Origin of the sequence: Tenacibaculum sp. 190524A05c (assembly GCF_964036595.1) — a bacterium.
Lineage (GTDB): Bacteria > Bacteroidota > Bacteroidia > Flavobacteriales > Flavobacteriaceae > Polaribacter > Polaribacter platacis.
Window position 1 is genome coordinate 3,991,689 of record NZ_OZ038523.1, and the last position, 57,671, is coordinate 4,049,359.

The following is a 57,671-nucleotide window of genomic DNA, read 5'->3' on the forward strand; positions in this document are numbered from 1 at the left end:
TTTTCTTAAGCGTTACTTAAAATGCGGAATTACTACTGTAATTGATGTTGGAGGACCAATTTATAACTTCGATTTACGAGATAAATATTCTGATGTTAGTGAGTTCCCAAATCTATTTATAACTGGACCACTTGTTTCTACGTATCAGCCAAAAGCTTTTGAAATTGAAAATGCTCCTATTATAAAGGCAAATACACCAGAAGAAGCTATAGAATTGGTAAAAAAACAAGTGCCACTTAAGCCAGATTTTATTAAAATTTGGTATATCGTTAGATCAAAAGATGACGAAACTAAAAATTATGAAATTGTAAAAGCAACAATTGATGAGGCTCATAAGAATAATTTGAAAGTAGCGGTTCATGCAACTCAATTAGCCACGGCAAAAAAGGCAATAAAAGCTGGTGCGAATTTCTTAGTTCATAGTGTAGAAAATGAAAAAATTGATGACGAGTTTATTAAAATGGTGAAAGAAAGTAATGTTTCGTACATACCAACACTAATCGTTATGAAAAACTATGTAAAGTCTTTTTCTCAAGATATCACGCCTTCAAAAGAAGATTTTAATATCTCTAATCCCACAGCATTAGGTAGTCTATATGATTCAAAAACACTTGAAATGAGAAATCTGCCTTATTGGAAAAGGTATAAAGAGTATGTTAAGAATAATCAAGAAAAACTTGATAACGACAAAATGATTATGGCTTACAATTTAAAAAAAGCGGTAGATAATGGTTTTAATGTTGCAACAGGAACTGATGCAGGGAATATTGGAACTTTACATGCTACTTCTTTTTTTGATGAAATGATGGGCATGAAAAATGCAGGATTAACGAATTTGCAAATATTACAAGCTTCTACTTTAAATGGTGCTAAAGTTTTAAATAAAGAAAAGGAGCTAGGTTCTATAGAGGAAGGGAAATTAGCAGATATTGTTATCTTAAATAGTAATCCAATAGAGAGCTTAGAAGCTGTAAAAGATATCGATTACGTAGTAAAAGGAGGAACAGTTTATCCTGTAGATGGTATTATTAAAGATACACCAGAACAGCTAGTTCAGCGCCAAGTAAATGGATATAATGCTCGTAATATAGAGGCTTTTCTAGAGCCATATAGTGAGGACTTTGAAATTTATAATTATCCAAATACATTAAGAGGAAAAGGTAAAAGCAATTCTAAATTAAGGTATAAAAAACTGTTTGAAATGTATCCTAATTTACATTGCGAAATAGTTAAGAGAATGGTTTTAGGAAATAAAGTAATCGATTATGAAAGAATTACGGGTGTGTCTGAAAAACCAATTGAGGCAATTGCTATTTATGAAATAGAAAACAATAAAATAAAAAAAGTGACATTTGTTAAATAATGTAATTAAAATCAATTAGCTATATTGTTGTATGTCAACTGAAGAAAAAATAGAATCGAAAGAAATAAACACTAGTCAATATGGAATACAAGATGTAATGTCTATTGGCTATGTGTTTTTGTTAATATTAGGAGTTTTAAATCAAACAATTTATTACGGTATATTAGGAATAAATATTTTTGAATATACTACCGTTTTAGATGTGTTAATTAGTCCAATAGCTGTTTTAAGTGATAGTTGGATTATTCTTGTAACTGTAATTAGCCTTGTTATTTTAATGATAGGTTATTTTAAGTTGATAAGAATGTATTACGATAGATTAGCTAAAAAAGAAAAGTATCAAAAAGGTAAAAAGAAAGAAAAGCTAGATAAAGTACGAGCTAGTTTTAATAAAAAATATGCCGTTATTCCATTTATTCTATTTGTTATGATGAGCATGTATGTTGGTTTAGGTGTTGGAAGTGGGCAAAAAATCAAGGAGAGAATCAATAGCTTTGATTATAAATACACAGATGTAATTGTTTTTGAAGACGGTGAAAAATTAAATACTAAAATCGTTGGAAAGAATAGCTCTTATGTGTTTTATGTGACTAAAGAAGAAGCTAATATTAATATTGTTCCAATCGAAGGAAATATTAAGTTAATCAAGAAAATTAAAAAAGAAAAAAAATAGAAAACTTTTAAGGTAGATAACTTAATTTTTGACCAGTTAGTTTTATTTAGATAAAATTAAAATTACAGACATCTCTGTAAACTGCGTCTTATCTAATGATTTAAAAAAAGGGGGAAAATCCCCTTGCAAAATTTAGTCTTTTTATTTGGGGTGTAGTATCTTTTAAGCTAGATCAAACTAAAAGCCCAATGAAAAATGATTGCCGTGTAATTGCTATCGGAACTTCTGCCGGAGGATTAGGTGTGTTAAAAACTTTCTTTGATAACGTACCAAAAGACTTCAAACACATACTTGTAATTGTTCAACATTTATCTCCTGATTACAAGAGTATAATGGCAGATTTACTAGCTAAAAACTCTAATTTACCTATACAAGAAGCAAAAAATGGAATTAAAATTAAGTCTGGGCATGTTTATTTAATTCCACCTAAAAAGAACATGATTATTGAAGATGATAATTTAATTCTCATGGATAGGCCAAAAAAAAATGTATTAAACCTACCTATTGATATATTTTTTAAGTCTTTAGCGGCAGAAAAAAAAGAAAAAGCAATTGGTGTTATTTTATCAGGAACTGGTTCTGATGGTACTAGAGGAATTAGAAAAATTAAAGAATATGGAGGATTTGCTATAGCTCAAAATCCAGAAGACGCAAAGTTCGATGGTATGCCTAAAAGTGCAATTGCTTCTGGCTTAATCGATAGTATTTTAAACGCAGAAGATATTCCAGCTGAATTACTAAACTTTATAACTCATAGTAATATTCTTCAGAATGGTAAAAAGGAAGAATTATTTCTAAAAGAAGAAGGATTAAAAAAGATACTTCATGTTGTTAAAAAGAAAACTGGAATAGACTTTTCAGATTATAAATCTCCAACACTTAACCGAAGAATTATTCGTAGAATGAGTGTTACGAAAACCAGAACGGTTGAAGAGTATTTGAATTATATTCACGAATATGAATATGAGGCAGAAGTTCTGCATAAAGAGTTTTTAATCGGAGTTACAAAATTTTTTAGAGATCCAGAGGCTTTTAAGTTCATAAAAGAAGAAGTTGTTCCAAAAATATTTGATTCTAAAAAAGAAAATGAGCTAGTCAAGGTATGGAGTGTCGGTTGTTCTTCAGGAGAAGAGGCTTATTCTATAGCAATTGTTTTAAATGAATATATGCAACAGCATAATATTGATTGTGATGTGAAGATTTTTGCTACAGATTTAGATGCTGATGCGATTAATAAAGCTAATAAGGGAGTTTTCGGAGATAGTATTGCAGGAGATGTTCCTGTAGAATATTTAGAAAAGTATTTTCATAAAGAAGGAGACTTTTACATTATTTCTCCATTAATTAGAAAGAATATAATTTTTTCTCAGCATAATACAGCTCAAGATCCGCCTTTCACAAATATGGATCTAATCATTTGTAGAAACCTACTTATTTATTTGCAATCAGACTTACAGCAAAGATTATTATCAGATTTACATTATGCTACTGGGAAAAACAAATATTTGTTTTTAGGCCCTAGTGAAACATTGGGAGGAATTTCTAAATCTTTCAAAGTTTTATCCAGGAAATGGAGGGTTTACCAAAATATTGAAATGTTTAAAGGAGCAGATTTTTCGAGAAGATATTATAATACAGCTCCAATTGAATCATCTAAAACTAATTCATTCAATAATAGACAAAGAACTATTGATCAAAAGTTATCAGAGAATTTATCGAATATATTGCTTGAAGAACTCTCAGCAGCTAGTATTTGTGTGGATGGTAATTATGAATTAGTAAATGCTGATGGAAATTTTAAAGAATACATCACTTTACCTGAAAAGAAGTTTCGATCTTTTGATATTCTGAAAATGCTACCGCAAGAAATTTCTTTGGCTTTAAGTACAGCTTTAGTAAGGGTTGAACAAGAAAATGAAAATGTAAGATATGACAATATCACCTATGAAAAAGACGGTCAGAAAAACTTAATTAATATTTTAGTTTCACCAGTCGAAGGTTTGTCAAACCGTGGGAAATTGTATTTGATACTATTTAAAAAACAGAGTATTTATAATACAATACAGCCAAATGCTAATATTGGTGCTGAAGATATTAACCATAATTACGATTATTATAAAACTATTGCATCTTTAGATCAAGAGCTTCGTGATACAAAAGCAAATTTACAATCTAAATTAGATGAAATTGAAGTCTCAAATGAGGAGTTGCAATCCGCAAATGAAGAACTGCTTGCATCAAATGAAGAACTTCAAACTACAAACGAAGAGCTTCAAAGTGTAAATGAAGAGTTACATACTGTAAACGCAGAGCATCAAGAAAAAATAGTAGAGCTTATAAAGTTGACCGAGGATTTGGAAAACCTAATTCATTCCGTTGATATTGGAGTTTTATTTTTAGATGAAAATCTAATAATTAGAAGGTTTTCTCCATCACTTAGGAAATTTTTCAAAGTTCAAAATACAGATGTTGGTAGATCTATTGCAAACTTTAAAACGAACTTAAAAGAGGAATGTCAACAGAAACTGATTAAGAATATCAATAAAGTAATTACTACAGGAGAAATTTATGAGGAAGAAGTTCAATTGATTAATGATTCTTGGTACTTAAAAAGAATTAATCCTTTCGTAAGTGAACATGGGAAAATAAGTGGAGTGGTAGTTTCTTTTGTAGACATAAACGCGCAAAAAAATACAGAGTTAGAACTGTTAGAGAAAGGGAAGTTTCTCACAAAACTAACCGAACTAATGCCAGGGCTTATTTATGTTTATAATTATGAAACCAATAAGAATGAATATGCGAATCGAGATATAGCTTCTGTTTTAGGATATACAAAAGAAGAAGTTCAGGAATTTGGAGATACGTTTTTGGTGGATATTGTTCATCCAGATGATATAGCAAAAGTCTTTAATAATTTAGAGAAAATCCAAACCTCAAAGGATAATGTGACTCATGATATTGAATATCGTGTAAGGCATAAAAACGGAAATTACATTTGGTTACTATCAAAAGAAACTATTTTTGAGAGGCTGCCTTCTGGTAAAATGAAAATTATAGGTGTTGCAAGTGATATTACTGATGTTAAGAATACGGAAAATGAATTAGTAGAAAAAACTAATTTCTTAACAAAGATAATTGAGGTAATGCCTGGAATTACTTATATCTATGATCAAAATACTCAAAAGAATGAGTATGTAAACCAAGAAATAGCAAAGGTATTAGGATATAGTGAAAAAGAAATTGAAGAATTGGGAAGTGACTTAATGACTGAGATTATTCATCCGGATGATATGTCAAAAATGATAGCACATCATCAAGCAATTTGTGATTCTAAAGAAAATGAAATTCTTGATTTTAAATATCGAGTAAAACATAAAGATGGTAATTATCGTTGGTTTCTGTCAAAAGAAACAGTTTTTGAAAGAACTGATGATAGTTTAAAAGTAAAACATATTGGTGTTGCTACAGATATAACCACAATTAAAGAAGCTGAACAGAAACTTAACGAGTCTAATAGAATGTACAATGTTGTTTTAGAAGCGACTTTAGCGGGATATTGGGATTGGAATGTTAAGGAGGGTTATATGTATTACAGTCCAGCGTTTAAAGCAATGTTTGGATATGAAGATCATGAGGTTCCACATTCTCCAGATTGGTGGTCACAACAAATGCACCCTGAAGATGTACAAGAAGCATTTGAGATTTTTGACGATCATGTGAAATCCAAAGGAGAATTTCCTTTTTCAAACGAGGCGCGTTATTTTCATAAAGACGGTTCAATTGTTTGGGTATATTGTAAAGGAAAAGTTATTGAGTGGGATGAAAATGGAGAGCCATTAAGAGTTGTAGGAAGTCATGCGGATATAACTGATTTGAAACGTGCAGAAGAAAAATTAAATGAGACCAATATGATGTATAATAGCATACTTGAAGCTACTTTAGCGGGATATTGGGATTGGCGTGTTGAAGAGGATTATGAATATTATAGTCCAACATTTAAAGCGATGTTTGGATATGAAGATCATGAAGTTCCGAATTCTCCAGATTGGTGGCAACAACATATGCATCCAGATGACATACCTAGAGCATTTGAAATTTTTGAAAAACATATAGAATCGAAGGGTGAATTCCCGTTTTCTAATGAGGTTCGATATTTTCATAAGGATGGATCGATAGTTTGGGTGTATTGTAAAGGGAAAGTTATCGAATGGGGAGAGAATGGAGAACCTTTACGTATGGTTGGTAGTCATGTTGACATAACAGATGTTAAGAATGTTGAACATAAACTAAATCAGAATAATAAACTTTACAATAGTATAATTGAAGGAAACTTAGTTGGTTATTGGGATTGGCACGTAAAAGATAATTATGAATATTACAGTCCTGCATTCAAGTCTATGTTTGGATTTAAAGATGAAGAGGTACCTAGTTCTCCTGATTGGTGGAAACAACAGATACATCCAGAAGATATTCCTAAAGTTTTAGAGTTATTTGACCAACATGTAAAATCTAAAGGAGAAATTCCATATTCTAAAGAAGTAAGATATTACCATAAAGACGGCTCACTTATATGGATATATTTCAATGGAAGAGTTATCGAGTGGGATGAAAATGATCAGCCATTAAGAGTTGTTGGAAGTCATGTTGATATAACACGTTTTAAAAACGGAGCATTACAAGAATAATATCATTGAATTACCTATTTAAACAACTGTCTGAACTCTATTGGAGTCATACCAGTTTTTAACTTGAAAGTTCGTTCAAAGTAATTCTTAAATTTGAAACCAAGGTTCTGTGAAATTAGTTCAATTGAATCTTGGTTTTTTATGAGTTCAATTTTAGCTTTATCAACTAAAAAATCTAACACATAGTTTTTAGTGTCTTTTTGAATTTCTTTTTGAAGTAAATCGTTTAAATAATTGGTTGATAGATTTACACTTTCTGCTAAATAAGAATTTTTAGGAATTCCACATTCTTTCAAATGATCATTTTTATAATATTCTTCTAAAACAAAATTAAGGTTGTTCATGATTTCGATATTGAGCACAGAACGTGTAGTGAATTGTCGATCATAAAATCTTGAACAAAGATTTAAAAGTAATCCAAGTGTAGAAATAATTACACCATGACTATGAATATCAATTCTTTGATCAATTTCGTTTACAATTAAACCTAAACAGTTTTGTATTAATCGTTGTTCAGCGGCAGATAAATGTAATGCTTCAGAATACTTATAAAAAAAGAAATTAAAGTCATCAATTTTATCGTATAAATTGGTGTTTTTAATAAAATCAAGACTAAAAATTAAAAACCATCCAGAATTTGCATCAACACAATTTCCATCAACTTTAGAAGTGTTTTTACTGGGTTGTCTGAAAGTCATGACGCTTTCAGTAAAGTCATAATCTTTTCGGTCAAATAAATGACCACAGCTGCCATCTCTCATAGAAATAACAAATAAATCCATTTCAAGATTCATGTTACGTCCGTCAACACCATTTTTAAATTCCAATAAATCAACAAAGCTAATTGAGGGGTGCTTTGGTTTCGATAAACGAAACAATTCGTGGAATTCAGAGATAGTTCCAATTTTTGAGGGATGTTTCCTCATACTCTAATTTTCTATTCTATACTATCTAAGTAAACTTACTTTATTGTATTAGATTATAATCCAATACAATATTTTTAGATAGTATTAAATTTAATACTCTTGTTTTCTGTATTCTAATGGTGTCTTTCCGGTTTTAGATTTAAAAAATCTGCTGAAGTAATGAGGATAGTTGAAACCGAGCTTAAAGGCTAGTTCACTTATGGAATAATCTTGTTTATTTAAAAGTAAGCTTTTAGACTTTTCTAAAATAAAATAATTGATATAGTCTTTAGTATTCTTACCCGTTTCTTTTTTTAATATGTTAGAAAGATAATTAGGAGATAGGTTTACATAAGTTGCTATTTGATTTACCTCAGGAACACCTTTCTCACTAAATAGATTATTTTCATAATACAGTTTTAAGAAAGCATCAATTTTTGAAACTATATAATTATCTTCTATAGCTTTTTTATCAAATTGTCTTTCAAAAAATCGATTACAAAGATTCAACATAACTTCAAGGATGGAAGAAATGACAACAGAAGAATGTTTGTCAAAAGTTAACATTATTTCATTTTTCAGGAAATTCACACATTCAGTTACTCTTTTTTGTTCATTTGTTGAAAGTGAGATTCCTTGATTAATTGAATAATCGAAAAACCTATAGTCATTCAGTTTATTAAATAATGGTGTAGATTTCAAGAGGTCACTATGAAATAATAAAACCCAACCTTTTGATGTGTTAAGTTGATCAATAGACGATATGTTTAGAACTTGATTTGGTTTTGTAAACGCAAGTTCTCCTTCTTCAAAATTAAATTTCTTTTTACCTAAAAAATGACTACATGTGTTATCCTTTAAGGTAATTGTATAAAAATCCAAGATATAGTCATGCTCTAGCAACGATTTTGATTTTAAAATTGCTAGTGGATGAAGTATACTAATAAATGGATTGTTCGGTTCCTCCAAACCGAACGTTTTCAGAAATTCCGAAACCGTTTTAATATGTTTAATGTCCCTCTTCAAAAAAATGTTAACTTCCTTAAATTTAGTAAAAAAAACTAAGAAATCCTATCTTTGGTTGAATGCTTTTTTGTTGATTATGAGTTTTTTATGTGGTTTTTGGTGACGCTATTCAATAAAAAGATATTTAATGTTATAGTGATTTTTACTATTTAATGTTCTCTAGCCTTTACCTGGCGTAGATTTGTGTTATTTTTTGTAAAAATAGTGTTTTTCTTCTTGCTTTACTTGTTTATTTATCTTAACTTTAGGTTGTGGTATATCTTTTTCTTACGATGTAATAAATAGCTTTTACTTACTTCAGTTAAGACAAAGTATAGTAGTATAATTGTAAATTAATTACACTAGGAAAGTAATTATACTTTTAACTACATTTAAGTTACTAAATTAAAAAAGACTGTTTTGTACAAAACAGTCTTTTATTAATCTACGGTTATCTTAGATAATTTGTTAACCTCCCATAGACATTGATTTGGGGGAATAAATCTTCTCTACATTCAAATTTACATCAGTTTTATCTTATTGACTAACACTTTTTTAGCATAAACTAAAACAAAACAACTTTTTTTAACCATTTTATGGTAAATCGGTTAAATTATTCCAGTTGTAGAATGTAACTTTTCCTTGATTTTTGATACTAATACTATAGAAAAAGAATAAGGAGTATCTAAATTTCTACAAAAAGTTTAGTTGTTATGAAACCTTGTTATTTTATATTTGAGGTAAGATTATAATAAAATGCAAAAATTAAAAGAAGCAGATTTATATAAGGGTGAATTAATACCAGTTAACGGGAAATTAGTTGAACGATATAATAAGTGTTTAGTGAAATTAGGTTTTACAGAAACAAAGTTAGATTCGTTTTTTATTGATGGTATTGGTTGGAGTCCTGAAATAGCTGAGGAAAAGAATGAAATTCACTATCTAAATCACGGTGAAGCAAATCCACATTGTATTATTATAACACCTTTGCAAAAAGGTTTACCTGTTTATAATCCATTTCATTCTTTCGACAGAGAGTTAATGAAACAGGTGTTTAAAAAGCATCAATTAAGAATAGAGAACATTACTAGAGATTCTGCTATTTGTTTAGATTTTGATCAAAATATAGATGTGTTTTATGAACCTCTTGATGTTTTGAAATATAAAAACGTAACCGTTAAATTTCGACTAGTTGATGATTTAGATAAGGCAAAAAAAGAGCAATTAGAACTAGTAGAGTTATTTAAAAGTGACAATAATTTTATTGATGAAACTATTCATCAAAAATTATTAGACTCAGCGAATACTTATGGTGATTTACGCGAACGTGAGGTTGATTTAGAAAATGTAACCTACAGAACAGAGTCTTTTTACACAGAGGCTTTTGGTGGAATTTACGTTTTGAAAAGTTTTCTATCTCCAATACTAGTTTTTGAAGATGAAGAGGCTTATAAAGAAGCGATAAAAGATACGAGTCATGATGTTTTAATGTATCACATTTCTCATGATGAATTAATCGAAAAGTTAACATCTCATTTAATGATTGAATGTGATGTGAATTCAGATATTACCTTACAACGATACGAACGAATTAAAAGATTTGTATTATCAGAGTTTGTAAACGAAGAAACGCATTCGGTGAAAGATGTATTAAATGATAGTATGCTATTTAAAGGATACTTGAATAAGATAGATGTTTCAGCTCGTAAAAGAGTAATGGGATTAGATAGATATTTAGAAAAAAAGAAATCAGATCCTAAAACTAAAGTTGCAGACTTAGTTGACAGAGATATATATGTGGCATTGCATAGTCCACACTCGTCATTAAAACCAAATGATCAAGATTTGGTATGGAAGTTATTGGTAAGTATTTCACCAAAGGATGTACTATTTTTATATTGGTACGATAAAGAAATTTTTTATGATTTATACCAAACTTGGAATAGCTCATTAAAAGATTGGGTAATAGAAACTATAAAGAAAAATATATAAACATGACACTAGAATTAATACTTTTTGTAGCAGCAATATTATTTGGAATTGTGTTGTATTGGCGTGAGTCAAACGGAAATCAATTGTATCGTTTTTTCAACAAATTAATGTATTCGAAAGATTTACAAATGAAAGAAACAGATACAAAAGGATTCGTTTATCAACAATCGTTTGTATTGCGTTTAGTGTTTATTACATCACTATTTTTAGTAGGAATTATAGTTGCTCAGTTTTTATTACCGATTAATGTAACTACAATTTCATTATTCATGTCAATGATTGTTGGAACAATCGCAGGAACATATGTTGCTGGGATTATTTTTAAGTCTGGTAAAATTATCGACGAGCATTCAGATTCTTTAGGAGATATTGTAAAAGAAACAATTGATAAAGGAAAAGATTTAATCGAAGAGTTAAAGTCTGAAAAGCAAGAAGAAAAAGTAGTAGAAGAAAAGAAAGAGGAAGCTAATAAAGAAGAACAAAAAAGTGCTAGAGAGCGTTTGAAAGATAAAGGATTACTTTAGTATATAAATAATGTCATTCCCACGTTGGCGGGAATCTCAATTTAAAGATTACTTCATTTCATTCGTTAATGACAACCAAAAACTAAAAAAATGATTAAAAACTATTGGAATAAAGGAGGAAAGCAAAAATTCATTGTAATTTTTCTATCGCTAATATTAGTATTAGCAATTTTCATTTTAAGAGATGATTTTCAACCAGGATTACTCTTTTTACGTAAATATATTTTTATCATTTTGCTGTGTTTTGCAGCGTTATACTTTGGACTAAGAAAGTTCAGAAGAACAGCAAGTACTGGAGGAAGATTACTAACGCTTTTGGTAATTGGTTTGTTTTTGGGAGGTTTATATTTTGTAGGATGGCATTTAAAAATGTACGATTATATTAAAACCTATAACGTTTTTAATAGTTTGAATCGAGTTGAGATTAATGAATTACCATTAACTCGAAATGAACGTATTCAACCTTTAATGAATATCTTTTCAATGGCGAATGAATCTGTTGGAGAAACAAAAGATGTTTCATTACCTCATTTGGTTCGAATTGATACGATCAATAAATGGACAATGGCAATTCAGCCAACCGAAAAGTATGCTTGGCAAGGAATGACAGATAATACGGAAGAGGTTTTTGCCGTGTCAAGTACAACACCATTTCCAAGGTTTTCTAGCGAGAATAGAATTCCAGTTACGTTTTCAATTGGTGAATCATTAAAGTTTAGTAGAAATACCTATAACGCAGTTGTACAACGTTTCAATATTTTCCAATTATTCAATATGGAACCAAGTGATACCTACTACATGAAAAATGATAAAGGAGCTTGGGTTCAGGTTGTAAGTTTAATCAAATGGAAAGGATTCTTTTTCCCTTATCCAACTTTTGGAGGTGTAATGGTTGTAGAAAACGGAGCACATGATTTCAACGATTATATAGAGCGTATTTTAATTGGAAAAGGAACCTATATTGCTCCTGAAGAAATGAGAAATTATCCGTATTTAACAAAACAAAATACGCTGGCAGAAAAGGTTTCTCGCTTACAAGCAGAATCTTTAAAATTTATTGGTGGATTTAGTGATCCATTACCCTGGAATATGGAAACTGCTGTTAAAATTCCAGATTTACCAGACGATCAAAATCAACAACCATTTGTTACCGATTTTGATTTCTCAGATACAAAATCTGATGCGTACACGGGATTATATCATTGGTTTGGTTTAGAACCAGTAGGAGATGAAAGGACAAGTTTAACATATAGTGTTTTCATTCCTGCAGACGGAACAGATAAATTATATTATTACGATCATGCTTCTAAAAAGCAAGGTTATGCAGGGGTTTCTGCAATGCCATTAAAAGTTATCGAATCTCGTAAAGAGTTTGATTGGTCTGTAAATAAACCTGTCGAATTTAGACCATATATTAAAGAAATAGCAGGAAGAAAACGTATGTTCTTTTTAAGTACAATTTCTGCAATTCGTGATGAATCAAAAAAGTTTGACGGATCTGCAACTCCAGATTTAGCACTAATTGATAGCGAGTATAGAGACGTAATTTGGATTGATGCAAAACATCCAAGTCAATGGGATGTAAATGTGTTTGAGCAATTAGGAGAGGCGTGGAAAGAAAGTGAAACTTCTAACGATTATTTTAAGATAAATCCAAACGTATTTAAAGATCAAAATAAAGCTGTTATAGATTCAATTAACATCAAATTGAATGAAAATAAAAACGATTTAGAGATAGAGAAACTACAAAAACAAATCGACTCGATTAAAGCTTTGGAGAAGAAGGAATAGGAATAAGGTTAAATATTTTTTTCATAATTATCATTCAGTACTTTATGCGGAATCTTTTAATAAGATTCTTGTAAAAAAGTATTCCATAAGTTTTCTAATAACTCATGGAATAATTTTTGATTCTATTTCATAAATCGTGTTATTATGAAAAAGAGAGTTCCTAATTTTTCGTTCAAGTCTTATTTTCCAATTTTTACATTCTTAGTAGTAGCTTTTTTATTTTCATTTTCAAGTTTTTATAGTCCAAAATGGAATTATGATTGGAGAGGGATTAGAAAACAAGTTAAAGACTCTATTTTAAGGTTTGATTACTACGGCTCAATAAGTTGGGATTCTACAAATCAATCAGGACATAGATTACAATCTTATTTCACTCATAGATGGATATTGGATAATGCTGATCCACATGAATTATATCGTCTACTTGATTATCCAGATGGTACTGTTAAAGCAATTGCTTATGAAGGGCTAATGTATAATTCGAGTATTAAAAAGTATCCTCTACTTAAAAAGGTATTAAATGATACTTTATCATTTGTGTCTTATCGAACTGGTTGTATTGGTTCTGGTACTATGTTATCGAATTATGTAATCAGCTTTATTACCAATATAGATGAGAGAGCTCCTACTAAACTTAATGCTCCTATTATTGATTTGACTAAAAAAGAAAAGGAAGAAATTCTTTTGTTATTAGACCAAAGAATATTAAAGGAAAAATATTATAAAGAAGAATTTTATAAAACTATTAGATAGTTACTTAGAATACAAAATCAACAGAATACTAATCATAATAACGGATGAAGGTGGTGTTTTCATTTTCTACAACTGTCATTCCACACTTGCCTATGCTAAACTTGATTCAGTAGTGCGGAATCTCGTAATAGATTCCCGTTTTCACGGGAATGACAAATCCATATTTTATCTCGAATATAAAATCAGTGCAACACCAATCATAATTCCGGCTAATGGTAAGAGCTTTTTACGTTTATTTTTCTCTTTAAATAAAATTCCACCCAAAACCACAGCAATTATAAGTTGACTTCTTTTAATTGCAGATAATAACATAATTAACGCTTCAGGATCTTGTAAGGCTTTAAAGTAAAAATAATCTGCAGTTTGTAACAAAATCCCCACAGCAGGAATTGACCAACGCCATTTAAAAGCGTTTCTCTTTTCTGCTTTTGGAAACCATATAATACTAAGTACAACTAATAATATTAAAATACAGTAAAAGCAAAACCAAAACTGCAAAGTTTGAGGATTCAAACTAATTTGTTGAATTAGAAACTTATCATATAACCCGCTAGAAGCTCCTAAAAAAGTAGCTCCTATAATAGCATAAATCCATTTATTACTTTTAAAAATAATTCCCTCTTTTTTTCCTACTTGTGAATACAAATACACGGAGAAAATAATCAAGAAAAAACCAATCCACTGATACAAATTAGGACGCTCTTGATAAATGAAAATAGCTCCTAAAAAAGTAAAAAACGGTCCTCCCGATCGAATAGGAGCGACAATGGTAAGAGGTAAATGTTTCAAAGCTTGATAAGCTAAAATCCATGAAGAACACATAATCATAGATTTGATAAAAATATACCCGTGCTTTTCTGTTGGAATATCTTGAATTATAAATCCAGCTTTTAAAGTTGCTTCTGGAAAAAAATGAGAACCAATATAAAAAGGAAGTAGGAGTAAAAGTCCACTAATTACAGTTCCTAGAAGGACAGGATAAACCTCATTATTTTGTACTGCGTGCTTTTTACATAAGTTATGTAAACCTAAAAATAAAGCAGCCAAAAGGCCTAAATACATCCACATATCAAACTACTTTTTGTATTAAAGCGGCAAAGCTAGTTATTAGGAATGATTTAGGCCTTATTATTTTTAAGTATTACAGTTAAATTTACTCAACCGATTGAGTGAATTTATATTTTACTGTCATTGCGAATCGCGATCCTTCGGGATGAAGCAATCTTTTTATTGTGTAGATTACTTCGTCCTTGCTTCCTCGTAATGACGTTTGATTTATAACCCTTTATATACCATTTTAATATCGCTTCTTTTGTATGGCGAGTTTTCCTCTAGGGGAACCTCTACAAAACCGTATTTTCTATAAATGTAAATTGCATTTTCCAGTAAGGTGTTTGAATAGAGTAGAAGTGTACTAAATTCATGTTCTTTGGCAAAGTCGATACATTTGGTCATTAATTGCTGACCAATTTTATAACCTCTGTGTTTTGGCGAAACTGCCATTTTCGTCAATTCAAAAGTGCCTTTATCATCAAGAGGCATTAAGGCAACAGTACCAACAACCTCATCGTTTAATTTGGCAAAAAATACATGTCCGCCTTTGTCAATAATATATTTTTGAGGTTTACTCAATACCTCCTCATCAAATGGTTCTACGTAAAAATAGGTTTTCAACCATTCTATATTTAATTCATAGAAGTGCTTTGCATACTCTTCTTTAAATTCTATAATTTCTAATTGTTTTTTATGATTTAATGTGTAGTGTTCCATAATTGCTTCACTAAAACTTTTTTCAATAAATTTTTTCTCTAAACTATTAATGTGTTCTATTAAAGAGTCAGAGGTTATTCTGGTATATTCTTTTATAGTATACTCAATGCTTTTCCATAAGGGTTGTATTTCTTTAACTAAGTCATGTCCTTTTTTAGATAAAGAAATTACCTTTTTGCGTTTGTCATTCGGATGTCCTTTTAAAACAACTAATCCTTTTTTCTCTAGTTTGTTGATCACCTGAGTTGTTGCAGGCTGCGATGTTTTTAAGCTTTTGTTTATTTCTGTATTTGTCACTTCTTTTTTATGGAGTATTATTTTAAAAGTAGGAAAGAGATACGGATCAAAATCAAATCCTAAAGTGTCATAAACAATTTGAGTATCCTTCATCATGTATTCGCTTAACCTCTTAAGTCTCGATCCGATTCCTATTTCGCCAATTCCTTGTAATGCATCCATACTATTATTTATATTTATATAAGCACTTATGCAAATTTATAAAAAATCTTATATTAAAACAAAACGAATTATTTTCCATAAATTTAGTTTCCTTGGAAAATAAATTTATTTTTCATAACTTTGTACCGTAATACTTAAAACAATAAGTCATGAATAAAAATAAAATCATCTTTTATGTGTCTACAGGACTGTTAACATTACTAATGTTATTTTCTGTAAGTATGTACGTTTTTAATAATCCTGAAATAGTGAAAGCTTTTCAAGGAATGGGATATCCAACATATTTAATTTATCCATTAGCAACAGCTAAAGTTTTAGGATTAGTTGCTCTTTGGTTCATTAGTAATAAATCATTAAAAGAATGGGCATATGCAGGTTTCTTTTTTAATACACTTTTAGCATTCTTTGCACATGTAATGATAAGTGATGGACAACAAATGGGAGCTGTAATTGGATTTGTTCTTGTAATTGTATCATACATTTCAAGTAAAAAAATCAATGGCTAAAGTTCAACTACAACTTACTTCAAGAGATTATTTAGTAGAGTCAAAAATGAGACATCATTTTGCTGTAGTGGATGAACCAGTTACCATGGGCGGAGATGACAATGGCGCTACTCCGGTGGAGTATTTATATACAGCATTGGGAAGTTGTGTTGCCATTACTTTACGAATGTATGCTCAGAGAAAAGGTTGGGATTTAGGAAAAATATCTGTGGATATATCACAGAAAAATGTTCAAACAGAAGATGGTGTTTCACAAGTATTTGTTGAAGATATTTCATTTGAAAAAGAACCAACTGATGAACAAAAGAAACGATTAAAAGAAATAGCAGGTAAATGTCCTGTAGCGAGAATAATTAAAGGAGAAAATATAATAGAAAGCAATATACTATGAAGAAAATAGCAGCATTTGCAGGAAGTACAAGTACTACTTCAATAAACAAACAATTAGCAACATACGCAGCATCAAAATTAAATGAAGCATCATTCGATGTACTTGATTTAAATGATTTTGAAGTGCCGATTTATAGTGAAGATACAGAGAAAAATAACGAGTATCCTCAGGGAGCGACAGCATTTAATAGTGAACTTGATAAATATGATGGTTTCATTGTGTCTTTGGCAGAACATAACGGTTCTTATGCAGCAGCATTTAAGAATTTATTTGACTGGGTGTCAAGGAAAAATAGAGAAGTGTTTAGAAACAAACAGGTTTTATTAATGGCAACTTCTCCAGGTGGTAGAGGTGGAGCTTCTGTTTTAGCTACTGCAGAATTAACATTTCCACATATGGGAGCATCAGGAATTACTAAATTCTCTTTACCAAAGTTTTATGATGTTTTCAGTGAAGGAAAAATTAATGATCAAGAGTTAGATCAGCAATTAAGTTCTGCTGTTAACGAATTTGAGAAATTAGTGTAAATAAACAGAAAAAAAATGGGAGATATATCTAAGGATATTAATTCAAGCTTTGATAGCAATAAGATTAAAGCTTTTCTTAATATAAAATATACGGCAAGTTGGATAAATACAAAGGAAGTTGAGTTTTTTAAACCTTATGGTATTTCTCCACAACAATATAATATACTACGAATCTTAAGAGGAGCAGGCGAAAAAACAAAGGTTCAAGTAGTAAAGGATAGAATGGTAGATAGAGCTCCTAATGTTACCAGGCTAATGGATAAGCTTCTTGAAAAACATTTAATTGAAAGATCTCGATGTGATCATGATCGACGAGTGGTTTACGTTAATATTACCGAAGAAGGGTTGTTATTATTATCTGAATTAGATAAGTCTACGGCAGATTTGGATGTGATTAACAATTTAAGTGAGGAAGAAGCTGGTATTTTAAGTGATTTATTAGATAAAATAAGATAGAAAAGTCATGAAGTTAGAGAAATTTTCTGCTGATACAAGAGGGTTTGCCAATCACGGATGGTTGCAAGCTAATCATTCATTCAGTTTTGCAAATTTTTACAATCCAGAAAGAATGCAATTTGGAGCTTTAAGAGTTTTAAATGATGATTTAATTGCTCCAAGTATGGGATTTAGTACACATCCACACCAAAATATGGAAATCATTACCATTCCGTTAAGTGGAGTATTAAAACACAAAGATAGCATGTCGAATGAGTGGTTGTATGTAAAGCCAAATGAAGTGCAAGTAATGTCTGCAGGAAAAGGTATTTACCATTCGGAAATGAATGGTTCTTCTGAAGATTATTTGAGTTTGTTTCAAATTTGGATTATACCTAATCAAGATGGAGTAGATCCAAGATACAATCAACAATCATTTGATCCAGAAGACAGAAAGAATAAACTTCAGGTTTTAGTGAGTTCTCTTGATGATACCAATGAAAATGGGTTAAAAATACATCAAGATGCTAAACTTTCAAGAGTCGATTTAGATGAAGGTTCAACATTTCAGTATAATTTAAAATCACAAAACCACGGAGTTTATGTGATGAATATTTCTGGTGATGTTGCTGTTGATAACCAAGAATTAGCTCATAGAGATGCTCTGGGTGTTTCGGATACAGATGAATTTAGTATTCAAGCCAATTCTAAGTCAGAATTATTATTTATTGAAATTCCTATGAACTAGTTTTAGTTTTTATAGATTTTTAAGAAAGAACACTTTATGAAAATAAAGTGTTCTTTTATTTTTTAATGACTTTTACAACTTGATATTCTCCAGTTTCTTTTTGAATTCTTAAATGATATAATCCACTAGCGAATGATTCTATATTTAATTGAAGTAAATTAGATGATGTTTTAGTTGATAAAACAGAAACTCCAATAGAATTAAACATTTGAATAGAATAGTTTCCAGAACGCTTAAGTTGTAGGTTTAAACTCCCAGAAGTTGGGTTTGGATACAGAGCATTTTCCAATAATGTAACTTCAGAATTACTTAAGGTTCTTCTAACAGAGAAGTCTGTAATTACAGGAAAATGATCAGAAGCAGTACTTGTATCAAATTCTTGTAAACCATATAGATTTAATCGGTCATTAGACATTACTTCTGTTTGAATCACGAATGATTTCTCTGAAGTTAGAACATGATCAGAAAAAATCATAAAATCTAATTTTCCAGGAGGAAAAGAAGATCCATCAGATCTCCAAGTGTATCCCATTCGTATATCACTTTGTAAAGCATTTTCTTCTTTCAAATCAGAATCATCCCAATCTAAAGGCCCACCTGGTCCATAAGTTCCCGTGTCCTGAATATTTCCAGTTAATAAAGTTTTTAATTGCTGAGAAAGTCCTACTAAGTTTAAATCACCAGAATATACAATAGGTGTGTTTTCTGGTAAAGTAATTATTCCATCTTCAGTTTTTGCATCTAAAATGAATGCAGCATATTGATCAACCTGATCCTGTCTTGCGCCATCTGCACCACAACAATTTAAATGTGCATTGGTATATAAAAGATCGGTACCATAACTATCAGGTAAATCAATTAATACTGGAAATTGTCTTGTTAAATCCCATTCTTGAATAATTTCCCAACGAGAAACAGTTACTTCTCCACCATGTTTTCTAACATGCCATCCATCTGTATTTCCAAGCGGAATCCAATTGTCAAATAATGATTTAATATAATCCGTAGTAGTATCAGAACTTTCTACAAACCCTACAATATCAGGCTGAATTGCTTTGATAATACGTTCGTATTCATCAAGTTTATTTGAATCTAATAATGAATTTAACTTAGTGTTGTAAGCTACAATTCGAATAAAAGAATTATCAGTTTTATTGAAGTCAATTGGAGTATAAGGTGTTACTGGTGTTTCATCAAAAGTATAAGTAAATACGTTATTTAAATCTGGTAACCAATCGAAGTTTTGACGATTTCTGAGTAATATTTTAACTGTTGAAGAAGGAAATAAAGCATTAGTTCCGTCAGGAATCGCATTTCGTCCAATAGCAATTTCAAATTCATCGGAAGTTACTGTAGGTGCAGATCTAAATTCAATATCCGAAAATCGTACTTGCGGATCAGAAGTTCCAGTGAAATTGTTATACACAATTCGGTTTGCAAATTCAATTCCTAATTCAGCACCATAATCATCTCTAACTCTAAAACCAGTATTAGAATCGTTATCCGTATCTAAATAAATAAAGAAATTATGCAAAACAGGACTTCCTTCTGTTAAATCAAATTCTCTATCCGCTTTTACTCTAATATATAAATAGTTTTCATCATTAGTTACTTGAAATTCTAATAAATCAACACCATCTATAGTTTCATTAGTATCTACAAATGTGGTCAAATTAGATTTCCAATCATCAAAAATTCCATCAATGGCTATAGGAGCAGATTGTGCAAAATTTGAGAGTGAAAAAAGGAGTAATGTAAGTAGTAGTAAGGTTTTTATATTTTTCATTGGATCTAAATCTTAGCGGAACAAATTTACGGCTAATTGATAATAAAAGCCTTAAAAAATTATAGATAAATAACATTTAGGATTTTTATTTTAAGAAAATAGAATTATCTTGCAATTATTATGCATGCATAATAAAATTTTAAAACGACAAACTAGATGACTAAGTACAAACATATTTTTGAACCGTTAGATTTAGGTTTTACAACCTTGAAAAATAGAATTTTAATGGGTTCTATGCACACTGGACTGGAAGAGGAAAAAAATGGGTATGAAAAAATTGCCGCATTTTATGCTGAAAGAGCGAAAGGTGGAGTTGGTTTAATTGTTACTGGAGGAATTGCTCCAAATATACAAGGTTGGACTGGTCCTTTTTCTGCTAGAATGAGTACTAAAAAGCATGCAAAACATCATAAGATTATAACAGAAGCTGTTCATAAAGAAGGAGGTAAAATTTGTATGCAGATTTTACATGCTGGTCGTTATGGATATCATCCTTTAAATGTTGGACCATCAGCAATTAAAGCTCCGATAAATCAATTTAAGCCTTTTAAACTTAGAGAATCTGGAATTAAAAGAACTATTAAGGATTTTGTTCGTTCTGCATCTTTAGCAAAAGAAGCAGGTTATGACGGAATTGAAATTATGGGTTCTGAAGGATATTTGATCAATCAGTTTATAGCTAAACGAACGAATAAAAGAAATGATGATTGGGGAGGAAGCTATAAAAACAGAATGCGTTTACCTATTGAAATTGTTAAGCAAACAAGAGAAAAGGTAGGAGAGGAGTTCATTATTATTTACCGTTTGTCAATGCTTGACTTGGTTGAGAAAGGAAGTTCTTGGGAAGAAATTGTACAACTTGCGAAAGAAATTGAAAAAGCAGGAGCTACAATTATCAATACGGGAATTGGTTGGCATGAAGCTAGGATTCCTACCATTGCTACTTCAGTACCAAGAGCAGCATTTACTTGGGTAACTAAAAAAATGAAAGAAGAAGTTTCTATTCCATTAGTAACTTCAAATCGTATTAACATGCCAGAAACAGCAGAAAAGGTTCTTTCAGAAGGTGATGCAGATATGATTTCAATGGCACGTCCATTTTTGGCAGATCCAGATTGGGTAAACAAAGCAGAGCAAGAAAAAGATGATGAAATCAATACATGTATTGCATGTAATCAGGCTTGTTTAGATCATGTTTTTGAGCAAAAAGTGGCAAGTTGCTTAGTAAATCCTAGAGCATGTCATGAAACAGAATTGAATTACCTTCCTACAAATACGAAGAAGAAAATTGCTGTAGTTGGAGCAGGACCAGCTGGTTTAGCGGCTTCTACTGTTGCAGCGCAAAGAGGACATGACGTAACGTTATTTGATGGAGAGTCAGAAATTGGAGGACAATTTAATATCGCAAAGCAAATTCCTGGAAAAGAAGAGTTTTATGAAACTATTCGTTACTTCGGTAAACAAATAGAACTGCATAATGTCAATCTAAAACTGAATACTAGAGTTTCAGCAGAAGACTTGGCAGAGCAAGATTTCGACGAAATTATTTTGGCAACAGGAATTTCACCTCGTGTTCCAAGAATTAACGGAATTGAGCACAAAAAGGTGTTGAATTATATTGATGTTTTAAAACTTAAGAAACCTGTTGGTAAGCGAGTAGCAGTTATTGGTGCTGGAGGTATTGGTTTTGACCTTTCTGAATATTTAACTCATGAAGGAGAGAGTACTTCTCAAAACATCGATGCTTGGTTAGAAGAATGGGGAATTGATAAAAGTTTAGAAGCAAGAAGTGGAATTGAAGGTGTTGAAAAGCATATACACCCGGCTGCAAGGGAAATCTTCATGTTCAAACGAAGCAAAGGGAAATTTGGAGGAAACTTAGGAAAAACTACAGGTTGGATTCATAGAGCAAACTTAAAAAAGAAGAATGTTCAGTTTATCAATGAAGTACAGTATACTAAAATAGATGATGAAGGTTTACACTATGTACAAAACGAAGAACAAAAAGTTTTGTCTGTAGATAATGTTGTTATTTGTGCTGGACAATTACCATTCAAAGAATTACTAGAGCCACTTCAAGCAAAAGGAATAAACGTACATGTAATTGGGGGAGCAGATGTTGCTGCAGAATTAGATGCTAAAAGAGCTATCGATCAAGGTAGTAGATTAGCAGCTGGTTTATAATCAGTAATATTTTCAATTACTTTACCATTTTAACAGAATTTATATTACCATGTCCATCAAATTCCAATACGGGATTTGATGGATCTGTTTTCCACTCACCGTCAACAATAAATTTGTAGTGATATTTACCGTAAGGTAATCTTGTAGAAAATACCCAACCATCTTCAACTTTTTGCATTTCGTAAGAATCTTCAGACCAATTATTAAAAGAACCTGCTAAAATTACTTTTTCGGCTTTTTTAAATCCATCTAAGAAAAAGCGAACTTTAGTATTTATATCAATCAAAGAATTGTATTCTCCAAATTCATTAGGAACTTTGTTTGGATTATGAGGGTCTTCAATCCAATGTCCATCAATTATAAATCGATACTCGTAGGTATTAGGTTTTAATTGTAAAGTTAATTCCCAACCTTCATTGGTTTTTTTCATTTCAAAAAGTTCTTCATTCCATTTATTAAAAGAACCTGAAACAACTACTTTTTGAGCCTTTCTAAAACCTTTAAGTAAAAATTTCGCATTCCCATTTTCTGTTGGATACGCATCGTAAATTTTTAAATTGTAAGTATGGTAGTTTTTATCTCCTTCTTTAGCAGGAGTAATATTGCTAATTTTTTCATCGGGTTCAGCCCAAATTCTATTATTAATTACAAATTTGAATTCCCAATTAAAGTTCTCTCCAAAGTCTTCTAATTTCTTTCGAAGCTGGTAAATATTTTCGTTTACTTTAGTCATTTTCCAACTGTCGCGAGACCACGAGTTGAAATTTCCTGCTACAACTACATTTCGAATATCAAAATCATCAAACTCCAATCTTTTCTGAGTTTTTTCATCAGTGGCTTTTGAATAGTCTCTTTTATCAAAAGTAAACACAACATAATCTCCATCAATTTTATAACCTTTCACAACCTTGTCTTGTGCAAAGAGGTTACAGTTTATAAAACTGATTATGAATAGAGATATGTATACTAAACGTTTCATGTATTTATCGTATCAAGGGATATTTGATAAAGTATAGTTTTTCTTTTTTGTAATTAATTATAACTCTTTTCTGAGCAAAAAACTCATACCCGAGAATACCATCTAAACTTGTGCCAAATGCTTTATTCATATTGTTCAAATTGGTAAGCATGGTTTTCATAGGACCAAAATACGTTTTATCATTTAGTTTTACTCGAAATAAATTACCGTATAAAACTTCAATTTGCTTTTTACTGGCACCAATTAATTTTACACGTTTTTTTGGATAAAAATGTTTAAGTGCTCTTTTACCGATTCTTTTATTTATTTGATTGAATTCTGCACCAGAATCTAATCCAAAGGTAACTTCTTCCTTACCAATATATCCCTTTAGTGTTATCGTGTGTTTTTTAAGTTTAAAATTAATAGTATCAACAATTTTTTCTAGGTATACCCTTTTATTCAAAGTATCACCATTTTTATCAATTTTAGTCAATGTAATTTGATTCAAATAAAGATCAATAAAAACTTCATAATCCTTTAAGACATCAAAACCAATGATACCTAATAATTTTATTTTCTTACTTTTTTCAATATGAGATAGATCGATGATATCTGATCTTTTATTTTGAATTGAAATGTGTTTCAGAGATAATTTTTTGATGCTTTTCTCGAACAAGTTATCTACATTGTAAAGTACGCCAGATGTATTTTTCTTTTCCTTTTCAAAAGGATAAGTTGTAAAGTGAACTTTATTCAAGATTAAACTTTCAGAACCTGTATCGATTATAAAATTGCCATTCTTGCCTTTAATTTTTCCTTCAATTACAATAAGCCTGTCCACTAACTTAAAAGGTATTCTTGTAGAATATTTGTTTATAATTGTAGCACCTGAAAATTTTATAGGTATGGAATTGATTATAATTTCATCTTCCTTAGGATTATCATTACCGATTGAAAAAACAGGATAAATCAAAAAAAAGAGTAGTAAAGTAAAAACGGGTTTAAACATACTTAAAAGACTACGTTTTTCTATTCTTGTTACATGTTTTTGTATTAATTAACATAATTTATAACTGCTTTTTATTTAGATGTATAGAAGACAAATTCTGTTAAAAGTCTGATTTTTTATTTTCATTGAAAAAGTGTAATTTAAGACGGTGAAAAAGTTATGTTATGAAATGGTTCTTTATAGTATTAGTTTTTAGTTCATTTTGCCTTGTTTCCCAGAATAGGGGTAACATATGGCAGATGGATAAACTTAAGATAGATTTTAATTCAAATACGAATACTGTTTTTACAAATACTACGGATACGATTTCTTCTCAATCTTCAATTAGTAATACCAAAGGCGAAATTTTGTTGAATTATGATGGAGTTACATTATTTGATAGTAAGAATAATGTAATTAAATCTAATCAAAAGTATGGAAAAGCCTATAATTCTGTAATTTTTAAAAAAATAGGATGTAATAATAAGTATTATCTTTTTGAGACAAAAGCTATAAGAACTCCTAATATGGGTGTTCCAAGAGAAATAAATATCGTTCCAAAATTATATTATTCTCAGTTTGAAATTAATGATGATGGAAATGTAACTACTCTCGAAGAGGATGTTCTATACTTTGAAACATCAATTTATTCTGGGTTAACGGCTTATGTTAACGATGAAGTACAAAAAGTTTGGGTAATCGTAAGGAACGGTATAGATATGTTCATAATTGAAGTGAATGAACGAGGACCTGAAAGCCATCAGATCAGCAAACTTGCAGATCCAAAAATATTTAAATACTTCGTAGATGGAAGAGATCAAATGTTTAATGTTTTAAATGATGTTAAAATAACTCCAGAAGGTGATAAAGTTGTAACCTTTATTAGGACAAATAATTATTTAACTTCTAATAAAGAGTTTATAGCAGATGACGGTTTTATCCAAATATTATCTTTTAATAAGGACACGGGTGAAGCAGGCAATTTATTTAATCAAACAAAAATTGAAAAAGGAGATACAGTTGTCAACTTATTTAATCCACTATTGGGTGAAATTAAAGATAATAAATTGTACGTAACGGTAAGAACAAGATATCTTCCGTTTGGTCTTCCGCCAGAACATTTAACCTACGAGTATGACCTTTCGGCTCCAGATATAAAAGCAACAGAAACATTAATATTTAAAGAGATTCTTACTAATGTTTTAGATATGCAAATTGGACCAGATAGAGAACTTTATATTTTAACCATTGGTCAAGCATGGAATACCTTCATTGGTAAGATTGAAAATAGTAGTGTTACTGTTTTAAGTAATACAAATGGATTAAAGATTTATGAGCTTCCTTCATTTCCTCAATCTTATTTTAAATCAAACTTTTTTGTTAAAAACCTTTGTTTCGGAGATCGAATGGAATTTGCCTCAGATTTAGTAGAGAATGCAATAACCTATAATTGGGATTTTGGTGATGGGAATACATCTTCGGTTGTTAATCCTTTGCATACCTATTTAGATTCTGGAGATTATACTATCCAATTGGAAGTTGAGGATGCCGATAATGTAAAGTATTATTATTCTAAAGATGTAACTATAAAAGATGAACTGGTTTCTACAACGCTACCTAAAGAGGTTTATATCTGCAGTAATGAAGAACCTATTGAGATTGACGCAGGTTTATTCGAAACTTTTCTTTGGTCAACGGGAGAAACAACACGTAAAATAAAGGTTAAAGAGCCTGGTGTTTATACCGTTTTAGTGAGTAATAAAGATTGCTGTACAGGTGAATTAGAAACACTTTTAATAGAAAACCAAGCACCTTCAATTGATGAAATAGCTTATGATGAATTGGATAATTTTGCAACTATATACGCATCCGGAACTGAACCATTAACGTATGTTTTGGATGATGAGGTATCACAACCAGAGAATATTTTTGAAGGACTTTCTTTCGGTAATCACAAGATTGAAGTTATTGATGCTAATGGATGTAGAATTAATTCCAATTTTGATGTAAAACTAAATATACCAAAATATTTTTCTCCTAATGGAGATGGAATAAATGATGTTTTTAGAATTCCTCAATTGCGCGGAAATCTAGATTTTGAACTTCAGATATTTGATCGACATAGAAGATTGATTCGAAATTATAAAAACCAAGAAATACTATGGGATGGAACTTTTTCAGGAGTTCAATTAATTCCTGACGATTACTGGTATTTTTTAAGAGTAAATGGACAAGTTTTTAAAGGTCATTTCTCAAAACTAAACTAGCTGTGAAAAATAAATATGCTATATTTTTAATACTACTTGTAGGTAAACTTTATGCTCAAGAATTTCTTCCCATACATTCACAATATTTACTTGGGAATTATTTTTTGGTTAATCCAGCAGTAGCTGGAATCAATACAACTCATAAAGTCCGATTTACTTATAGAAATCAATGGATTGGAGAATCTGCTGCACCAAACACTCTTACTGCAAGTTATCAAGGAAGAGTTAATAGATATATTGGTATGGGAGGATATGTGTTTAAAGATAGTAATGGTAACCATAATACCACGGGTTTAGAAATAGCGACAGCATATCATATTAATTTAGGAACAAATAACAAGTATGAGCGATTTTGGAGTTTTGGTTTAGCTTTTTCAGGAAAACATAATGGTTTAGATTTAGATAGAACTGGAGGAGATCCTTCATTAATAAATTTTGATCAGGATTTTGATTTTGGTTTTAATATAGGAACTTATTTCATTTATGAAAATTATTATGGAGGATTAGCAATGAGCCAAACATTGGTGAATAATATTTTAACAACTCAAAATAAAACTACCTATTCTTTAATCGTAGGGCATATAAGAAGTATTAATAATAACGATACATTTTTTGTAGAGCCTTCGATTTTTATTAGGAAAATAGAAGGATTGGATATTGAAATGGATATTAATACCAAATTTTATCATAAACCATTGCTAACAAAATATAGTATATGGTATGGAGGTTCATATAAGTCTTTTATAAATAATGGATTAAATGGAACTTCGTTTACAATGTTTGCTGGAATAGACTATAAAAATTTTAACTTCGGATATTCCATAGATTTTGACTTGAATACAGATTTTGCAGGATTCTATAACTCACATCAATTTATATTAGGCATAAATTTATTCGAAAAAAGATATGCTTCCTTAGGTTGTAGTCCTTTAAATTTTTAATAATAATTCACTAAATATTGATTAATTATCGATATTTGTGAAACTAAACTAGAAAATATGGCAATGAACAAAAATACAGTGTTGGGATACGCAACATTGATAATGGTCTTAATGGGAATTCTTTTAGTAGCTTTAGCTGTTTTTAAATACGACGAAATTGCAGGATATGGATTTGGAGCAGTTGCATTGGGATTTTTCTCAATTGCTTGGGTGTTCAATGCTTTAAAAGGACGCGTATAATTCAATATTACTTTTTAAATTTTATAAACTAACTAATCAAAAATGTCTGACGATAAGAAGATCATTTTTTCCATGAATAGGGTTTCTAAAACCTATCAATCTACAGGAAAACAAGTTTTAAAAGATATATACTTAAGCTTCTTTTATGGAGCTAAAATTGGAATTTTAGGTTTAAACGGTTCGGGTAAATCTACATTACTTAAAATTATTGCTGGTGTTGAAAAAAACTATCAAGGAGATGTAGTTTTTTCACCAGGATATAAAGTAGGATACCTAGAACAAGAACCGCAATTAGATGAAGATAAAACAGTTCTAGAAATTGTTAAAGAAGGAGTAGCAGAAGTTGTTGCAGTATTAGATGAATACAATAAAATCAACGACATGTTTGGTTTAGAGGAAGTATATTCTGATGCTGATAAAATGCAAAAACTAATGGATCGTCAGGCTGAGCTTCAAGATAAAATTGATGCTTCAAATGCTTGGGAATTAGATACCAAATTAGAAATTGCAATGGACGCTTTACGTACTCCTGATCCAGATAAGAAAATCGGAGTATTATCAGGAGGAGAAAGACGTAGAGTTGCTTTATGTAGATTATTATTGCAAGAGCCAGATATCTTATTATTAGATGAGCCTACCAACCACTTAGATGCAGAATCGGTGCATTGGTTAGAGCATCATTTAGCACAATACAAAGGAACAGTAATAGCAGTAACTCACGACCGTTATTTCTTAGATAATGTTGCTGGATGGATTTTAGAATTAGATAGAGGTGAAGGAATCCCTTGGAAAGGGAACTATTCTTCTTGGTTAGATCAGAAAGCAAAACGTTTAGAGCAAGAGAGCAAGTCAGCTTCTAAGCGTCAGAAAACTTTAGAACGAGAATTAGAATGGGTTCGTATGGCTCCAAAAGGACGTCAAGCGAAGTCAAAAGCTCGTTTAAAGAACTATGATAAATTAATGAATCAAGATCAAAAGCAAACTGAAGAGAAGCTTGAAATTTACATTCCGAACGGTCCACGTTTAGGAAATAATGTAATTGAAGCCGCTGGTGTTTCTAAAGCTTTTGGTGAGAAGTTATTATATGAAAATTTAGAATTCAATTTACCACAAGCAGGAATTGTTGGTATAATTGGTCCGAACGGAGCTGGTAAAACGACTATCTTCAGAATGATCATGGGAGAGGAAAATCCAGATGCTGGAACATTCTCTGTAGGTGAAACTGCAAAGATTGCGTATGTAGATCAAAACCATGCTAATATTGATCCTAATAAATCAATTTGGGAGAATTTTTCAGATGGTCAAGATTTGGTAATGATGGGTGGAAAGCAAGTGAATTCACGCGCATATTTAAGTAGATTTAATTTTTCTGGTAGCGAGCAAAACAAGAAAGTAAATACGCTTTCAGGTGGTGAACGTAACCGTTTACATTTAGCAATGACTCTAAAAGAAGAAGGTAACGTTTTACTTTTAGATGAGCCTACGAATGATTTAGATGTAAATACATTACGAGCTTTAGAAGAAGGATTAGAGAACTTTGCAGGATGTGCAGTGGTAATTTCTCACGACCGATGGTTTTTAGATAGAATTTGTACACATATCTTAGCTTTTGAAGGAGATTCTCAAGTGTACTTCTTTGAAGGTTCTTTCTCAGAATACGAAGAAAATAAAAAGAAACGTTTAGGAGGAGATATCATGCCAAAACGAATCAAATACAAGAAATTAATTCGTTAATAGAATTAAACTTAAATAACAAAAGCCAGCAATTATATTGCTGGCTTTTTTCTTTCAGATCTGTAGTTTTCACTTGATAGATTATTTTTCTAATGTTTTTGTTAACCTTTTTATTTCATACTCATTAAGTATTGAAATGTTAATCATATTAAAATCAAGCAAAATCATGAAAAAATCAATTTTTAAACTATCGTACTTTTTAATCGTACTATTATTATCTTTTAATATTTCTTGTTCCCCAGAAGATGGAATGGATGGGATAGATGGTGTTGATGGACAACAAGGACCGCAAGGAGAACAAGGATTGCCAGGGGTAAATGGTAATGCAAATGTTGTGATGAAAACAGTTGATAATATCAGTTGGACTCAAGGGAGCTTTTTAGGTCAAGAAGCTAATTTTTTTGAAGTTAATGATACTGATCTTGATGAAGATACTGTAAATAACTCTTTAATTTTAGCTTATTTTCAACTGGTTACAGGGAATGCCTGGTACCCTATGACTTATGCATTTCCATATGATAATGGGAATGATGAAGTAATTACTTTTACGTATGAGGTAAACAAATTTACCATATATGCTTTAAAGTCTACCGGTGTACTTAACGCAAGTATAGATAAAGTACGTTATTTTATAATTGATGCAAATACTACAACAGCATCCAAAGAGGAGTTGGGTAAAATGTCTTATAAAGAAGTTCAGAGTTTTTTAATAAACGATAAATAGTAAATGTAATTTTAGACAAAATTATTAAGAATGTTGTATTAAAGATTTATAATTAAAAGCATTAAAATTCATTACATTTTAGAAGTGAAACTATATAAAATTAAGACAATTTTTTAATACAAAATTTGATTTAAAACCAATAGAGAAATCTGTTGGTTTTTTTGTTCCAAAAAAATGAGTTATCAACACAATTTTTGTGGTTTTTAAGAGTTATAATTGATTGCAAATCTGGTACATATAATGCATTTACTGTAATTTATCCTTAATAATTGATGTTTTTTTTGAATATTTTAATAAAAAATTACCCTTTTATTAAATAAAGTGTAGTTTATTTTTTGTAGCTTTACTATCAAGAATAAAAGAAAAAGATACTATGATTTTAAAAGATTATTATGCTCAAAAAAAGAGCATTATTGCTACACTCATTTCCGAAAATTTAAACTTTCCAAACAACATTAACGTAGGACTTTTTAATGATCTGGTATTTAAACCAAAAGCTAATGTAGATTTTCCATTAGTAATGTTTAAATATAATCATGTGGAATGGAATACTTCATCCGAAAATGAATACAAAGCTGATGTAGATTTTAGTGTTTTTATTGTTTTAAATTCTGAATTTGAAGAGGATTATTTGGATGTATTTGATATTTCTAGAGAAATAGATAAAGCAATTTTATTGCATCCAACAAATTCACAGATAAGAGAGAATATAGAAGCAATTGAAAACGGAGAAGATGTTCCAGAATTAATTTCAAATTCAGCTTTCAAAATTAAAGAGTGTCAAAGCACGGTTGAAGATGATAATTGGGAAAAGAACGAATTTTTTATCTGGGAAATTAATTACAAAACAACTTTAATTGAGAGAATTTATAAGAAAAGATACACCATGATTTCAAACGGGGCTTTTACAAAGGCTAATTTGAACAATGAAAAAAGAAGAGAAAAAGTAAGAGAATCCTTGAGATCATTAGGATATGATTTAAACGATTATTATGAAAAAGAAATAGACGGAAAAAAATTACTTGTTATTAAGAAAGTCAAAGAATCCCTAAATATTAACTCCCAAGAATTAAAATTAAATTAAAAGATGAAAAGAAGTATGTATTTGTTAGAAAAAAGAAGAGAATTTGTTAAAGGTTATATCAATAGTAATCAAGACAAACAAATGAAACTAATTGTGGCAGAGCTATCTGAAAGGTTGTTTTTGTCAGAACGCACCATATATAATATTATTAATCAATAACTATTTACTGCAACTACAGTATGGACTAATCTAAAAAATAGATTAAAAGAAATTACTAATCTATTTTTATGACTGTTTAAGAAAAATGAATAAATAATTAAAAAATATGGGCGTACTATTTAATGATGTTGTTATCAACAAACTCTCAGGAGGTTTAGGTCGAAGAACACCAAACCAAGATATGGTGTCTGGACTATTATTCAACACTCCAGTTCAACCAGATGCTAAGATTGAAAAAGATAAGATTTATCGTTTGGCTTCTGTAAAAGATGCAGAAGATTTAGGAATAGATGAAAATTACGATAAAGATGGAATTTCTGTATATTATCAGATTTCTCAGTTCTTCAGAATGAACCCGTCTGGAGATCTATTTATAATGAGGTATGAAGAAACTAAGCCTAGCTATGCAAGTTTAGTTGCAAATGGTGCAGAATTAATGTTAGAACAAGCAAATGGAGCAATTCGTCAACTTGCTATTGTTTCTCAAGTGGGAAAAGCTGGAGATTTTAGTGGAACAATCGCCGCAATAGGTGAAGCTAAAACTGTTACTGAAAAAGCATTCAAAGATTTTAGACCAGTTGAAATTTTATTAGAAGGAAAAGGGTTTGATTTAGCAAAACCTTATGATTTAAAAGAAAGCGGAGCAGAAAATGTTTCTGTTACCATCGCTATGGATCAAGAACTAGTAGACCAAGGAAGATATTTTGTTGCCGATGAAAATGGGAATAAATCCACTTTATATGCTTTTTCTCAAGATGAAGTATTAAGAGCAACTGGTGTTAAAAATGGTGAATACAATGTTTTTGTGAAAAATTCGGAAGGAGATGAAACTCCTGTAACAGGGGCTGATGGAAGTACTCCAATTGTTTTGATTTCAGATGATTCTTATAAAAACACTGCTGCCGTTGGAGTATTGTTAGGCGCAGTATCTAAAGCTAAAGTTTCAGAAAATATTGCCTGGGTTGAGAAATTTAATTTAACGGGATCAGGTTTTAGAACTGTTGGTTTTGTTGGTGGTGTTTCAGTAAGAGAAAGTGAAACAAAAACGTTAGATGAATTCAAATACATTTTTTCTCGTAAACATATAGGTTTACCTGGAGTGTACTTTAATGACAGTCATACTTGTACAGTTCCAACTTCTGATTTTACGTTTATTGAAGCAAATAGAACAATTAATAAAGCAGCGCGTATTGCTCGTACAGCATTATTGCCAAAGTTAAACTCTCCGGTATTAGTAGATCCTGATTCAGGAAAATTAGCGCCTTCTGTTGTTAAAGGATTCGAGACTTTATGTAGGTCAGCAGTTGAGAGAATGATTAGTAATGAAGAAGTTTCTGAAATTGATGTATATGTAAATCCAAATCAAGATATTTTGGCAAATTCAGAGTTAGAAATTGAAATGTCTATTGTACCAATGGGGACCGCTCGTAGGATCATTGTAAACTTAGGATTTAAGAATCCATTTCAATTGAATGCCAGTGTAAGTGCGCCTGCTGCTTCAGCACCTGCGCCATCAGCATAAAAATCTGAATGTGTATGTCCAGGATTATGTGCTGGATATTTTAAGAAATACATAATATTATAAACGAAAAAGAATGTCACAATTACCATTAATAAACGGTCAGCGTCATAGTTGGTCATCAATAGAAGTAAATTTTTTAGATCGTATCGTAACTGGAATCACATCAATTAACTACGACGATTCTGAAGTAAAAGAAAATCACTACGGAGCAGGAAATATGCCTGTGCATAGAGGAAGAGGTCGTTATGAAGCTAATGCTTCATTAACGTTATATAACTATGAAGTAGAAGCTATTCAAGCTTCTTTGCCAAGAGGAAAGCGTATGCAAGATGTACCTCCGTTTGATGTTAAAATTAGCTTTTTAGAAGACGGAAGTAACGAAATAGTAACACACGTAATTCGTAATTGCGAATTCAAAACAAATAATAGAAACATGAGCCAAGGAGATACTAAAATAGAGGTGTCTTTAGACTTAATTGTTTCTCATATCGAGTGGAACTAATACGTTTAGCTTTATAGTACAATAAAATAAAACATAGAATTAAGAATCCCGCTTTATACGAGTTTGCTCTTATTTAGTGGGATTTTTTAACTACATAAACATAAAAGAAGAAAATGGAGAACGAAACTGTAAAATTATTAGATGGAGGAATTACGGAAGGGCAATTAAATAAATGGAAACATAATTATAAAAGAGTTGTAAAGTTGTCTGTAGAAGATGATGGTGGGGTTACTTTATTTGCATACTTTAAAAAGCCTACTATAGCCATACGATCTGCTGTTTTACAGGCATCTAAAATGGACGAGTTTAAAGCATTAGAAGTGTTGTTTAAAAATTGCTACTTAGGAGGAGACCAAGATATTGAAGAGGAGGATGATTTACGATTAAATATTACCACTTCATTTTCAGATTTTATTCAACCTAAGCCAGTTAAAATAGAGGTTTTATAATTGTGAATTTTAAATGTTAAATTTACTGATGTTTTAGTATTAAATAAGAAAAGATGAATTATTTGAAAAGTTTATTGTTTTTGGTTTTATTGTGTTCCTTTTTTGCTTTAGTTTCCTATAAATCAAAAGAAAATAAGAAAAATAGTAGCTATTCAATTAAGTTAGATTCATGTGTATATAAGGGGAAAAAACTTTATGGACGAGTACAATTAGTAGAGTTCCAATCACAAGCAGATGTTAAAGTGAAAATAGTCAATTCATTTCCAGATCTTAGAGTTCGTTTTGTGGAGAATTTTGCTGACGAATGTGGTGAGTGGAGAATTGTGGAAAACAATGCAGACTTAAAAGTATATATCACCGAAAACTTTCCAGATTTTACTATTCAACCCGTTACTTCTTTCCCAGGATTGTCAAATTAATTTTTGTATTCTACAGAGATCTACTGATAGAATTATTCTTTCAAATATTAAAACCTTTTATTAGGCTTATACCGAATAAAAGATTAGTATGAAATAAATAAATTACTGATAAAGAGGTTTGTTGTTTAAAATCTACTGCAAACACAGCAAAACCAATCTCAAAAAATTCATACTCCAAAACCATCTTTTTATTTTTATAACTCATCGTTTAGTTTTTTTAAAAATTAGTATGTTCTTTAATTAGAATTTAAGATTGAGTCCATAAAATAGTAACTGTTATTTTTTATGAACCATTGCTATTTTATTTCAATATTAAAGAATAGTATTTCTGAGCGAAAATGTGAAAACGATCTAAGTTTAAGGAGAATTGATGGAAGATAAATTAAAAGAATGGAAATTGAAATTTGGAGAACTTATAAAAGTTCAGTCTGAAGAAGAGGTTGCTTATTTAAAGAGACCAACAGTTTCTGAGATAGAAGAGTATAATAAACTTAAAAAAGAGGATGCGTATTTAGCTTTAGAATTTTTATTCAAAAGCTGTGTTTTGGAGTATGACAAAAGTTACGAGGATGAATTTATATTATCAGCGTCAAAATCATTGCTAGAAGAATTACCAGAAGCCAATGATTTTATTTTAAGTAAAGAATCGGGTGTGGATGGGATAAAAAAATCAGCTGCTTTAGTGCGTCACTTTTTTCATGTAGACCCGTATGAATTATCCATTGATAAGTTTTACAAACTTGTAGGAGAGGCGCTTTGGCTACAAGAACATAAGAATAAACAGTTAGAAGTTGCATTGGCAAATGTTTTAGTAAAAACATTTGATAATGGAACATTTTAAATAAATAGAAAAAGAAAAGAATGGCATTTAATATAAAATTAAAAGATGCATTAAATCAATACGAAACACTTATAGATTTTGCCGCTCAAGAAGTGGTTGATTTGGGTGTAACTGAGTTCAAAGATTTTATAATTGATAAAAAAGGAGGAGAGTTTAATTTACCAGTCTTTGCACCTTTAATATTTGAACCTTTAATCAAAAAAGGGTTAACCTTACCACCTTTACGTATTGATGCTGTAAATATTTCAACAAGTAGATCTAAAACAATTGTAAAAACAGCAATTGAAGGAAGAGATCATACAGTTAAAGAGCACATTTCTAATGGAGATTTTAATATTTCTGTTGAAGGATTAATCGCAAATGAAGGAGGAAGCAAAGAGTACCCAAAAGGGAAATTGTTTTTATTAAAGCAATTTTTACATGCTCCTTATGCATTACGCGTAACACATGCAATATTAAATAGATTAGGAGTGTATGAAATTGTAATAGATAATTACAGTATTCCCTCTATTGACGGTGTAAAAAACATCCAGAAATTTTCATTTCAAGCAACATCAGATGAACCTATTGAATTAATTATTAGAGATAATGCTTAATTTAAATTGTAAGATAAAGGTTCATGAAACCTCAGGTCTGATTCCAACAGGAAAAGTTTATGAATTTTCTCATGTAAAAGATATTCGTATACAGTCATCGTATAAATCTTTTACAGATACCGCCACAATTACAATGCCTAAGGCAATTGTAACAAGTGCTGTTAATAATTCTCTTGGTATTGAATTAGCAAGAAGATCACCAATTGATTTTAAACAACGCAGTATCAACGAATTTTTTAAAATAGATCATTTCATTGAAATTTTCTTAGGATATAATGGTGATTATAAACCAGCTTTCCGTGGATATATTAGAGAGGTTAAAGGAGATGCACCAGTGAAAATAGTTTGTGATGATATGATGTACTATTTGAAAAAGTACAAAATGATAGCGACTGATGATCCTGAATTAGGGTTAAGAAATGAAGAAAAAGATGATGAAGAAAATGAAATTCCTAGAAATAATTCTGCCATAGTAAATCAACCAATTGAAAGATTGCAGGAGAGATTAAAAAAAATTGAAGTCCCATTTGAAGTTGCTGAAATCAAAATAGAAGATCTAGGAACTAGAAAGATTGATCGAAAATGGAATATTGTTGAATTTCTTGAGAATCTAAAAGAAGATTTTGACATCTACTCATTTATGCGATTAGAGTCAGATAAAGATGGTAATGCTAAAAGTGTTTTACATATTACTAGTAATCCTTGTCTGTATAAACAAGAAAAAATCAAAGAGATTACAGATAAATATGAAGATAAAACACAAAAATTGAAATTACCAGAACGATTATTGAACCGTGCAGTTTCTTTGTTGGGAATTAATGATCTAGTTGATTTTTTTCGAAAAAAAGATCCAATTTATCCAGGAGATGGAACGTTTAGGTTTCATTATAATATTATCAATGATAATTTAAAAATTACCAAGGAAGAAGTTAAAAAAATAAAGGTTAGAGCAGAAATAAGCTATGTAAATTCTAATGTGCCTATACCTCAAGAAATAGGAGATCCAGATGGTCGATTAGTTAAGCAGTATGTGTTTCATAATAATGAGGAAGAATTAGACTTTAGTAATCCAGTTGAATTCAAAAAAAAGAAAGAAGAAATAAAAGGAGTTTTAAAGACTATTGCTGGAGTAAGATTAGCGCGTTTAAAACAAAACGGAGTAACAGGGTCGATTACAACATTTGGAGAACCTTTCATAAGACCATTGGATAGCGTATTTCTTACAAATGCAGAAGAGAAAGAGAAGAATAATCCTTTTCAAGTTGAAGAAGTGGAACGAACTTATGGTGTTGGAGGATATAGACAAGTAATTTCTTTAGGAAGATTATTAGAAGAAAAGGCAAAATAAATTGAGATGGAAGATGTAAAAACTATTATACAAGAAATTGTAAGTACCGGAGGTAAAATTCAGACCTACGCAGCCAAGGTTATTAGTGTAAATATTGAAGAAAATTCAAAACACAATAATCCAGAAGAAGCATATTCTGTTAATGTAGTTCGGTCAGATGGAGCACAAATAGACAATGTACGATTGAAAGCTTCAATTCAAGATAAAGAACAAGGTGTTATATGTGTTCCTAAACTGAATAGTTGGGTGTTTATATCAATTATTGAAACTACAGAAACAAGAGCTTTCATTTCTCAATATTCTGAGATAGATAAGATATTTTTACGTATCAAGAATGATGAAAATAGTAAGTTCTTTGAAGTTCAAACAGATGTAAATTCTACAAATTTATTGTTTAAAAAAGAAGTAGATGAAACAGGAGATGATGGCCAGCCAGAAGCATCTTTAAAAAATATTACAAGTTTAGTTTTTGATGGAGAACAGAAAGAGTTAGCAGTAAAATTTTGGAATGATGAAGGGGAGAAAGTAATACATCAAACTACTGTTGCTCATGATAAAGTCGAAACGGAGTTTATAAATAATGATGACGATATAATTCTACAAAAAACAACAATAGACGCATCAAAAGTTGCAGTTGATTTTCAAATAGAAGAAAATGAAACAAAAGGATACAGTGCTTTAATTGATAAAGAGAATATTCTTTTTAAGAATACAACTAAGGATATAGAGCTCGAGATGACAAATAAATTTAAGGTAGAAGCAGGAGGGAAGAACCTTAAAAATGAACTGGATGCTTTAATCAATGAAATTAAAAAAATAGTAGTAGTTCAAGGAGTGAGCCCAGATATTGGTGCGTTAACATCAATTAGTGAAAATCTAGGTGAAATATTACAGAAAAAAGGATAGATAATATGGGATTAGACGCGAGAATATTGGCAGATAATATAGCGTCAGCACTAAAAAACAATGTAAGTGTTGGTGGAAATGTGGTAACTGATAACACTACTGCAGAAAGTTTTATTGATAATTCAATACAAAAAATGGCCAAAGCAATTGCTGATGAAGTCGTTAAGCATATACAAGATAACTTAGAAGTAGAATCTTTGGGAACAGGTTATAATGGTTTTCAAGTAAAATCTAATTCTATAGATGTGAGTTAATTATGGAAGACTTTAAACTAGACGATAGTAAAGATTTATCCTTTAATAAAGGAGATTTGAATATTGATAATACAGATCAACAAAATATAGAGTTGATTCTTTTGTCGCATAAAGGAAGTTTCAAAGAGTTTCCAATCTTAGGTGTTGGAATAACTGATTATCTAAAAAGTCCAGAGATTATATCTCGTCTTCGGTTAGAGAATGAAATTAGTAATCAATTAGAATACGACAATTTTGAGATTAAAGAAGTAGACGTAAATAACCTAGAAAATATTGTTATAGATGGTAGCTATTAAACTAGAAGAAAATCAAAATCTATTTGATGCTGCAGTGCAAGAGTTTGGAAGTATCGAAGGATTGTTTGAGGTGTTAGAATCAAATGATATTACAAATATAACTTCAGCTTCTGAAGATAATATTTCTGTCTATAACGATTTAAAAATTCAAGGAGATTTTGTAGAGAGAGATGTAGTAGAATATTATGTAGCAAGAGAAAAAAAACCAGCAACGGCTTTAACAAATCAAGACATAAAATTATCAGTTATACCAGAGGAGTTTCATAATAAAGGAATTGGTTGTATGACGATTGAAGATGATTTTATTGTTCATACTCCTTCTCAAGCCAAACCTATCACGTGTATTGAAAAGGTAATTTATGATAAAATGGGTTCTGGTATCGGTTTTATGACTGTTGGAGGCGATAATATAGTGAGATAAAAAAAGAAGAAATATTTGCAAGGATAGTAGTATTAATCTATTAATATCCTAAAAAAAGAAGAAAAAAAATGGCAAGAACAATTGCAGAAATACAACAAGAAATACTAAATGAAAAAGAGAAGTATACCGAATTATCAGAATTAACAAGTACATCCAAATCTGCAATATGGAGATTATGGATATATATTGTTTCAACTGCTATTTGGATGCATGAAAAGATTGTAGAACGTAATGCATTACTTTCAAGGCCTCATACATTACTTTGGTATAGAGAACAAGCTTTAAATTTTTTAATTGGTGAAGATTTAATCTGGAAGGATGGGTACTTTCAATATCCTGAATTATCTCCAGAGAAAGAAAAAGAGAAAAAAATAATTACTCATTGTGCCATTTCAGAAAGATTGTTTGAAGAAATAAATGATGATAGTGATACCACACAATTATCTGAAATTATTAGTGATTACTACTATAATCAAGTTGGAATTTTAACTTTAAAAGTAGCCAAAGAAGTAAATGGAAGAAAGGAAAAACTGGAACTTCATGAAAAAAGGGCATTCAGAGCGTACATGAACCAAATTAAAGATGCAGGAACTCAAATTAGAGTATTGTCGAATAAAGGAAATGAAATAGAAATAGAGCTAGAGGTTTATGTTAATCCACTAACTTTCTACACAGGGATTGAGAATAATAATGAAGACGAAAATGATAATGGGATTGATAAATTAAATGCAGGTAAATTATTGTCAAATCTTTCAATAGAACCTGTAAGAGATGCTATAAAAGAGTACATTACTACTTTAGAGTTTAATGGGGCTTTTGTTCCAACATATTTGATTGATAAAATTCAGCAGATTCCTGGTGTCCATTTACCAATTTTACAAAAAATTACAGTAGACGGATCTGATAAACCTGTATATGATCAATTAGATAGTGAAAAAGATTTACCATTTTTTGTTCCTAGATCAGGCTACTTCAATATAGACGATGATAATTTCAAGATAGTTTATAAACCTTACAATTTACAAACAGACCCTAATTTTAATATTTAAACTTAACGATGTTAAAGAAATATACACAAATAGATTGGGGTAAGGCTTTGTTAATGCTAATACCTCCATTACTGAGAAAACCTAAACAGGCTGCTTGGATAAAAACATTAGCTAAACCACTGAGTAGTTTATACGATGATACATTGTATAAAATGCAACATAACGGACAAGTAATGTATTTAGAAAAAGTTCTAAATGATTTATTTAATCCATGCGTTAAATACGCTTACAGTGATTCCATAAAAACAAAGATGGATTTGGGATATATAGTTATTGAAGATGCTTATAGGCCAAGAGTTCAATATTTATATACTCATGATGAAATTTACATAAAAGGAAATGATCCAATAGTTGTAGCAAATAATGGAGAAAGTTTGGATGGTCAAACAAGTAATAGAAACTTTTTGTACTTATCAGGTGCTTCAGATTTTAGTAGTACTGAGTTTTACAACTTTAGAATACTTATCCCTAGTCATCTATTGATATCTTATGAAAAATACCAAGACGTATTATTATGTCTACAAAATGAACTTCAAAACGAAAATATTACTCAAAGACAACAGGTTGAACAAGTTCAAGAGCTAAATGATTTTTTAGTTATATCTGATAAACCTTTAACAAATCATCCAGATTCTATTAAAATTGTTACTCCTAAATTTCATAAAGTCGTTAACTTTTATAAGCTAGCAGGAAAAAGTTATGAGACTAGAAAATATGATGTTTCAATTGATAAAGTTCCATTAGAAACAATAAGATCTAATAAAGAAAGAAGTCCACAATTAAAAAATTATATGTACATAAAGTAACAGTAATGTTACCAAGAAAATAGTAAAAGATATGAAAAGAGTTGTATTTGGTTACGATGGGGGTTTTCCATTAGAACAGGAAACATTGATACAAATTCAGGCAGCCTATGAAGAGGATATGTTGGAAGCATTATTTACTCTTTGGGGATTAAGCACAAAGGAAAGATATAAGATTAACATTCCTGAGAGTTCAAGTGATGAAGATGGTTGGTTGATAATGCCTAAAGAGATATTATTAAGGGGGATTGGTAAAGAAGATTCAAGTAGTGATTCAGATAATGATTCGGAAGAAAACGATGATGTTAAAGTAACTAAATTACAACTTATAAGAGTAAGTTACTTTACTGGAGGACAAAGTGTTTTGATAGAAGATAAAAGGCTGTATGATGGAAAATTACCATATTCTGAAGGAACCATAAATAAGGTTTATGAGGAGTTTGTTGGGAAATTGGTAGCTGATAATACACAGAATAGTCTAAAACTCTCAACATTTAAGCCGTTAACCTCAATTAGTGAAATTGACGAAAAAGCGGATAACAATACAGCTCAGATTAGTGAAATAAAAGAAGATTATCTGCCTAGAGATGGTTCAAAACCAATGACAGGTGATTTAGATTTAGGATCTGATAATGATTTGATTTTTAAAAAAGTTAACTCAAGTAGTGTAGATTATATTTCATATGAAGACAGTAATTTAACAGGTAAACCGAATATCCCATCCCCTGGAGTTTTCGATTTTGTAGCCAATCAAGCGAAAGGTGAAAAAGGAAATGCTTGGATAAGAAGTGGAGGTGTTATTACTAATAAACTTGGTGTAGGAGTTACACAACCATCTAAATCTGTAGAGATTAATGCCAATAATGATAGCATAAAACTTGATAATTTAGCTGAAGTAAATAGTCAAACTCCTTTGGTGATTGATAGTCAGGGAAATGTCGGAAAGAATACCAATGGTATTACAAGTGCAAACTTTATTCCAGGTATGATAATGATGTGGAGTGGTAATCCTACTAACGTTCCAGCTGGATGGGTTTTATGCGATGGTAATAATAGCACAAAAATTAATGGTTTAACTATTCCTGATTTAAGAGGTCGATTCGTTGCTGGTTATAGTCCAGCTACAAGCGACTATGCAATGGGGGTTAAGAAAGGTAACGATACATATACTTTAACAGAAGATAATATCCCAGAACATAGTCACACTTTAGAGGATATAGGTTCTGCTAAAGATAGCCAATCTACACATAATCCAGGTTCATGGGAAGCCTCTGGACGAGATGTAAGAAGGCATAATTATGATACGTCTAAATGGGGAGCAACAAGTCCTACCCCAATAGATTTGCGTCCTAGGTATTATGTTTTGGCATTTATAATATTCGTTGGAGATTATACTCCAGTTATAAAACCTACAGCAAACATTAAGTTTGATGATGAAGGGATTTCAGAAACAGCGAAAAATTTTACTGTTGATGATGCTACTACCGTAACGATCCGTATAGATGGTTCGGATTCAGAAGATCTTGATGGTTCAGTTTCTGATTTTGTTTGGGAACATAGATTTTTAGTGGGAACAACGGTGGTTCAAAATTGGACACGAGTTTCTAGTAATCCTAGTATTCCTAGTTTACTGACCTTCGTTATACCTGGAATTACTGGTAGTAGACGATACGGGACTCATGAATTTAGACTTATGGTTGTTGATAACCAAGGTAATGAAAGTACGTATTCTAGAGTGTTAAAAGCAAATATTAGAAGAGAATTAGATCCTTCAGATCTAACACTATCTACTGATAGAATAGTCTTTACAGGGTTTAATGTAGAAGGAGTGCAAACAATTCAAGTATCAGGTAATCCTGGCTGGAAAATAAGATCAAAAGATAGTTTTATAACTGTATTTCCTAGTTCGTCAAATTCAAATTTATCTACTCCAGTTAATCTCTCAATAAGCCCAAGTCCTAGCTCACAGAATAGAGGAACTGTTGTTTTTGAAACCTCTGATGGCGGAAGCAGTGCGACTCTAAATTGGTCCGCAATTATAGAAATAGGAATAGGAGATGAATTAATTGACGATGTGCCGTGTTTTGACTTAGAATCAGATATTTTAATGGCAAGCGGGCAATCCAAAAAATTGAAAAATATTGTTATTGGAGATGAATTAAGAACGTTCAAGTTTGTTAATCCATTGTCGTCAACAAATGGAGAAACAAGTTTAGTAACAGATTTAATGAAAGGAGCTCAAAAGGAGGTTAGTAAGGTAATTGAATTTGGTGTACAAACTGTAGCGGAATATCGTAAGATAACTTTGGTGAATGGTAAAGTAATCAATGTAACTCCTACACATCCTATACTTGCAAGTAGGGATAACAAAGAAGTTGCTTGGTTATTACCAGATGATTTAAGAGGAGGATATTTTATCGTTAATGATAACGGTGATCTAGTTGAAATTGAATCTAAAAGAACAGTTAAATCTAGTTTAGAAATTGGAGTGTTGCAGTTAGAAAGTGGAGATAACTATTTTGTTAATGACATCATGGTTCATAATGCTAGTATATTAAGAACTATTGCAAGAACATCTAATGATATCAATTCATCTGTTATAGGTGAAGATGTAATTGTAGACCAAAAATAAATTGTAGAGAATGAAACAGTCAAAAGCAGTATTAAAGTCATATTTTGAGACAGGTGATAGACCAACTCAAGAACAGTTCGAAAATCTAATAGATAGTTTTGTCCATGAGGATGATATCACTAAAATTTACGTGAGTAGTGTTGAAAGAAATGGAGCTACGGGTGACTCAGTTATTAAGTTGTCTAACGGAAGTAAATTACTAATCCAAAATCCAGCAAATGTTATGATACAAGATAACAAAATAAAGGTGGTAGATCTTGGTAATATCAGGTTAAATGAAGGCGGAGTTGGAATGGTAAGAAAAGAAGGGGAAGTGAGAAGAGAATCAATGAGAACAATAGTTGATAGAGAAATTGTAGAACAGCCTTCTAGAATCGATACTCCTATTAGAGAACTTCCAGTTAAATTTTACGGGATTGAAGGAGTTTTAGCAGCTACAGTTAATAGATTAAATCCACCAGTTGTAATTGAGGAGGATGAGATCGTAGTTTTTCAATACAATATTGTTCAACAAATAACAGAATCATAAAAATGGGAAGAGGAAGTTTTTTAATAAGAGGAGGTAAAGGAAAGATAGGTTTTGGCGAAAGACAAATTACTCCAGGAGATGTAATTACATTTAATGAAGATAATTCTGAAGAATTGTTTTTGGTAAACAGAAGATTAGATGGATTAGCATTAATAGCGAATAATAGTTATAGAACCTTAATCTATGATAGAGTTCCTGTGTTGGTTGTTAGTAATCCAGATTTTTCGAATCCATCATATTTTAACCCAAATCCATATTTGATTTTAAAAAATGATAAGAACGAGTTCTTTTTTGGAGTTGATTCAAGTAAGCCCAATTCTCGTTTTAATCCAGTAGGGTCAATGATAAAAATTGATGTAAATTCAACAGGAAGACTCACGAACATTATTCCAACGTTTTTTTGTCCAGGAGATTCTGGAGCAGTATATAAAGATTCAAAAGTTACTTTTTATAAAATTTACCCTACATCTCCAAATACTACATCATTCAATTTTTCTAACGGACTAACATATAGTTTTACCGTTACAAGAGAAGATACACCTATAAATAATGGAGCCTACAATTTAGCACTAATAGATGTGCCAACAAGAGCAAATGTTACGGCAGATGAGGTAAAAGCTGAAGTGAAAAACGGAGTACTATATTTAACAATTAAAAACGCTTCAACATCAGATACAAGTGCAACTAGTTTTGTAGTCTGTCAGGTTCCTTCAAGTTATGTGCCTTCTAGAACAATTAATGTAAATCTATTTAACCAACTAGGGGAATCGTTTTTTGGAACTTTAGATATAAACGGTGCACTAACGGTAATTGTTAATGGGAAAACACAAAATGGGTTGTATCTCCACACTTCAATTCCTGTTTTAGATACAAGAGATCAAGCTATACCCGTTACTACTAAACTTTAAGTAACATAAAATATAAAAGAAAAAATGCTTTAACATCCTTTTGTTAAGGCATTTTTTCTTTTCAAGTAAGTTTTATTGAATTATTCTAAAAATATAAGCTTTTTATTATCAGAGTGATAAAAAAGTAAAAATTCTTAAAACATAAGTTTTTTCTCTAAAAGATTGATTGTACTTTTCGCTTTTCAATCGAAAATCTATACATGATGAGTAAATACTATATTTTTGATTTCGATAGTACACTTACTAAAGTAGAAGCGTTAGATGTTCTAGCAGAAATAACGCTGGCCAATAATCCCAAAAAAGAAGAGATTATTGAAGAAATTATTAAGATTACCAATCTGGGAATTGATGGCGAAATTTCCTTTACGCAGTCTTTAGAGCGTAGGATAAAATTGCTAAATGCAAAACGATCCGATTTAGATGTATTGATTAATGAACTTAAGAAGAGAGTTTCTTCTTCTATAGAAAGAAATAAAGAGTTTTTTGAAACATATTCTGATAATATCTACGTTATTTCGGCAGGTTTCAAAGAGTTTATCGTTCCTATCGTTGCAGAATACAATGTCCCAGCGGAAAGAGTTTTTGCAAACACTTTCGAATTTAGCGAAGAGGACGAAATTATTGGATTTGATAGAGATAATATTCTATCGGTTCATAATGGTAAAATTGAGTGTCTTCAAAATTTACGATTAGATGGAGAAATTCAAATGATAGGAGACGGTTATAGTGATTATGTAACAAAAGAAGCAGGTGTTGCGGATAAGTTTTTTGCATATACAGAAAATGTAGAGCGTGAAAAAACTATTCAAAATGCCGATTATATTACACCAAATTTAGACGAATTTTTATTTATAAACGATTTGCCAAGAAAGATATCTTATCCAAAAAATCGTATCAAAATGTTATTGTTAGAGAATATACATGCTGATGCGTACGAAAAATTTTCTACTGATGGATTTACGGTAGAAACAGTTTCTAGAAGTTTACCAGAAGACGAATTAATTGAAAAACTTCAAGATGTTCATGTTTTAGGTATTCGTTCCAAAACTCAAGTAACACAGAAGGTCATAGAAAATGCTCCAAGATTATTAGCAGTAGGTGCATTTTGTATTGGAACAAAGCAAATTGATTTAGAAGCTTGTAAAGAAAACGGAATCGTAGTTTTTAATGCACCATACAGTAATACGCGTTCGGTTGTAGAATTAGCTATCGGAGAAATTATTATGCTAATGCGTAGTGTTTTCCAGCGAAGTACAGAAATTCACAATGGAGAGTGGAATAAAACTGCTCAAGGATCTAAAGAAGTTCGTGGGAAAAAATTAGGAATTGTTGGTTATGGTAATATCGGAAAACAATTATCGGTTTTAGCAGAAGCTTTAGGAATGGATGTGTATTATTATGATGTTGAGGATAAATTAGCATTAGGTAACGCGACTAAGCTTAATTCGTTATCTGATTTATTATCTATTTCTGATGTTGTAACCTTACATGTAGATGATAACTCATTGAATAAGAATTATATCGGAGAGAAAGAAATTTCTCAAATGAAAGATGGTGCTCATTTAGTGAATTTATCTCGTGGATTTGTAGTTGACATTCCAGCATTAACCGCGGCGTTAAAATCAGGTAAATTAGCAGGAGCTGCTGTTGATGTTTATCCAGAAGAGCCTCGAAAAAATGGAGATTTCTACACAGAGTTAAAAGGATTGCCAAATGTGATTTTAACTCCACACGTTGGTGGTAGTACAGAAGAAGCACAAAGAGATATTGCTGATTTTGTTCCTGGAAAAATTATGGCATATATCAATTCAGGAAATACTGTAGATGCAGTTAATTTCCCTAATATTCGTTTACCAAAACAGGAAAATGCACATAGGTTCTTGCATATTCATAAAAACGTATCCGGAGTTATGGCTAATATTAACAAAGTAGTTGCAGAGTATGGTTTGAATATCGTAGGTCAATATTTATCTACAGATTCAAAAGTAGGTTATGTAATTACAGATGTTGATAAAGATTACAATCAAGATGTAATTCAAGAACTTAAAAATGTAACTGGTACCATTCGCTTTAGGATATTATACTAGTACAAAATAATTCATAGTTAAATATAAAAACCTCGTTGATAATGAAATCAACGAGGTTTTTTAATCACAAAAAATATATAAAAAAGTCTGGTTAACTAATTCGAATTATTTTAATGTATCTATGTTACTTTGAATTGACCAAGCAAAATCTAACATTAATCTCTTTTGGAAAATAGAATCTCTATAACTTAAATACGTATCACCAACATAAGGAGGTGAAGAAACTTTTGAATTTACACTTACAGCTGTGTTTACAGCAGCTGACATATGACAACTCATACAGTTTGACATTGTTCCTAAGTTTGTACTTACTTTAGATCCGTTGTTATAAATATAACTTGTTTTAGCATCAAATACATCAGTACCAAAACCAGATTCTAAATAAGGATTAAATCCAATAACTAATTCTCCTTCGTTTACACCTCCAACGTATGGCTGAGCTGGAATAATCATAGAATAAGCAATGTCCATTGCATAATGTCTAGCTTGTTTAGATAAACCAATTCCGCTTCTTGCAGAAGCAATATCATCAGAACTTGGGATAGACGGAGTATCAGGGTTTGGAGACCACCAAAATGTTTGCCATACCCAACGCTTAATTTCTTTAGTTCCTACATGCATTCCTACTAGAATAGCAGTATCTCCTTCTGAAGTTTTTAGGTGTTTAAGTTGATTATCATATTCTGCTTGAGTAATACTTTTGTTCTTTAAATCAGACTTTAAACCTGAAATAATCTCTTGGTTATACTCATCAGATTGTTGTTTTGATATGCTGAAATTAATGAAATCATCTACGAAATATGTATTTTCTGTTGTTATTTTACTACAGTCATAATCAATTCTTCCATTATCATTATTTCCTTTGTTTTTAGTATCAACATGAATACAAGAAACCCAATCTTTTTCAGGATATCCTTGATCCTGATATTGTGGTCCGTGCCATGCAGACATTGTGAAAATACCATTTTCATTCAATGAATTTTGAGTAATGATTTTATATACTGGCTTAACAGTAATTGCATCATGTGGAAATTCTGGAATCTGACTGTATTCTCCAGTTTGCATTGCTTTTAATGTAGACATGTAAAATATCTTATTATCTATCGCAAACTTTTCTGCTGATGGATTATAAGCAACTACTTCTACAATATTTGTATCATCAAAATCACTTTGCTTCGCTTTCGCATGCCCGAATTGCTTTGGTTTGTTAAATTCAATCTCTGGTGCAGCATTAGCACTAGGATTATTTAATTTATGTAAGATTTGTTTTGGGCTAGACCATGTTTGATATCTTAAAACACCTCCAGTTACTGGTGTTGTTAAATGCTTCCAAACGTTCCAACTATGTTTGTACATAGCATTAAAATCATTTGCCGCAATCCACTTGTTTATAGAGGTTGAATCTGCTGGATATCCGTAGTTTACCTTCGTGTTGTCAGCATGTTGATAATGCTTATCCTTTTTATGGTTATTACAAGAGGTAATAACCGCAGCAATTGCCAGAATAGCAATTAATCGATTAGTTTTCATGAGTTAGTTTTTAATTGGTTGGTTAAAAATATATTGAAATTTAACACTTTTTAACGTAAATAGCATAAGCGTGATGATAAAAAGTATAAAGGCTTTAAAAGTGGGTATAGGTGTTCGTTCTAAATTCAAAAAGAAACAAAATGGAGGAAGCTATTTTTTATATATTTGAGTCAAAATCATTCTTTGATGAACTACGAAAACTCGTTAGACTACGCAAAACAACTAGATAAAGAAGATTCATTAGCATATTTACGTGATGAATTTCATATTCCTAAAGATAATAACGGTAACGATTGGTTATATTTTACAGGAAACTCATTAGGATTACAACATAAACAAACTCAAAAATACATTCAACAAGAACTTGACGATTGGGCAAAGTATGGAGTGGAAGGACACTTTGAAGCTAAAAATCCTTGGATGCCATATCATGAGTTTTTAACCGATAAAATGGCCAAAATTGTAGGAGCAAAACCATTAGAAGTTGTAGTAATGAATACTCTAACTACCAATCTTCATTTGTTGATGGTTTCGTTTTACCAACCTACCCAAAAGAAATACAAAATAGTAATAGAAAGTGATGCTTTCCCTTCAGATAGATATGCAGTACAATCTCAATTAAAGTTTCATGGAATTGATCCAAACAAAGGATTGATAGAATGGAAACCAAGAGAAGGTGAAGAATTATTAAATATTAAAGATTTAGAGCAAATTGTTGAGGAAAACGGTGATGAAATTGCACTGCTATTAATTGGTGGAGTAAATTACTATACAGGACAATATTTAGATCTTAAACGAATTGCCGAAATCGGACACGCAAAAGACTGTGTTGTTGGAATTGATTTAGCTCATGGAGCGGGAAATATCAATCCAGATCTTCATGAAAGTGGAGTTGATTTTGCTGCTTGGTGTACCTATAAATATTTAAACTCTGGTCCTGGAAGTTTATCAGGTTTATTCGTACACGAAAAACATGCTCATAATAAAGATTTACCGCGTTTTGCGGGTTGGTGGAATCATAATAAAGATACTCGATTTAATATGCGTCAACCATTTGATGTTATGCCGGGAGCAGAAGGTTGGCAGTTATCGAATCCACCGATTTTATCCATGGCTGCAATTCGTTCTTCATTAGATTTATTTGATAAAGTAGGAATGGAAGCTCTGAGAAATAAGTCAGAAAGATTAACTGGATATTTCGAATATCTAATTAATGAAATTGATACGGATAGAATAAAAATTATTACACCTTCTAATCCTAAAGAAAGAGGATGTCAATTGTCTATTCAAGTTAAAAATGCAGACAAAAGTTTACACAAGAAACTTACGGAAAGTAATATCATTACTGATTGGAGAGAGCCAGATGTAATCCGTTGTGCACCTGTGCCAATGTATAATAGTTTTGAAGATGTGTTTCGAATGGTTTCAATATTAAAAACACTTCTATAAATGGGAAAACGTATTCTTTTACTAATAATTTCAACATTCACTTTAGCCAGTTTTTCTCAAAGTAAATATGAGAGAGATTTTCATGTGTTCTGGGAAATGATGAATAAAGAATATGCTTATTTTGATAAAAAAGAAACGGACTGGCAAAAGGTTAAAGAATTGTATGAACCTCGAGCGAAAAAAATTACAAAGGATTGGGAGTTTACATATCTAATAGAACTTATTAAATATGAATTATATGATTCTCATGTGGGATTAAATAGAAACGTTTCTTTTTCTTTTAGATTAATACCAAATGATACTGATGCTTGGATAGTATATAAAAAAGGGAAATATATTATTTCTGATCTTCGGTCAGGGTATCGAATTATAGATTCGGGTATTAAAATTGGAAGTAAACTTATTAGTATAAATGATAAGAAAATTGAAGATTTAGTTCAAAAAAACTTACCGGCAACAGTTAAAAGTATAAATAATGAAATAAGAAGTTATATCGCTAATTTACTTTTTGCAGGAAGACATAACGAACCGAGAAAAGTAACTTTAAGTTATAAAGGAAGTAAATCTACTTTCGAATTACAAAAAGCAACGAGAATTAAACAAAACTCAGGATTACTTTACAGTGAAGTTATTGATGGAAATATCGGATATATAAAAATCAATAATACCTTAATGGAGAGTGGTTTAATTACTAAATTTATACAAAAAGTAGATGAGTTTAGTGATACGAAATCAATTATCATTGATTTAAGAGATACACATTCGGGAGGAAATACTACAGTTGCTAAAGCAATAATGGGTAAATTTATAACTGAAACAATGCCATATCAAATCCATGAATTGGTTTATGATGAAAGGCAATATGGAATAAAGCGAAAGTATATTGAATTATTAAGTCCTTTAAGTAAACCATATACAAAACCAGTTTATGTTTTAGTGGGAAGATGGACAGGAAGCGTAGGTGAAGCAATTGCTCAAGGATTTAGCTCAATTTCATCTGCTAAGGTTGTAGGAACGGAAATGGCAAAATTATTAGGAGCAATTCGATGCGAAGTTTTACCTGAAACTAAACTAAGCATTTGTTTCCCTTTTGAAAAATTATACAGTAGTAAAGGAATTCCAAGAGAGGATTTCATTCCTGAGATTAAAACAAACACAAGTATAGAAACGTATAAAAAAGTACGAGAATTATTAAATGAATAAACAAGATAAAATAGTAATTGTAGGAGCTGGATTATGTGGAAGTTTATTGGCATTACGATTAGCTCAACGTGGGTTTCAAGTTGAAGTTTATGAAAGTCGACCAGACTTGAGAAAAGTTGATATCTCTGCAGGTCGTTCCATAAATCTTGCCTTATCAGATAGAGGTTTTAAAGCATTACGTTTAGCAGGTGTTGAAGAAAAAGCTCGTGAAATTTGTATTCCAATGTACGGTAGATTAATTCACGACATTGAAGGAAATACATTTAATTCAAATTATTCTGGTAGAGAAGGTGAGTATATTAATTCTATTTCTCGTCAAGATTTGAATTCTCTCTTATTGGATGAAGCAGAGAAACTTGAAAATGTGAAAATTCATTTCAACAGTAAATGTTTATCTATTGATATTGAAAAAACTATTGCTTATTTTAAAAGTTATGAAACTCAAGAAGAGTTTTCTGTAGATGCTGATGTTATTTTTGGTGCGGATGGAGCAGGTTCTATTCTTAGAAAAAGTTATTATTTAGAGCGTAAGTTTTTATTTAGTTATAGTCAAGAATACTTAACTCATGGATATAAGGAATTAGAAATTCCAGCTAGTGAAAATGGAAGTCATTTAATTAGTAAAGACCATTTACATATTTGGCCAAGAGGAAAGTATATGCTAATTGCTCTACCAAATTTAGATGGTAGTTTTACAGTTACTTTATTCTTAAGTTACGAGGATGGAGAGTATAACTTCGAAAACTTGACTACAGAAGAAAAAGTAACAGAGTTTTTCGAAACTCAATTCCCAGATGCTTTAGCGCTAATTCCAAATATAAAAGATGAGTTTTTTAATAATCCAACTGGTCCTTTAGGAACTGTAAAATGTTCTCCTTGGGTTTATGAAAATAAAACCTTATTAATAGGAGATGCTGCTCATGCTATTGTACCATTTTATGGACAAGGGATGAATGCTTCATTTGAAGATGTTGGTGTTTTTGATGCTATTTTAGATGAGGTTGATAGTAATTGGGAAACTGTTTTCAAAACCTACCAGAAAACTAGAAAAAAAGATACTGACGCCATTGCAGATCTTGCAATTGATAATTATTATGAAATGAGAGATCATGTGGCAAACCCATTATTCAAGCAAAAGAGAAAAATAGAAATGGATTTAGAGAAAAACTTCCCAACAGAATATTTTTCTAAGTATTCATTAGTAACTTTTAATGAGAATATTGGATATAATGAAGCTTTAAAAAGAGGTAGAGCACAAGATAAAGCTTTACTTAACTTAATTGCAGATGAAGCTGTTTCTACTTCTGAAAATATGACATTTGAAGAGTTGAAAAACATACTTGAAAAAGTTCAGGAAGAAACAAATGATATTTTAGAAGAAGATAGAGTTGCAGGGTTAAAGTAATGAACACATATATTGTTTTACTTAGAGGAGTTAATGTTTCAGGTAAGAATAAATTACCTATGAAAGATTTCAGAATAGTTTTGGAAAAATTAAACTATTCTAACGTTTCCACTTATATACAAAGTGGAAATATTCTTTTACAATCGAATGAATCCAAAGAAGAAGTTATCAATAAGATTCATAATGAAATAAAAACTGAATTTAATTTCGAAATTCCTGTTATAATTAGAACTCCTGAAGAATGGAAAAAAACTATTGATAATTATCCCTTTTCTACCGAAAATGATAAAATAGTAGCTTTTAGTTTTTTAGATTCTCATGTTTCTCAAAATGAAATCGAAGTAAAAGGAATAAATGAGGATAAATATCAAATAAGTAATGATATTGTTTATTTGTATTGTCCTTCTGGTTTTGGTAAGACCAAATTAACAAACAATACAATAGAGAAAAAATTAAAGGTTAACGCAACAACTCGTAATTTAAAAACGACACTAAAGTTGTGGGAACTTTCAAAAGAACTTAACTAATGGAGAAAAAAGTAACACCAAGAGGGGCGTATCCTCATGTAAAAGTTGTCGGCGATTTTATTTTTGTTTCAGGAACTAGCTCAAGAAGACCAGATAATACTATTGCTGGAGTTGAGTTAATTGATGAAATGAATACTAAAAAGTTGGATATTGAAATTCAAACAAGAGAGGTGTTAAAAAACATTGATCGTAATCTTCAAACTGTTGGAGCGAGTTTAAAAGATGTTGTAGATGTAACAACATTTTTGGTGAACATGAATGATTTTGCTGGATATAATAAGGCGTATGGTGAGTTTTTTGAAAAAGAAACCGGACCAACAAGAACAACAGTGGCCGTTCATCAATTACCACATCCTGATTTGGTTGTTGAGATCAAAGTTACTGCCTATAAAAAACAAGAATAGAGAAGTAAGATTCAAGAGACAAGACAAAGGTGTCTTTGTTCTTTTCTCTAGGTTCTCATATCTACAAATGAAATGAACATTAAAAACTACATCAACGGAGAATTCGTAAACCCAATTAAAAATCAATGGATTGATAATTATAATCCATCGATTGGTGAGGTATATGGAAAAATTCCGAATTCTACAGAAGAAGATATTGAAAAAGCATATCAAGCGGCAAATGAAGCTTTTCCAAATTGGTCAAAAACAACATTAGATGAAAGGAGTAATATTTTATCTAAGATTGCCCAATTGATTAAAGAGAAACTAGAAGTTTTAGCCGAAGCAGAATCAAAAGATAACGGAAAGCCATTATCATTAGCAAAAGCTGTTGATATTCCAAGAGCTTCTTCAAACTTTCAATTCTTTGCAAATGCTATCACGCAATTTGCCTCTGAAGCACATGAAAGTGTTGGTTTTAATGCTATAAATTTAACTTTACGTCAGCCCATTGGAGTTGTAGGATGTATTTCTCCATGGAATTTACCGTTATACTTATTTACTTGGAAAATTGCTCCAGCCATAGCTGCAGGTAATTGTGTTGTAGCAAAACCTAGTGAAGTTACTCCAATGACTGCATTTTTACTTGGAGAAATTTGTAATGAAGCGGGTTTACCTAAAGGTGTTTTAAACATTGTTCATGGGTTAGGAAATTCAGCGGGCCAAGCTATTATAGCTCATCCAAAAATTAAAGCAATTTCATTTACAGGAGGAACTAATACAGGAGCTCATATTGCAAGAACAGCAGCTCCGATGTTTAAGAAATTATCTTTAGAGCTTGGAGGTAAAAATCCTAATATAATTTTTGCAGATTGTGATTATGACAAAATGCTATCCACTACTATAAAATCGTCTTTTGCCAATCAAGGTCAAATATGTCTTTGTGGAAGCAGGATTTTTGTAGAAGAGTCTATATATGGGAAATTCAAAGAGGATTTTGTCAAAAAAGTAAGTGAATTAAAAGTTGGCATTCCTTTTGATTCAGAAACGAATGTTGGAGCATTAGTTTCTAAACAACATCTTGAAAAAGTAAAATCATATATTGATATTGCAGAGCAGGAGGGTGGTGAGATTTTATTTGGTGGAGAAAGAGTTAGTGTAAACGGAGCAGAGAATGGATATTATTTACAACCAACGATTATTGAAGTTGATAGTAATAAGTGTAAATTAAACCAAGAAGAAATCTTTGGACCAGTAGTAACAATAATGTCTTTCAAAACTCAAGAGGAAGCACTAACTTTGGCCAATGATGTTTCTTATGGGTTATCAGCCACCTTATGGACAAATAACTTAAATAGAACCATGCAAATGAGCCAAGAATTACAAGCAGGAATAGTTTGGGTAAACACCTGGTTAATGCGAGATTTAAGAACTCCATTTGGAGGAACAAAAGCAAGCGGTGTCGGTAGAGAAGGAGGTTTCGAAGCTTTACGTTTTTTTACAGAACCTAAAAATATATGTATACAATATAAATAGTTGAATTTATGAAAATTAGATTATCAGTACTACTGTTGTTTTTGTCAATCGTTAGTTTTGGTCAGAAGAAAGATATCCAAGTACATAATACAGAAAAATATTTCATAGAATACCCAAAGAGTTGGTCATTTGAATTATCTGAAAATCCAAGTGTAGAATTTATTCTTAAAACCAAAGAACAAAAAACAGATCCGTTTAGAGAAAATATTACACTTGTTATTCAGGATCTTAAGGAGAAAGATATGTCTCTTGAAGAGTATATTGAGTTGACAGAATCACAACTAAGAAATATGATGAAAGGGTCAATAGTTTCTGAAAATATGTACGACAAGATTAAGAAAAGACATGTACTTGTATATTCAGTAAATGTGTCATCAGCTTATTTGAAAGTTAAGCAGCATTTCTATAAAAAAGGAAATCAAATCTATATATTAACTTTTACCGCTTTAAAAAAATCTTTTGAGGATTATAAAAGAGCAGCAGACACCGTTTTAAATAGTTTTGTGTTTAAACCAAATAAATAATGAATTTAGATCTAGAAAATAAAAATGCATTGGTTTGTGGAAGTACTCAAGGAATTGGAAAAGCCACTGCTATTGGTTTAGCTGAAGAAGGCGTAAATGTTACTTTGGTAGCAAGAAATGAGGAAAAGTTAAAGGCAGTTCTAAGTGAATTACCCAATAATAACCAAAACCATAGTTATATAGTTGCTGATTTTACAAATCCAGAAGATTTGAAAAATAAAATTGAAGCATCTAAAAATAACTATCATATTCTTATTAACAATACTGGTGGGCCGGCAGGAGGTCCAGTTTTTAATGCGGAATTAAGCGAGTTCGAACGTGCTTTTACTATGCATTTAAAATGTAATCATGTGTTAACTCAAGCCGTTGTTCCTTTTATGAAAGAACAAGGTTACGGAAGAGTAATAAATGTAATTTCGACATCCGTGAAACAACCCTTAGATGGACTAGGTGTATCGAATACAATTAGAGGTGCAGTTGCGAATTGGTCTAAAACAATGGCAAATGAATTAGGTCAGTTTGGAATTACAGTGAACAATGTGTTGCCTGGCGCTACTTCTACAGAAAGATTAAATGAAATTATAAATAATAAAGCTAACAAAACAGGTAAGTCTGTAGACGAAGTAATTAATACAATGAAAAATGCTGCTCCAGCAAAGAGATTTGCAAAGCCAGAAGAGGTTGCTAATGCAGTTGTGTTTTTAGCAAGTGAAAGAGCAAGTTTTATAAACGGGATTAATGTTCCTGTTGATGGAGGTAGAACAAAGTCTTTATAAGACTAGACTTATAAAAAATTAAAAACACCAGAGTAGAAAATTTAAATTTTACTCTGGTGTTTTTGGTTAAAGGTAAGTAGTGGAATACCTTAGTTATTTTCACACCAAACAACTAAATAAGGACTAGATGGTAAGTCATCCCAGTCTTTACCTTCATTGTTAATAGATATTTTGAATGCTGTATATTCCTTAATAATAACTCCTTGTTGGTTAAATTGTTCTTTAGATATAGTTGCTGTGCTTCCATCTCCGTAAAATATTTTCAATCCTTTGTAAAAGTCAATATTATCAATTCCTCCATTTATCGCCTCTATTTCTGTTCTTACGGTAATTTCTGTAGCGGTTTCAGAAATTCTACATACTCTTGATCTCAATCCTGGTTTTGAAGAACCAGTTCCATCGGGTACAGAGCTTAGACATTCTGTATTATATTCAACCCAATTTTTGCAGCTGTCATCGGTATTTCCATCCCCAGATCCATCTCCCGTTACAAAGGCCTTATTATTTGCAGAATTCCAAGAAACGGCATCACCGTTTTTCACTTCTTTGTCTGTAAACACTCTCTTAAATCCATCTTTCGTGAAACCTGAAAATTGTAATATTCCTCCTTTATCAACAGTTACATCAACACTTTTCGTTTCACCAGATTTTATACCCGTGAGAAAAGCTAAATCAGACCCTCCTATATCATTTCCATCTTGATCGTAAACTAAAACTGATGAGGTAGACTCAGAGTCATTTGCAGAATTTGGACTAAAAGTATAAGTAAAATTAAAAGTAACAGAATTAGAGTCTTCACTAGAACATGAAACTAGAACTGTTAGGACTGTAAATAAGAAAAGTTTTAAGTACTTCATATGATGTAGTTTTATGACAGAAACAAAGCTCAGGAACAAAAAAGCCAAATCAAATACCTAAGAATGGGTAATTCTTGTAAAGTCAAGATTCTTATGTGAATAACTAGAATTTTTAAATTTATTTAAGTTTACAATGGCTATTTCTTTTCACTTTACTTAAATTTATAACTCATTAAAACTTACATATGAATCTAGTTCAACCTTTAAATTTTAAAAAATGGATTGACGAACATCGTCATTTATTGAAGCCACCAGTAGGAAATAAACAAGTTTGGGATAATGGTGAATATATAGTGATGGTTGTTGGTGGACCGAATAGTAGAA

The 57,671-nt window shown here is 30.9% G+C and carries 54 protein-coding genes (2 of these 54 cut by a window edge); 45 read left to right on the forward strand and 9 right to left on the reverse strand.

What is annotated here, in order from left to right:
- The 3 genes from ABNT61_RS17970 to ABNT61_RS17980 all read left to right on the forward strand — a co-directional run.
- Positions 1–1,363, forward strand: partial view of an amidohydrolase family protein gene (locus ABNT61_RS17970; protein WP_348744238.1) — the 3' portion only. 419 nt of this gene lie to the left of the window's left edge; the window shows 1,363 of its 1,782 coding nt (coding positions 420–1,782); its start codon lies off the left edge, out of view; it ends in the stop codon at positions 1,361–1,363.
- A gap of 31 nt (positions 1,364–1,394) precedes the next feature.
- Positions 1,395–2,036, forward strand: a complete 642-nt coding sequence (locus ABNT61_RS17975; protein ID WP_348744239.1) for a hypothetical protein — start codon at positions 1,395–1,397, stop codon at positions 2,034–2,036.
- A gap of 188 nt (positions 2,037–2,224) precedes the next feature.
- Entirely contained in the window at positions 2,225–6,721 is a 4,497-nt protein-coding gene (locus tag ABNT61_RS17980) for a PAS domain-containing protein (RefSeq protein WP_348744240.1), read from the forward strand.
- A 14-nt stretch (positions 6,722–6,735) separates the two neighbouring features.
- Here the strand turns inward: ABNT61_RS17980 and ABNT61_RS17985 are convergent, their stop codons facing one another.
- Both ABNT61_RS17985 and ABNT61_RS17990 read right to left on the reverse strand, forming a co-directional pair.
- A complete protein-coding gene (locus tag ABNT61_RS17985) occupies positions 6,736–7,647 on the reverse strand; it encodes a helix-turn-helix domain-containing protein (protein ID WP_348744241.1) in 912 nt (303 codons plus the stop codon).
- A gap of 90 nt (positions 7,648–7,737) precedes the next feature.
- Positions 7,738–8,595 carry a helix-turn-helix domain-containing protein gene (locus tag ABNT61_RS17990; protein WP_348722011.1) on the reverse strand — a complete coding sequence of 286 codons (858 nt, stop codon included), beginning with the start codon at positions 8,593–8,595 and terminating at the stop codon, positions 7,738–7,740.
- Positions 8,596–9,387: 792 nt separating this feature from the next.
- Between ABNT61_RS17990 and ABNT61_RS17995 the strand changes: the two genes are divergently transcribed.
- The 4 genes from ABNT61_RS17995 (at position 9,388) to ABNT61_RS18010 (ending at position 13,691) form a co-directional block, all read left to right on the forward strand.
- Positions 9,388–10,623, forward strand: a complete 1,236-nt coding sequence (locus ABNT61_RS17995) for a DUF6638 family protein (RefSeq protein WP_348744242.1) — start codon at positions 9,388–9,390, stop codon at positions 10,621–10,623.
- Positions 10,624–10,625: 2 nt separating this feature from the next.
- Positions 10,626–11,147: a hypothetical protein gene (locus ABNT61_RS18000; protein ID WP_348744243.1), complete on the forward strand. Its 522-nt coding sequence runs from the start codon at positions 10,626–10,628 to the stop codon at positions 11,145–11,147.
- Positions 11,148–11,237: 90 nt separating this feature from the next.
- The gene (locus tag ABNT61_RS18005; RefSeq protein ID WP_348744244.1) at positions 11,238–12,938 is read left to right on the forward strand and encodes a hypothetical protein; all 1,701 of its coding nucleotides are present in this window, start codon (positions 11,238–11,240) and stop codon (positions 12,936–12,938) included.
- A 144-nt stretch (positions 12,939–13,082) separates the two neighbouring features.
- Positions 13,083–13,691, forward strand: coding sequence for a hypothetical protein (locus ABNT61_RS18010; RefSeq protein ID WP_348744245.1), 609 nt, complete (start codon positions 13,083–13,085; stop codon positions 13,689–13,691).
- 165 nt (positions 13,692–13,856) lie between these two features.
- On the opposite strand, the gene ABNT61_RS18015 is transcribed toward ABNT61_RS18010, so the two are convergent.
- Both ABNT61_RS18015 and ABNT61_RS18020 read right to left on the reverse strand, forming a co-directional pair.
- Entirely contained in the window at positions 13,857–14,759 is a 903-nt protein-coding gene (locus ABNT61_RS18015; RefSeq protein ID WP_348744246.1) for a DMT family transporter, read from the reverse strand.
- Between the two features lie 207 nt (positions 14,760–14,966).
- Complete coding sequence (locus ABNT61_RS18020) at positions 14,967–15,920, reverse strand: bifunctional helix-turn-helix transcriptional regulator/GNAT family N-acetyltransferase (protein WP_348744247.1); 954 nt, start codon at positions 15,918–15,920, stop codon at positions 14,967–14,969.
- A gap of 149 nt (positions 15,921–16,069) precedes the next feature.
- Here ABNT61_RS18020 and ABNT61_RS18025 point away from each other — a divergent pair, with 149 nt between their 5' ends.
- The 5 genes from ABNT61_RS18025 to ABNT61_RS18045 are packed head-to-tail and all read left to right on the forward strand — an operon-like array spanning position 16,070 to position 18,527.
- Entirely contained in the window at positions 16,070–16,426 is a 357-nt protein-coding gene (locus ABNT61_RS18025; protein WP_348744248.1) for a DoxX family protein, read from the forward strand.
- Positions 16,419–16,817, forward strand: a complete 399-nt coding sequence (locus ABNT61_RS18030; RefSeq protein ID WP_348744249.1) for an OsmC family protein — start codon at positions 16,419–16,421, stop codon at positions 16,815–16,817. The genes ABNT61_RS18025 and ABNT61_RS18030 overlap by 8 nt, the downstream gene beginning before the upstream one ends.
- On the forward strand, positions 16,814–17,344 hold the full coding sequence (locus ABNT61_RS18035; protein WP_348744250.1) for an NADPH-dependent FMN reductase: 531 nt from the start codon (positions 16,814–16,816) through the stop codon (positions 17,342–17,344). The genes ABNT61_RS18030 and ABNT61_RS18035 overlap by 4 nt, the downstream gene beginning before the upstream one ends.
- A gap of 15 nt (positions 17,345–17,359) precedes the next feature.
- On the forward strand, positions 17,360–17,800 hold the full coding sequence (locus tag ABNT61_RS18040; protein WP_348721998.1) for a MarR family winged helix-turn-helix transcriptional regulator: 441 nt from the start codon (positions 17,360–17,362) through the stop codon (positions 17,798–17,800).
- Between the two features lie 7 nt (positions 17,801–17,807).
- On the forward strand, positions 17,808–18,527 hold the full coding sequence (locus ABNT61_RS18045; RefSeq protein ID WP_348744251.1) for a pirin family protein: 720 nt from the start codon (positions 17,808–17,810) through the stop codon (positions 18,525–18,527).
- Positions 18,528–18,582: 55 nt separating this feature from the next.
- Here ABNT61_RS18045 and ABNT61_RS18050 read toward each other — a convergent pair whose 3' ends face one another.
- Positions 18,583–20,313, reverse strand: coding sequence for a T9SS type A sorting domain-containing protein (locus tag ABNT61_RS18050; protein WP_348744252.1), 1,731 nt, complete (start codon positions 20,311–20,313; stop codon positions 18,583–18,585).
- Positions 20,314–20,469: 156 nt separating this feature from the next.
- Here ABNT61_RS18050 and ABNT61_RS18055 point away from each other — a divergent pair, with 156 nt between their 5' ends.
- A complete protein-coding gene (locus ABNT61_RS18055) occupies positions 20,470–22,497 on the forward strand; it encodes an FAD-dependent oxidoreductase (RefSeq protein WP_412766924.1) in 2,028 nt (675 codons plus the stop codon).
- 16 nt (positions 22,498–22,513) lie between these two features.
- Here the strand turns inward: ABNT61_RS18055 and ABNT61_RS18060 are convergent, their stop codons facing one another.
- Positions 22,514–23,476 carry a hypothetical protein gene (locus ABNT61_RS18060; RefSeq protein WP_348744253.1) on the reverse strand — a complete coding sequence of 321 codons (963 nt, stop codon included), beginning with the start codon at positions 23,474–23,476 and terminating at the stop codon, positions 22,514–22,516.
- A 4-nt stretch (positions 23,477–23,480) separates the two neighbouring features.
- Positions 23,481–24,467 (reverse strand): hypothetical protein, encoded by a 987-nt coding sequence (locus ABNT61_RS18065; protein ID WP_348744254.1) that lies wholly within the window; start codon positions 24,465–24,467, stop codon positions 23,481–23,483.
- A gap of 239 nt (positions 24,468–24,706) precedes the next feature.
- Here ABNT61_RS18065 and ABNT61_RS18070 point away from each other — a divergent pair, with 239 nt between their 5' ends.
- The 23 genes from ABNT61_RS18070 to serA all read left to right on the forward strand — a co-directional run bounded on the left by ABNT61_RS18070 (position 24,707) and on the right by serA (position 47,157).
- Positions 24,707–26,713: a T9SS type B sorting domain-containing protein gene (locus ABNT61_RS18070; protein WP_348744255.1), complete on the forward strand. Its 2,007-nt coding sequence runs from the start codon at positions 24,707–24,709 to the stop codon at positions 26,711–26,713.
- A 2-nt stretch (positions 26,714–26,715) separates the two neighbouring features.
- A complete protein-coding gene (locus ABNT61_RS18075) occupies positions 26,716–27,654 on the forward strand; it encodes a PorP/SprF family type IX secretion system membrane protein (protein ID WP_348744256.1) in 939 nt (312 codons plus the stop codon).
- A gap of 63 nt (positions 27,655–27,717) precedes the next feature.
- A complete protein-coding gene (locus tag ABNT61_RS18080) occupies positions 27,718–27,894 on the forward strand; it encodes a CAL67264 family membrane protein (RefSeq protein ID WP_348713676.1) in 177 nt (58 codons plus the stop codon).
- A 42-nt stretch (positions 27,895–27,936) separates the two neighbouring features.
- On the forward strand, positions 27,937–29,628 hold the full coding sequence (ettA, locus tag ABNT61_RS18085) for an energy-dependent translational throttle protein EttA (protein ID WP_348713566.1): 1,692 nt from the start codon (positions 27,937–27,939) through the stop codon (positions 29,626–29,628).
- 166 nt (positions 29,629–29,794) lie between these two features.
- Positions 29,795–30,352 carry a hypothetical protein gene (locus ABNT61_RS18090; RefSeq protein WP_348744257.1) on the forward strand — a complete coding sequence of 186 codons (558 nt, stop codon included), beginning with the start codon at positions 29,795–29,797 and terminating at the stop codon, positions 30,350–30,352.
- 373 nt (positions 30,353–30,725) lie between these two features.
- Positions 30,726–31,436 carry a hypothetical protein gene (locus ABNT61_RS18095; protein ID WP_348744258.1) on the forward strand — a complete coding sequence of 237 codons (711 nt, stop codon included), beginning with the start codon at positions 30,726–30,728 and terminating at the stop codon, positions 31,434–31,436.
- A gap of 265 nt (positions 31,437–31,701) precedes the next feature.
- Positions 31,702–33,117, forward strand: coding sequence for a DUF2586 family protein (locus ABNT61_RS18100; protein WP_348744259.1), 1,416 nt, complete (start codon positions 31,702–31,704; stop codon positions 33,115–33,117).
- Between the two features lie 73 nt (positions 33,118–33,190).
- Entirely contained in the window at positions 33,191–33,619 is a 429-nt protein-coding gene (locus ABNT61_RS18105) for a hypothetical protein (RefSeq protein ID WP_348713572.1), read from the forward strand.
- Positions 33,620–33,732: 113 nt separating this feature from the next.
- Positions 33,733–34,068: a hypothetical protein gene (locus ABNT61_RS18110; protein WP_348744260.1), complete on the forward strand. Its 336-nt coding sequence runs from the start codon at positions 33,733–33,735 to the stop codon at positions 34,066–34,068.
- A 53-nt stretch (positions 34,069–34,121) separates the two neighbouring features.
- Positions 34,122–34,487, forward strand: a complete 366-nt coding sequence (locus tag ABNT61_RS18115; RefSeq protein WP_348744261.1) for a hypothetical protein — start codon at positions 34,122–34,124, stop codon at positions 34,485–34,487.
- Positions 34,488–34,857: 370 nt separating this feature from the next.
- The gene (locus ABNT61_RS18120) at positions 34,858–35,328 is read left to right on the forward strand and encodes a hypothetical protein (RefSeq protein ID WP_348744262.1); all 471 of its coding nucleotides are present in this window, start codon (positions 34,858–34,860) and stop codon (positions 35,326–35,328) included.
- Between the two features lie 20 nt (positions 35,329–35,348).
- Entirely contained in the window at positions 35,349–35,924 is a 576-nt protein-coding gene (locus ABNT61_RS18125) for a DUF6046 domain-containing protein (protein ID WP_348713585.1), read from the forward strand.
- Positions 35,917–37,272 carry a hypothetical protein gene (locus tag ABNT61_RS18130; protein WP_348744263.1) on the forward strand — a complete coding sequence of 452 codons (1,356 nt, stop codon included), beginning with the start codon at positions 35,917–35,919 and terminating at the stop codon, positions 37,270–37,272. Before ABNT61_RS18125 ends, ABNT61_RS18130 begins: the two co-directional genes overlap by 8 nt.
- 6 nt (positions 37,273–37,278) lie before the next feature.
- On the forward strand, positions 37,279–38,178 hold the full coding sequence (locus ABNT61_RS18135) for a hypothetical protein (protein ID WP_348744264.1): 900 nt from the start codon (positions 37,279–37,281) through the stop codon (positions 38,176–38,178).
- A 5-nt stretch (positions 38,179–38,183) separates the two neighbouring features.
- Entirely contained in the window at positions 38,184–38,432 is a 249-nt protein-coding gene (locus ABNT61_RS18140) for a hypothetical protein (protein WP_348744265.1), read from the forward strand.
- Between the two features lie 2 nt (positions 38,433–38,434).
- Positions 38,435–38,728: a hypothetical protein gene (locus ABNT61_RS18145; RefSeq protein WP_348744266.1), complete on the forward strand. Its 294-nt coding sequence runs from the start codon at positions 38,435–38,437 to the stop codon at positions 38,726–38,728.
- Positions 38,715–39,149, forward strand: coding sequence for a hypothetical protein (locus ABNT61_RS18150; protein WP_348744267.1), 435 nt, complete (start codon positions 38,715–38,717; stop codon positions 39,147–39,149). Before ABNT61_RS18145 ends, ABNT61_RS18150 begins: the two co-directional genes overlap by 14 nt.
- Positions 39,150–39,217: 68 nt before the next feature.
- Entirely contained in the window at positions 39,218–40,198 is a 981-nt protein-coding gene (locus ABNT61_RS18155; protein ID WP_348744268.1) for a hypothetical protein, read from the forward strand.
- 8 nt (positions 40,199–40,206) lie between these two features.
- Positions 40,207–41,004, forward strand: coding sequence for a hypothetical protein (locus ABNT61_RS18160; protein WP_348744269.1), 798 nt, complete (start codon positions 40,207–40,209; stop codon positions 41,002–41,004).
- 31 nt (positions 41,005–41,035) lie between these two features.
- Positions 41,036–43,633, forward strand: a complete 2,598-nt coding sequence (locus ABNT61_RS18165; RefSeq protein ID WP_348744270.1) for a hypothetical protein — start codon at positions 41,036–41,038, stop codon at positions 43,631–43,633.
- Positions 43,634–43,643: 10 nt separating this feature from the next.
- Positions 43,644–44,162 (forward strand): hypothetical protein, encoded by a 519-nt coding sequence (locus ABNT61_RS18170; protein ID WP_348744271.1) that lies wholly within the window; start codon positions 43,644–43,646, stop codon positions 44,160–44,162.
- Positions 44,163–44,164: 2 nt separating this feature from the next.
- Positions 44,165–45,070, forward strand: coding sequence for a hypothetical protein (locus ABNT61_RS18175; RefSeq protein WP_348744272.1), 906 nt, complete (start codon positions 44,165–44,167; stop codon positions 45,068–45,070).
- A gap of 203 nt (positions 45,071–45,273) precedes the next feature.
- Complete coding sequence (gene serA, locus ABNT61_RS18180) at positions 45,274–47,157, forward strand: phosphoglycerate dehydrogenase (protein ID WP_348744273.1); 1,884 nt, start codon at positions 45,274–45,276, stop codon at positions 47,155–47,157.
- A 105-nt stretch (positions 47,158–47,262) separates the two neighbouring features.
- Here serA and ABNT61_RS18185 read toward each other — a convergent pair whose 3' ends face one another.
- On the reverse strand, positions 47,263–48,687 hold the full coding sequence (locus ABNT61_RS18185) for a hypothetical protein (RefSeq protein WP_348744274.1): 1,425 nt from the start codon (positions 48,685–48,687) through the stop codon (positions 47,263–47,265).
- A 186-nt stretch (positions 48,688–48,873) separates the two neighbouring features.
- On the opposite strand from ABNT61_RS18185, the gene kynU reads away from it, so the two are divergent.
- From kynU to ABNT61_RS18225, 8 genes are all read left to right on the forward strand, one after another.
- Positions 48,874–50,136 carry a kynureninase gene (kynU, locus tag ABNT61_RS18190; RefSeq protein WP_348744275.1) on the forward strand — a complete coding sequence of 421 codons (1,263 nt, stop codon included), beginning with the start codon at positions 48,874–48,876 and terminating at the stop codon, positions 50,134–50,136.
- Positions 50,137–51,339, forward strand: a complete 1,203-nt coding sequence (locus ABNT61_RS18195; protein WP_348744276.1) for a S41 family peptidase — start codon at positions 50,137–50,139, stop codon at positions 51,337–51,339.
- Complete coding sequence (locus ABNT61_RS18200) at positions 51,332–52,744, forward strand: NAD(P)/FAD-dependent oxidoreductase (protein WP_348744277.1); 1,413 nt, start codon at positions 51,332–51,334, stop codon at positions 52,742–52,744. Before ABNT61_RS18195 ends, ABNT61_RS18200 begins: the two co-directional genes overlap by 8 nt.
- Positions 52,744–53,271, forward strand: coding sequence for a DUF1697 domain-containing protein (locus ABNT61_RS18205; RefSeq protein ID WP_348744278.1), 528 nt, complete (start codon positions 52,744–52,746; stop codon positions 53,269–53,271). Before ABNT61_RS18200 ends, ABNT61_RS18205 begins: the two co-directional genes overlap by 1 nt.
- Entirely contained in the window at positions 53,271–53,675 is a 405-nt protein-coding gene (locus tag ABNT61_RS18210; RefSeq protein ID WP_348744279.1) for a RidA family protein, read from the forward strand. The genes ABNT61_RS18205 and ABNT61_RS18210 overlap by 1 nt, the downstream gene beginning before the upstream one ends.
- Positions 53,676–53,747: 72 nt before the next feature.
- On the forward strand, positions 53,748–55,190 hold the full coding sequence (locus ABNT61_RS18215; protein WP_348744280.1) for an aldehyde dehydrogenase: 1,443 nt from the start codon (positions 53,748–53,750) through the stop codon (positions 55,188–55,190).
- 8 nt (positions 55,191–55,198) lie between these two features.
- Positions 55,199–55,714: a PsbP-related protein gene (locus ABNT61_RS18220; RefSeq protein ID WP_348744281.1), complete on the forward strand. Its 516-nt coding sequence runs from the start codon at positions 55,199–55,201 to the stop codon at positions 55,712–55,714.
- Positions 55,714–56,490, forward strand: a complete 777-nt coding sequence (locus tag ABNT61_RS18225) for an SDR family oxidoreductase (RefSeq protein WP_348744282.1) — start codon at positions 55,714–55,716, stop codon at positions 56,488–56,490. The genes ABNT61_RS18220 and ABNT61_RS18225 overlap by 1 nt, the downstream gene beginning before the upstream one ends.
- Before the next feature lie 89 nt (positions 56,491–56,579).
- Here the strand turns inward: ABNT61_RS18225 and ABNT61_RS18230 are convergent, their stop codons facing one another.
- Positions 56,580–57,347: a hypothetical protein gene (locus tag ABNT61_RS18230; protein ID WP_348744283.1), complete on the reverse strand. Its 768-nt coding sequence runs from the start codon at positions 57,345–57,347 to the stop codon at positions 56,580–56,582.
- Positions 57,348–57,532: 185 nt separating this feature from the next.
- Between ABNT61_RS18230 and ABNT61_RS18235 the strand changes: the two genes are divergently transcribed.
- Positions 57,533–57,671, forward strand: the 5' end (the start) of a protein-coding gene (locus tag ABNT61_RS18235; protein ID WP_348744284.1) for a 3-hydroxyanthranilate 3,4-dioxygenase. 389 nt of this gene lie beyond the right edge of the window; the window shows 139 of its 528 coding nt (coding positions 1–139); its start codon is at positions 57,533–57,535; its stop codon lies off the right edge, out of view.

What these genes read in the sequence shown, in the direction of transcription:
- ABNT61_RS17975 (WP_348744239.1), top strand. Translation starts at nt 1,395, where the DNA reads ATGTCAACTGAAGAAAAAATAGAATCGAAAGAAATAAACACTAGTCAA.
- ABNT61_RS17980 (WP_348744240.1), top strand. Translation starts at nt 2,225, where the DNA reads ATGAAAAATGATTGCCGTGTAATTGCTATCGGAACTTCTGCCGGAGGA.
- ABNT61_RS17985 (WP_348744241.1), bottom strand. Translation starts at nt 7,647, where the DNA reads ATGAGGAAACATCCCTCAAAAATTGGAACTATCTCTGAATTCCACGAA.
- ABNT61_RS17995 (WP_348744242.1), top strand. Translation starts at nt 9,388, where the DNA reads ATGCAAAAATTAAAAGAAGCAGATTTATATAAGGGTGAATTAATACCA.
- ABNT61_RS18000 (WP_348744243.1), top strand. Translation starts at nt 10,626, where the DNA reads ATGACACTAGAATTAATACTTTTTGTAGCAGCAATATTATTTGGAATT.
- ABNT61_RS18005 (WP_348744244.1), top strand. Translation starts at nt 11,238, where the DNA reads ATGATTAAAAACTATTGGAATAAAGGAGGAAAGCAAAAATTCATTGTA.
- ABNT61_RS18010 (WP_348744245.1), top strand. Translation starts at nt 13,083, where the DNA reads ATGAAAAAGAGAGTTCCTAATTTTTCGTTCAAGTCTTATTTTCCAATT.
- ABNT61_RS18015 (WP_348744246.1), bottom strand. Translation starts at nt 14,759, where the DNA reads ATGTGGATGTATTTAGGCCTTTTGGCTGCTTTATTTTTAGGTTTACAT.
- ABNT61_RS18020 (WP_348744247.1), bottom strand. Translation starts at nt 15,920, where the DNA reads ATGGATGCATTACAAGGAATTGGCGAAATAGGAATCGGATCGAGACTT.
- ABNT61_RS18025 (WP_348744248.1), top strand. Translation starts at nt 16,070, where the DNA reads ATGAATAAAAATAAAATCATCTTTTATGTGTCTACAGGACTGTTAACA.
- ABNT61_RS18030 (WP_348744249.1), top strand. Translation starts at nt 16,419, where the DNA reads ATGGCTAAAGTTCAACTACAACTTACTTCAAGAGATTATTTAGTAGAG.
- ABNT61_RS18035 (WP_348744250.1), top strand. Translation starts at nt 16,814, where the DNA reads ATGAAGAAAATAGCAGCATTTGCAGGAAGTACAAGTACTACTTCAATA.
- ABNT61_RS18040 (WP_348721998.1), top strand. Translation starts at nt 17,360, where the DNA reads ATGGGAGATATATCTAAGGATATTAATTCAAGCTTTGATAGCAATAAG.
- ABNT61_RS18045 (WP_348744251.1), top strand. Translation starts at nt 17,808, where the DNA reads ATGAAGTTAGAGAAATTTTCTGCTGATACAAGAGGGTTTGCCAATCAC.
- ABNT61_RS18050 (WP_348744252.1), bottom strand. Translation starts at nt 20,313, where the DNA reads ATGAAAAATATAAAAACCTTACTACTACTTACATTACTCCTTTTTTCA.
- ABNT61_RS18055 (WP_412766924.1), top strand. Translation starts at nt 20,470, where the DNA reads ATGACTAAGTACAAACATATTTTTGAACCGTTAGATTTAGGTTTTACA.
- ABNT61_RS18060 (WP_348744253.1), bottom strand. Translation starts at nt 23,476, where the DNA reads ATGAAACGTTTAGTATACATATCTCTATTCATAATCAGTTTTATAAAC.
- ABNT61_RS18065 (WP_348744254.1), bottom strand. Translation starts at nt 24,467, where the DNA reads ATGTTTAAACCCGTTTTTACTTTACTACTCTTTTTTTTGATTTATCCT.
- ABNT61_RS18070 (WP_348744255.1), top strand. Translation starts at nt 24,707, where the DNA reads ATGGATAAACTTAAGATAGATTTTAATTCAAATACGAATACTGTTTTT.
- ABNT61_RS18080 (WP_348713676.1), top strand. Translation starts at nt 27,718, where the DNA reads ATGAACAAAAATACAGTGTTGGGATACGCAACATTGATAATGGTCTTA.
- ettA (WP_348713566.1), top strand. Translation starts at nt 27,937, where the DNA reads ATGTCTGACGATAAGAAGATCATTTTTTCCATGAATAGGGTTTCTAAA.
- ABNT61_RS18090 (WP_348744257.1), top strand. Translation starts at nt 29,795, where the DNA reads ATGAAAAAATCAATTTTTAAACTATCGTACTTTTTAATCGTACTATTA.
- ABNT61_RS18095 (WP_348744258.1), top strand. Translation starts at nt 30,726, where the DNA reads ATGATTTTAAAAGATTATTATGCTCAAAAAAAGAGCATTATTGCTACA.
- ABNT61_RS18100 (WP_348744259.1), top strand. Translation starts at nt 31,702, where the DNA reads ATGGGCGTACTATTTAATGATGTTGTTATCAACAAACTCTCAGGAGGT.
- ABNT61_RS18105 (WP_348713572.1), top strand. Translation starts at nt 33,191, where the DNA reads ATGTCACAATTACCATTAATAAACGGTCAGCGTCATAGTTGGTCATCA.
- ABNT61_RS18110 (WP_348744260.1), top strand. Translation starts at nt 33,733, where the DNA reads ATGGAGAACGAAACTGTAAAATTATTAGATGGAGGAATTACGGAAGGG.
- ABNT61_RS18115 (WP_348744261.1), top strand. Translation starts at nt 34,122, where the DNA reads ATGAATTATTTGAAAAGTTTATTGTTTTTGGTTTTATTGTGTTCCTTT.
- ABNT61_RS18120 (WP_348744262.1), top strand. Translation starts at nt 34,858, where the DNA reads ATGGAAGATAAATTAAAAGAATGGAAATTGAAATTTGGAGAACTTATA.
- ABNT61_RS18125 (WP_348713585.1), top strand. Translation starts at nt 35,349, where the DNA reads ATGGCATTTAATATAAAATTAAAAGATGCATTAAATCAATACGAAACA.
- ABNT61_RS18130 (WP_348744263.1), top strand. Translation starts at nt 35,917, where the DNA reads ATGCTTAATTTAAATTGTAAGATAAAGGTTCATGAAACCTCAGGTCTG.
- ABNT61_RS18135 (WP_348744264.1), top strand. Translation starts at nt 37,279, where the DNA reads ATGGAAGATGTAAAAACTATTATACAAGAAATTGTAAGTACCGGAGGT.
- ABNT61_RS18140 (WP_348744265.1), top strand. Translation starts at nt 38,184, where the DNA reads ATGGGATTAGACGCGAGAATATTGGCAGATAATATAGCGTCAGCACTA.
- ABNT61_RS18145 (WP_348744266.1), top strand. Translation starts at nt 38,435, where the DNA reads ATGGAAGACTTTAAACTAGACGATAGTAAAGATTTATCCTTTAATAAA.
- ABNT61_RS18150 (WP_348744267.1), top strand. Translation starts at nt 38,715, where the DNA reads ATGGTAGCTATTAAACTAGAAGAAAATCAAAATCTATTTGATGCTGCA.
- ABNT61_RS18155 (WP_348744268.1), top strand. Translation starts at nt 39,218, where the DNA reads ATGGCAAGAACAATTGCAGAAATACAACAAGAAATACTAAATGAAAAA.
- ABNT61_RS18160 (WP_348744269.1), top strand. Translation starts at nt 40,207, where the DNA reads ATGTTAAAGAAATATACACAAATAGATTGGGGTAAGGCTTTGTTAATG.
- ABNT61_RS18165 (WP_348744270.1), top strand. Translation starts at nt 41,036, where the DNA reads ATGAAAAGAGTTGTATTTGGTTACGATGGGGGTTTTCCATTAGAACAG.
- ABNT61_RS18170 (WP_348744271.1), top strand. Translation starts at nt 43,644, where the DNA reads ATGAAACAGTCAAAAGCAGTATTAAAGTCATATTTTGAGACAGGTGAT.
- ABNT61_RS18175 (WP_348744272.1), top strand. Translation starts at nt 44,165, where the DNA reads ATGGGAAGAGGAAGTTTTTTAATAAGAGGAGGTAAAGGAAAGATAGGT.
- serA (WP_348744273.1), top strand. Translation starts at nt 45,274, where the DNA reads ATGAGTAAATACTATATTTTTGATTTCGATAGTACACTTACTAAAGTA.
- ABNT61_RS18185 (WP_348744274.1), bottom strand. Translation starts at nt 48,687, where the DNA reads ATGAAAACTAATCGATTAATTGCTATTCTGGCAATTGCTGCGGTTATT.
- kynU (WP_348744275.1), top strand. Translation starts at nt 48,874, where the DNA reads ATGAACTACGAAAACTCGTTAGACTACGCAAAACAACTAGATAAAGAA.
- ABNT61_RS18195 (WP_348744276.1), top strand. Translation starts at nt 50,137, where the DNA reads ATGGGAAAACGTATTCTTTTACTAATAATTTCAACATTCACTTTAGCC.
- ABNT61_RS18200 (WP_348744277.1), top strand. Translation starts at nt 51,332, where the DNA reads ATGAATAAACAAGATAAAATAGTAATTGTAGGAGCTGGATTATGTGGA.
- ABNT61_RS18205 (WP_348744278.1), top strand. Translation starts at nt 52,744, where the DNA reads ATGAACACATATATTGTTTTACTTAGAGGAGTTAATGTTTCAGGTAAG.
- ABNT61_RS18210 (WP_348744279.1), top strand. Translation starts at nt 53,271, where the DNA reads ATGGAGAAAAAAGTAACACCAAGAGGGGCGTATCCTCATGTAAAAGTT.
- ABNT61_RS18215 (WP_348744280.1), top strand. Translation starts at nt 53,748, where the DNA reads ATGAACATTAAAAACTACATCAACGGAGAATTCGTAAACCCAATTAAA.
- ABNT61_RS18220 (WP_348744281.1), top strand. Translation starts at nt 55,199, where the DNA reads ATGAAAATTAGATTATCAGTACTACTGTTGTTTTTGTCAATCGTTAGT.
- ABNT61_RS18225 (WP_348744282.1), top strand. Translation starts at nt 55,714, where the DNA reads ATGAATTTAGATCTAGAAAATAAAAATGCATTGGTTTGTGGAAGTACT.
- ABNT61_RS18230 (WP_348744283.1), bottom strand. Translation starts at nt 57,347, where the DNA reads ATGAAGTACTTAAAACTTTTCTTATTTACAGTCCTAACAGTTCTAGTT.